At 34.0% G+C, this 57,671-nt stretch carries 55 protein-coding genes and 1 pseudogene (1 of these 56 running past the window's edge); 25 read left to right on the forward strand and 31 right to left on the reverse strand.

Annotated features, from left to right (window positions below; translation table 11 throughout):
• Positions 1–226: 226 nt before the first annotated feature.
• Positions 227–1,267 (reverse strand): agmatine deiminase family protein, encoded by a 1,041-nt coding sequence (locus AABM59_RS07320; protein ID WP_338408310.1) that lies wholly within the window; start codon positions 1,265–1,267, stop codon positions 227–229.
• Positions 1,268–1,269: 2 nt separating this feature from the next.
• Positions 1,270–2,157, reverse strand: coding sequence for a carbon-nitrogen hydrolase (locus AABM59_RS07325; RefSeq protein ID WP_338408311.1), 888 nt, complete (start codon positions 2,155–2,157; stop codon positions 1,270–1,272).
• A gap of 525 nt (positions 2,158–2,682) precedes the next feature.
• On the opposite strand from AABM59_RS07325, the gene ytxJ reads away from it, so the two are divergent.
• Positions 2,683–3,072: a bacillithiol system redox-active protein YtxJ gene (ytxJ, locus tag AABM59_RS07330; protein WP_338408312.1), complete on the forward strand. Its 390-nt coding sequence runs from the start codon at positions 2,683–2,685 to the stop codon at positions 3,070–3,072.
• Positions 3,073–3,166: 94 nt separating this feature from the next.
• On the opposite strand, the gene AABM59_RS07335 is transcribed toward ytxJ, so the two are convergent.
• Complete coding sequence (locus tag AABM59_RS07335; RefSeq protein ID WP_338408313.1) at positions 3,167–3,808, reverse strand: protein-L-isoaspartate(D-aspartate) O-methyltransferase; 642 nt, start codon at positions 3,806–3,808, stop codon at positions 3,167–3,169.
• A 131-nt stretch (positions 3,809–3,939) separates the two neighbouring features.
• On the opposite strand from AABM59_RS07335, the gene AABM59_RS07340 reads away from it, so the two are divergent.
• The 6 genes from AABM59_RS07340 to AABM59_RS07365 all read left to right on the forward strand — a co-directional run bounded on the left by AABM59_RS07340 (position 3,940) and on the right by AABM59_RS07365 (position 9,589).
• On the forward strand, positions 3,940–4,905 hold the full coding sequence (locus AABM59_RS07340; RefSeq protein WP_338408314.1) for a Gfo/Idh/MocA family oxidoreductase: 966 nt from the start codon (positions 3,940–3,942) through the stop codon (positions 4,903–4,905).
• Between the two features lie 41 nt (positions 4,906–4,946).
• The gene (locus AABM59_RS07345) at positions 4,947–5,834 is read left to right on the forward strand and encodes a 3-hydroxyacyl-CoA dehydrogenase NAD-binding domain-containing protein (protein ID WP_338408315.1); all 888 of its coding nucleotides are present in this window, start codon (positions 4,947–4,949) and stop codon (positions 5,832–5,834) included.
• Position 5,835: 1 nt separating this feature from the next.
• Positions 5,836–6,477: a YggS family pyridoxal phosphate-dependent enzyme gene (locus tag AABM59_RS07350; protein ID WP_338408316.1), complete on the forward strand. Its 642-nt coding sequence runs from the start codon at positions 5,836–5,838 to the stop codon at positions 6,475–6,477.
• A 74-nt stretch (positions 6,478–6,551) separates the two neighbouring features.
• Positions 6,552–7,913, forward strand: a complete 1,362-nt coding sequence (locus AABM59_RS07355; protein WP_338408317.1) for an exonuclease domain-containing protein — start codon at positions 6,552–6,554, stop codon at positions 7,911–7,913.
• 1 nt (position 7,914) lies between these two features.
• A complete protein-coding gene (gene miaA, locus AABM59_RS07360) occupies positions 7,915–8,826 on the forward strand; it encodes a tRNA (adenosine(37)-N6)-dimethylallyltransferase MiaA (protein WP_338408318.1) in 912 nt (303 codons plus the stop codon).
• Positions 8,827–8,848: 22 nt separating this feature from the next.
• Positions 8,849–9,589: an acyl-ACP thioesterase domain-containing protein gene (locus AABM59_RS07365; RefSeq protein WP_338408319.1), complete on the forward strand. Its 741-nt coding sequence runs from the start codon at positions 8,849–8,851 to the stop codon at positions 9,587–9,589.
• Between the two features lie 52 nt (positions 9,590–9,641).
• Here the strand turns inward: AABM59_RS07365 and AABM59_RS07370 are convergent, their stop codons facing one another.
• The 12 genes from AABM59_RS07370 to AABM59_RS07425 all read right to left on the reverse strand — a co-directional run bounded on the left by AABM59_RS07370 (position 9,642) and on the right by AABM59_RS07425 (position 21,400).
• Positions 9,642–10,358: a response regulator transcription factor gene (locus AABM59_RS07370; protein ID WP_338408320.1), complete on the reverse strand. Its 717-nt coding sequence runs from the start codon at positions 10,356–10,358 to the stop codon at positions 9,642–9,644.
• A 3-nt stretch (positions 10,359–10,361) separates the two neighbouring features.
• Positions 10,362–11,945, reverse strand: coding sequence for a HAMP domain-containing sensor histidine kinase (locus AABM59_RS07375; RefSeq protein ID WP_338408321.1), 1,584 nt, complete (start codon positions 11,943–11,945; stop codon positions 10,362–10,364).
• Between the two features lie 71 nt (positions 11,946–12,016).
• A complete protein-coding gene (coaE, locus tag AABM59_RS07380; protein ID WP_338408322.1) occupies positions 12,017–12,601 on the reverse strand; it encodes a dephospho-CoA kinase in 585 nt (194 codons plus the stop codon).
• A 1-nt stretch (position 12,602) separates the two neighbouring features.
• Complete coding sequence (locus tag AABM59_RS07385) at positions 12,603–13,604, reverse strand: glycosyltransferase (protein ID WP_338408323.1); 1,002 nt, start codon at positions 13,602–13,604, stop codon at positions 12,603–12,605.
• A 129-nt stretch (positions 13,605–13,733) separates the two neighbouring features.
• Positions 13,734–14,924 (reverse strand): enoyl-ACP reductase FabV, encoded by a 1,191-nt coding sequence (gene fabV / locus AABM59_RS07390; RefSeq protein WP_338408324.1) that lies wholly within the window; start codon positions 14,922–14,924, stop codon positions 13,734–13,736.
• Between the two features lie 63 nt (positions 14,925–14,987).
• Positions 14,988–16,640, reverse strand: a complete 1,653-nt coding sequence (gene recN / locus AABM59_RS07395) for a DNA repair protein RecN (RefSeq protein WP_338408325.1) — start codon at positions 16,638–16,640, stop codon at positions 14,988–14,990.
• Positions 16,641–16,693: 53 nt separating this feature from the next.
• Positions 16,694–17,578 (reverse strand): DUF4835 family protein, encoded by an 885-nt coding sequence (locus AABM59_RS07400; RefSeq protein ID WP_338408326.1) that lies wholly within the window; start codon positions 17,576–17,578, stop codon positions 16,694–16,696.
• Positions 17,571–18,779 (reverse strand): bifunctional phosphopantothenoylcysteine decarboxylase/phosphopantothenate--cysteine ligase CoaBC, encoded by a 1,209-nt coding sequence (gene coaBC / locus AABM59_RS07405; RefSeq protein ID WP_338408327.1) that lies wholly within the window; start codon positions 18,777–18,779, stop codon positions 17,571–17,573. The genes AABM59_RS07400 and coaBC overlap by 8 nt, the downstream gene beginning before the upstream one ends.
• Positions 18,780–18,787: 8 nt before the next feature.
• Positions 18,788–19,105, reverse strand: coding sequence for a DNA-directed RNA polymerase subunit omega (locus AABM59_RS07410; protein WP_338408328.1), 318 nt, complete (start codon positions 19,103–19,105; stop codon positions 18,788–18,790).
• Positions 19,106–19,112: 7 nt separating this feature from the next.
• The gene (gene bamD, locus AABM59_RS07415; RefSeq protein WP_338408329.1) at positions 19,113–19,907 is read right to left on the reverse strand and encodes an outer membrane protein assembly factor BamD; all 795 of its coding nucleotides are present in this window, start codon (positions 19,905–19,907) and stop codon (positions 19,113–19,115) included.
• Positions 19,908–20,040: 133 nt separating this feature from the next.
• Positions 20,041–20,928: a 4-hydroxy-tetrahydrodipicolinate synthase gene (gene dapA, locus AABM59_RS07420; RefSeq protein WP_338408330.1), complete on the reverse strand. Its 888-nt coding sequence runs from the start codon at positions 20,926–20,928 to the stop codon at positions 20,041–20,043.
• Positions 20,929–20,935: 7 nt separating this feature from the next.
• The gene (locus AABM59_RS07425) at positions 20,936–21,400 is read right to left on the reverse strand and encodes a hypothetical protein (RefSeq protein WP_338408331.1); all 465 of its coding nucleotides are present in this window, start codon (positions 21,398–21,400) and stop codon (positions 20,936–20,938) included.
• A 102-nt stretch (positions 21,401–21,502) separates the two neighbouring features.
• On the opposite strand from AABM59_RS07425, the gene AABM59_RS07430 reads away from it, so the two are divergent.
• Complete coding sequence (locus tag AABM59_RS07430; RefSeq protein WP_338408332.1) at positions 21,503–22,312, forward strand: 5'-nucleotidase; 810 nt, start codon at positions 21,503–21,505, stop codon at positions 22,310–22,312.
• A gap of 139 nt (positions 22,313–22,451) precedes the next feature.
• Positions 22,452–23,366 carry a metallophosphatase gene (locus AABM59_RS07435; RefSeq protein WP_338408333.1) on the forward strand — a complete coding sequence of 305 codons (915 nt, stop codon included), beginning with the start codon at positions 22,452–22,454 and terminating at the stop codon, positions 23,364–23,366.
• Between the two features lie 13 nt (positions 23,367–23,379).
• On the opposite strand, the gene ligA is transcribed toward AABM59_RS07435, so the two are convergent.
• The 6 genes from ligA to rpsF all read right to left on the reverse strand — a co-directional run bounded on the left by ligA (position 23,380) and on the right by rpsF (position 30,420).
• The gene (gene ligA / locus AABM59_RS07440; RefSeq protein ID WP_338408334.1) at positions 23,380–25,377 is read right to left on the reverse strand and encodes an NAD-dependent DNA ligase LigA; all 1,998 of its coding nucleotides are present in this window, start codon (positions 25,375–25,377) and stop codon (positions 23,380–23,382) included.
• A 75-nt stretch (positions 25,378–25,452) separates the two neighbouring features.
• Positions 25,453–25,926 (reverse strand): DUF6495 family protein, encoded by a 474-nt coding sequence (locus AABM59_RS07445; RefSeq protein WP_338408335.1) that lies wholly within the window; start codon positions 25,924–25,926, stop codon positions 25,453–25,455.
• A gap of 95 nt (positions 25,927–26,021) precedes the next feature.
• Positions 26,022–29,174 (reverse strand): TonB-dependent receptor, encoded by a 3,153-nt coding sequence (locus tag AABM59_RS07450; protein WP_338408336.1) that lies wholly within the window; start codon positions 29,172–29,174, stop codon positions 26,022–26,024.
• Between the two features lie 93 nt (positions 29,175–29,267).
• Positions 29,268–29,708: a 50S ribosomal protein L9 gene (rplI, locus tag AABM59_RS07455; RefSeq protein ID WP_338408337.1), complete on the reverse strand. Its 441-nt coding sequence runs from the start codon at positions 29,706–29,708 to the stop codon at positions 29,268–29,270.
• A 68-nt stretch (positions 29,709–29,776) separates the two neighbouring features.
• Complete coding sequence (gene rpsR, locus AABM59_RS07460) at positions 29,777–30,073, reverse strand: 30S ribosomal protein S18 (protein ID WP_007138295.1); 297 nt, start codon at positions 30,071–30,073, stop codon at positions 29,777–29,779.
• A 5-nt stretch (positions 30,074–30,078) separates the two neighbouring features.
• Complete coding sequence (gene rpsF / locus AABM59_RS07465; protein ID WP_338408338.1) at positions 30,079–30,420, reverse strand: 30S ribosomal protein S6; 342 nt, start codon at positions 30,418–30,420, stop codon at positions 30,079–30,081.
• Positions 30,421–30,559: 139 nt separating this feature from the next.
• On the opposite strand from rpsF, the pseudogene AABM59_RS07470 reads away from it, so the two are divergent.
• Positions 30,560–31,254 (forward strand): annotated as a pseudogene (locus AABM59_RS07470) (LytTR family DNA-binding domain-containing protein).
• On the opposite strand, the gene priA reads toward AABM59_RS07470, so the two are convergent.
• From priA to nadC, 3 genes are read right to left on the reverse strand one after another with little or no spacing between them, the layout of a single operon-like run.
• Positions 31,251–33,701 carry a primosomal protein N' gene (gene priA, locus AABM59_RS07475; RefSeq protein WP_338408339.1) on the reverse strand — a complete coding sequence of 817 codons (2,451 nt, stop codon included), beginning with the start codon at positions 33,699–33,701 and terminating at the stop codon, positions 31,251–31,253. The pseudogene AABM59_RS07470 and the gene priA sit on opposite strands and share 4 nt — an antisense overlap.
• 7 nt (positions 33,702–33,708) lie before the next feature.
• Complete coding sequence (locus tag AABM59_RS07480) at positions 33,709–34,662, reverse strand: YihY/virulence factor BrkB family protein (RefSeq protein ID WP_338408340.1); 954 nt, start codon at positions 34,660–34,662, stop codon at positions 33,709–33,711.
• A 12-nt stretch (positions 34,663–34,674) separates the two neighbouring features.
• Complete coding sequence (nadC, locus tag AABM59_RS07485) at positions 34,675–35,532, reverse strand: carboxylating nicotinate-nucleotide diphosphorylase (RefSeq protein ID WP_338408341.1); 858 nt, start codon at positions 35,530–35,532, stop codon at positions 34,675–34,677.
• 245 nt (positions 35,533–35,777) lie between these two features.
• On the opposite strand from nadC, the gene AABM59_RS07490 reads away from it, so the two are divergent.
• On the forward strand, positions 35,778–36,956 hold the full coding sequence (locus tag AABM59_RS07490; RefSeq protein ID WP_338408342.1) for a sodium:proton antiporter: 1,179 nt from the start codon (positions 35,778–35,780) through the stop codon (positions 36,954–36,956).
• Between the two features lie 7 nt (positions 36,957–36,963).
• On the opposite strand, the gene AABM59_RS07495 is transcribed toward AABM59_RS07490, so the two are convergent.
• Positions 36,964–38,088, reverse strand: a complete 1,125-nt coding sequence (locus AABM59_RS07495; protein WP_338408343.1) for a cysteine desulfurase family protein — start codon at positions 38,086–38,088, stop codon at positions 36,964–36,966.
• A 19-nt stretch (positions 38,089–38,107) separates the two neighbouring features.
• A complete protein-coding gene (locus AABM59_RS07500; protein WP_338408344.1) occupies positions 38,108–39,025 on the reverse strand; it encodes an EamA family transporter in 918 nt (305 codons plus the stop codon).
• Positions 39,026–39,206: 181 nt separating this feature from the next.
• Here AABM59_RS07500 and AABM59_RS07505 point away from each other — a divergent pair, with 181 nt between their 5' ends.
• Positions 39,207–40,163 (forward strand): hypothetical protein, encoded by a 957-nt coding sequence (locus AABM59_RS07505; protein WP_338408345.1) that lies wholly within the window; start codon positions 39,207–39,209, stop codon positions 40,161–40,163.
• Between the two features lie 7 nt (positions 40,164–40,170).
• On the opposite strand, the gene AABM59_RS07510 is transcribed toward AABM59_RS07505, so the two are convergent.
• A complete protein-coding gene (locus AABM59_RS07510) occupies positions 40,171–40,722 on the reverse strand; it encodes a Smr/MutS family protein (RefSeq protein WP_338408346.1) in 552 nt (183 codons plus the stop codon).
• A gap of 123 nt (positions 40,723–40,845) precedes the next feature.
• Between AABM59_RS07510 and AABM59_RS07515 the strand changes: the two genes are divergently transcribed.
• The 3 genes from AABM59_RS07515 (at position 40,846) to cysM (ending at position 43,024) form a co-directional block, all read left to right on the forward strand.
• Complete coding sequence (locus AABM59_RS07515; protein WP_338408347.1) at positions 40,846–41,124, forward strand: DUF2752 domain-containing protein; 279 nt, start codon at positions 40,846–40,848, stop codon at positions 41,122–41,124.
• A 219-nt stretch (positions 41,125–41,343) separates the two neighbouring features.
• A complete protein-coding gene (epsC, locus tag AABM59_RS07520) occupies positions 41,344–42,135 on the forward strand; it encodes a serine O-acetyltransferase EpsC (protein WP_338408348.1) in 792 nt (263 codons plus the stop codon).
• A gap of 1 nt (position 42,136) precedes the next feature.
• Positions 42,137–43,024, forward strand: coding sequence for a cysteine synthase CysM (gene cysM, locus AABM59_RS07525; protein ID WP_338408349.1), 888 nt, complete (start codon positions 42,137–42,139; stop codon positions 43,022–43,024).
• Positions 43,025–43,095: 71 nt separating this feature from the next.
• Here the strand turns inward: cysM and AABM59_RS07530 are convergent, their stop codons facing one another.
• Complete coding sequence (locus AABM59_RS07530; protein ID WP_338408350.1) at positions 43,096–43,506, reverse strand: OsmC family peroxiredoxin; 411 nt, start codon at positions 43,504–43,506, stop codon at positions 43,096–43,098.
• Between the two features lie 202 nt (positions 43,507–43,708).
• Between AABM59_RS07530 and AABM59_RS07535 the strand changes: the two genes are divergently transcribed.
• Positions 43,709–44,401: an SGNH/GDSL hydrolase family protein gene (locus AABM59_RS07535; protein ID WP_338408351.1), complete on the forward strand. Its 693-nt coding sequence runs from the start codon at positions 43,709–43,711 to the stop codon at positions 44,399–44,401.
• 60 nt (positions 44,402–44,461) lie between these two features.
• Here AABM59_RS07535 and AABM59_RS07540 read toward each other — a convergent pair whose 3' ends face one another.
• A complete protein-coding gene (locus AABM59_RS07540; protein ID WP_338408352.1) occupies positions 44,462–46,309 on the reverse strand; it encodes a CocE/NonD family hydrolase in 1,848 nt (615 codons plus the stop codon).
• 252 nt (positions 46,310–46,561) lie between these two features.
• On the opposite strand from AABM59_RS07540, the gene AABM59_RS07545 reads away from it, so the two are divergent.
• The 6 genes from AABM59_RS07545 to AABM59_RS07570 all read left to right on the forward strand — a co-directional run bounded on the left by AABM59_RS07545 (position 46,562) and on the right by AABM59_RS07570 (position 54,484).
• Positions 46,562–48,088, forward strand: a complete 1,527-nt coding sequence (locus tag AABM59_RS07545; RefSeq protein WP_338408353.1) for a carboxypeptidase-like regulatory domain-containing protein — start codon at positions 46,562–46,564, stop codon at positions 48,086–48,088.
• 147 nt (positions 48,089–48,235) lie between these two features.
• Positions 48,236–49,885, forward strand: a complete 1,650-nt coding sequence (locus AABM59_RS07550; RefSeq protein WP_338408354.1) for a DUF1800 family protein — start codon at positions 48,236–48,238, stop codon at positions 49,883–49,885.
• A 49-nt stretch (positions 49,886–49,934) separates the two neighbouring features.
• Positions 49,935–51,569 carry a DUF1501 domain-containing protein gene (locus AABM59_RS07555; protein ID WP_338408355.1) on the forward strand — a complete coding sequence of 545 codons (1,635 nt, stop codon included), beginning with the start codon at positions 49,935–49,937 and terminating at the stop codon, positions 51,567–51,569.
• Positions 51,570–51,724: 155 nt separating this feature from the next.
• Positions 51,725–53,137: a 23S rRNA (uracil(1939)-C(5))-methyltransferase RlmD gene (gene rlmD, locus AABM59_RS07560; protein ID WP_338408356.1), complete on the forward strand. Its 1,413-nt coding sequence runs from the start codon at positions 51,725–51,727 to the stop codon at positions 53,135–53,137.
• 32 nt (positions 53,138–53,169) lie between these two features.
• Complete coding sequence (locus tag AABM59_RS07565; protein WP_338408357.1) at positions 53,170–53,706, forward strand: DUF6452 family protein; 537 nt, start codon at positions 53,170–53,172, stop codon at positions 53,704–53,706.
• Entirely contained in the window at positions 53,678–54,484 is an 807-nt protein-coding gene (locus AABM59_RS07570; RefSeq protein ID WP_338408358.1) for a DUF6048 family protein, read from the forward strand. Before AABM59_RS07565 ends, AABM59_RS07570 begins: the two co-directional genes overlap by 29 nt.
• Before the next feature lie 20 nt (positions 54,485–54,504).
• On the opposite strand, the gene AABM59_RS07575 is transcribed toward AABM59_RS07570, so the two are convergent.
• Positions 54,505–54,741, reverse strand: a complete 237-nt coding sequence (locus AABM59_RS07575) for a hypothetical protein (RefSeq protein ID WP_338408359.1) — start codon at positions 54,739–54,741, stop codon at positions 54,505–54,507.
• 89 nt (positions 54,742–54,830) lie between these two features.
• Positions 54,831–56,018 (reverse strand): THUMP domain-containing protein, encoded by a 1,188-nt coding sequence (locus tag AABM59_RS07580; protein ID WP_338408360.1) that lies wholly within the window; start codon positions 56,016–56,018, stop codon positions 54,831–54,833.
• A 69-nt stretch (positions 56,019–56,087) separates the two neighbouring features.
• Between AABM59_RS07580 and AABM59_RS07585 the strand changes: the two genes are divergently transcribed.
• The 3 genes from AABM59_RS07585 to murQ all read left to right on the forward strand — a co-directional run.
• Positions 56,088–56,852: a class I SAM-dependent methyltransferase gene (locus AABM59_RS07585; RefSeq protein WP_338408361.1), complete on the forward strand. Its 765-nt coding sequence runs from the start codon at positions 56,088–56,090 to the stop codon at positions 56,850–56,852.
• On the forward strand, positions 56,852–57,520 hold the full coding sequence (locus AABM59_RS07590; protein ID WP_338408362.1) for a ZIP family metal transporter: 669 nt from the start codon (positions 56,852–56,854) through the stop codon (positions 57,518–57,520). Before AABM59_RS07585 ends, AABM59_RS07590 begins: the two co-directional genes overlap by 1 nt.
• A gap of 127 nt (positions 57,521–57,647) precedes the next feature.
• Positions 57,648–57,671, forward strand: partial view of an N-acetylmuramic acid 6-phosphate etherase gene (gene murQ, locus AABM59_RS07595; protein WP_338408363.1) — the 5' end (the start) only. 786 nt of this gene lie beyond the right edge of the window; 24 of the gene's 810 nt are visible here — the first part of the coding sequence; its start codon is at positions 57,648–57,650; its stop codon lies off the right edge, out of view.

A 57,671-nucleotide genomic window follows, 5' to 3' on the forward strand; every position in this document is an offset into this window, starting at 1 on the left:
GAAATTGATTTAATCAACATCAATGGACAGTTAATTCAAGTTGTCAAAAAACCTATTTTAGAAAACCAAAGTTATACTTTGGATAATTTACCGCAAGGGTTTTACTTATTGAAAATGACATCTGATAATCAATCAACAACCAAGACTATAATTGTAAACTAATTTCGGTCTAAAATTATACAAAAAAACACCAGCAGTTTTGTTGGTGTTTTTTTATGCTAAAATTTTATTCCGGAATTTGTTGGCTCAAACAATGCAAGGTTCCGAAACCCCAAATCAAATCTATAGCGTTAATCCCGATGATTTCTCTATCCGGAAAACAATCTGCAAGTATGTTCAATGCGTTTCTGTCATTGGAATCGTTGAAAGTAGGAACCAAAACACATTTGTTCAAAATCAAGAAATTCGCATAACTCGCCGGCAAACGAACTCCATCAAAATCGATGCGCTTTGGCATTGGAAGTTGAATGATTTTTGGAGATTTGCCGTTTTCCAGTTTGGAGTTTTGCAAGCGTTTTAAGTTGTCTTGCAAAGGTTTGTAATTATTGTCTTTTGGGTCAGATTCCACAATCGTGATAATAGTATCTTCGTTTACAAATCGGCATAAATCGTCAATATGTCCGTGGGTATCGTCACCTTCGATTCCGTTGCCCAACCAAATCACGTTGGTAATTCCCAAATATTCTTTGAAAACGGCTTCATAATCTGTTTTAGTGAAATTGGGGTTCCTAACCTGGATATTGGGATGTAGCAAGCACTCTTCAGAAGTCAACAATGTACCTTTTCCGTTAGTGTCAATGGCACCGCCTTCAACAATTACTGGTTTTCCGTTGTGTAAAACTGGGGTGACAGGAATATTTAGAAATTCGCCTACTTTCGTTGGAACCCATTTGTCCAATTGATAGTTGTTGTATTTTGCCCAACCATTAAAATTGAAGTCTAACGCTTCCTTTTTAGTTCCGTTTTTCACAATAATCGGACCCGAATCCCGCATCCAACTTCTGTTGGTTTTATGGATAATGAAAGAAACATTCGCCATATTTACAGCAGCTGTTTCCAGCATTTCAATGACTTTTGCTTTTAGTTTTTCATCGGCAACAATCAAAAAAACAGTTTCAAAAGAGGAAACTTTTTTGATGAATTCGACAAATACCCATTGAATCGGTTCGTATTTCCCTGGCCAATCTTTGCCATTATGCGGAAAACAAAGCAAAATCCCTTGTTGTTTTTCCCATTCGGCGGGGAATCTTCTCGTGTTTGCGCTCATAATTAGTCGATTGCTCTTTTCGTAATATCACCAAAAGCGTCGATTCTTCTATCTCTAAAAAACGGCCAATTCTGACGCACATTTTCTTGTAAATCTAAATCAACTTCGGCAATCAAGATTTCCTCTTTGTCGTGTGAGGCTTGCGCCAAAATTTCGCCTTGCGGTCCAGCAATAAAGGAAGAACCCCAAAACTGAATCCCAGCTGTTCCTTCGATATATTGTTCCAAACCAATTCGATTTGCAGCGGCAACATAAACGCCATTGGCAACAGCGTGACCTTTCATTACGTTCATCCAAGCGCCGTGTTGGTTTTCACCATATTCGTCTTTTTCCAATGGATGCCAGCCGATTGCCGTTGGGTAAAACAGCACTTCAGCACCTTGTAAAGCCGTCAAACGAGCCGCTTCAGGAAACCATTGATCCCAACAAATGAGCGTTCCAATTTTTCCTTTTTTGGTTGGGAAAGTTTTGAAACCAATATCGCCAGGCGTAAAATAAAATTTTTCGTAAAAATGTGGATCGTCCGGAATGTGCATTTTACGATACAATCCAGCTTCGGATCCATCAGTGTCGATGATGTAAGCGCTATTGTGGTAAATTCCAGCCATTCTTTTTTCGAAGAAAGGAACAATTATTACCACGCCTAATTCTTTTGCCAAAGCACTAAAAGCAATAAAAGAAGTGCTATACAATGGTTCAGCCAACTCAAAATTATCTACATCTTCACTCTGACAAAAATAATGGCTGCTGTACAATTCGGGCAATGAAATTACTTCGGCACCTTGACTGGCAGCATCGCGAACCCAAGACAAACATTTTTTTAAGTTGTTTTCAGCAACATCATTCAAATTCAATTGAATAACCGCTATTTTGTATTTATTCTTTGGCATAAGGCAAAATTTAGATTGCAAAAATAAGAATTTTTATAAAGAGTAGCGGTAAAGAGGATTGGAAAAGTTTGAATATGATTGAGATTGATTTCTTGATTTTTATTTATCTTTTTCTCGGTGTTTTCCAGTTGATTGATAAAATCTTTTTTCCACATTAGAATTCTATATTAGAAAGTTCGTTTTTTATGGGTTCCTCGATTATGATTTCTTGGAAACGTCTTTCGAGCGTTTTATCTTACTCAAAATATTTTTGATATTCATCTAATGTTGCTGTCCGTGACTTTGTTCCAATTTTTGGGAAAGCTGAATGGCTTCCCGCGATTTGATAGTAAATTTATTGATGGCCATTTTACTTTTATTTAAAGTTTAATGTTTGCAACGCCAGTTTACAGACGCTTGTGTCGAGTTTAAAGTTTTTGTACCTTTGGCAGGTAATATTCAAAAAGTCTTTTTATTGATAAAGTTACGATAAAATGACAGATAATGTAGCGTTTAAAAGTTATATAATTAATTAAAAATTACCTAATGAGTTTATTTTCAACTGTTTTTGGAAGTTCAGAGAATCAGAATCTATCCAACAGTAAAATCAATTGGATTCCATTAACAAACTTAGATCAACTGGATCAAATAGTAACACTTTCCAATGAAATACCAGTAGTGATTTTCAAGCATAGCACCCGTTGTAGCATTAGTAGGTTTGCTTTGAAGCAGTTTGAAAATGAATTTGATTTAGATGATAAGGTAGATGCTTATTTTTTAGATTTATTGGAATATCGAGACATTTCGAATGAAATTGCTTCTCGTTTTAATGCTTATCATCAATCGCCACAAGTGTTGTTGATAAAAAGCGAGAAATTAGTTTATAATGTTTCCCATAGTGATATTGACGCAACACTATTAAAGGAATATTTGTAAATTTTACAAATTTATTAATAAAAATGGTAGCGCTTTACCTTTAGTGACTAACCTGTTTTTATTGTAAAACGTACTAGCAATTGATGGATTAACTTTAATTTCTATTTTCCAACAACGGCACGAATTTAAAATCTCCAAACTCGTGTTTTTCAAATTGCGTTTCATTTTTTCTGATTAGCAATGTCATAATTTGGTTTTCTTCGCCAAGCGGAATTACCAGCCTACCTCCTATTTTTAGTTGTGCCATTAGGGCTTGCGGAATTATTGGCGCACCAGCCGTAACAACTATGCTGTCAAAAGGGGCGTGATTAGGTAACCCTTTATAACCATCCCCAAAAGAAAGGTGTTTGGGTCTTATACCTAATTTCGGCAACAAAATAGATGTTTGTTTGAACAGTTCATTTTGCCTTTCAACACTATAAACCTTAGCACCCATCAAACACAAAACTGCGGTTTGATAGCCCGAACCCGTTCCTATTTCGAGAATTTTATGATCTTTTTTTACTTCTAATAATTGACTTTGAAAAGCTACAGTATACGGTTGCGAAATGGTTTGTCCTGCACCAATTGGGAATGCTTTATCCTGATAAGCATAATCGGCAAAACTGGAATTCAAAAAAAGATGTCTCGGAATTTTCTTGATGGCTTCCAAAACAGTCACATCAGTAATCCCTTTTTCTTTCAAAAGGCTTACTAATTGATTGCGAAGTCCTTGATGTTTGGCGGTATCTTTCAAAGTGTAAATTAATATATTTCGGTAAAAATAACCTTTAATAATTCAAAAATCAAATAACAATTTCCAAAACTTTAAACCTTAAACTTCCTACTTTAAGCAAATAAATTATATTTTTGTTAAAAATACATTTTATGTTAAAAGTAGGTGTTTTAGGTGCTGGTCATCTCGGAAAAATACATTTAAGATTATTGCAACTATCCGATAAATACGAATTGGTCGGATTTTATGATGAAAATCAAGAAAATGGAGAGAAAGTTGCCAAAGAATTTGGATACAAACAATTTCATACTATTGCCACTCTTATTCACGCTGTCGATGTGATTGATATTGTAACTCCAACACTCTCGCATTATAAATGTGCCAAAGTTTCAATAAAATCCGGCAAACACGTATTTATAGAAAAACCCATCTCAAATACTGTTACCGAAGCGGAAGAAATCATTGCTTTAGCAAAAGAATTTAATATAAAAGGGCAAGTGGGCCACGTCGAAAGATTTAATCCTGCGTTCAAAGCGACTAAGGATATGATTGAAAATCCAATGTTTATAGAAACCCATCGATTAGCAGAATTTAATCCTCGCGGCACCGATGTTCCCGTAGTTCTTGACTTGATGATTCACGATATTGATGCGATTTTAAGTGTTGTAAATTCGAAAGTTAAAAATATCAATGCCAGCGGAGTTTCTGTGATTAGCGATACGCCAGATATTGCTAATGCTAGAATTGAATTCGAAAATGGATGTGTTGCCAATTTAACTGCTAGTCGAATTTCACTCAAAAACATGCGTAAATCACGCTTCTTCCAAAAAGATGCATACATATCAGTTGACTTTTTGGAGAAAAGATGTGAGGTTGTAAAAATGAAAGATGCTCCAGAAATTCCAGGAGATTTTGATATAATTCTACAAAATGCCGAAGGCGTAAAAAAACAAATCTACTTTTCGAATCCTGATGTGGAGCAAAAAAACGCCATTCTTGATGAATTGGAATCCTTTGCCGATGCGATTAACAACAATATAACTCCCGTTGTAACATTGGAACAAGCGACGGAAGCACTAAGAGTTGCTTATCAAATTATAGAGTGTTTTAAGAAGTAATTTTCAATTAAGCCAGTCTTTAAATCTTTCAATAAAGAATTATGAAAACAATAGCAGTAATCGGAGCAGGAACAATGGGTAACGGAATTGCGCATACATTTGCACAAAGTGGTTTCGCCGTAAAATTAATTGATGTTTCCGAAAAATCATTGGATAAAGGAATGGCCACCATTGCCTCAAATTTAGACCGAATGGTTGCAAAAGGAACCATTACCGAAGAAGACAAATTCAAAACCATAAGCAATATCATCACTTATACCGACATTAAAGATGGTGTTGTGGGAGTTGATTTGGTAGTTGAAGCTGCTACTGAGAACGTCGAATTAAAGCTAAATATTTTCAAACTATTAAACGAAGCTTGTTCCCATAATACGATTTTGGCAACGAATACTTCTTCCATTTCCATTACGCAAATCGGCGCTGTTGTTGCTCATCCGGAACGCGTTATTGGGATGCATTTTATGAATCCAGTGCCTATTATGAAACTAGTTGAAATCATCCGTGGTTACAACACGAGCGACGAAGTAACGAAAATCATTATGGATTTATCTGAAGAACTAGGCAAAACTCCAGTTGAAGTAAACGATTATCCTGGTTTTGTTGCCAATAGAATTTTGATGCCAATGATAAACGAAGCCATCGAAACCTTATATAACAAAGTAGCCGGTGTTTATGAAATCGATACCGTGATGAAGCTCGGAATGGGGCATCCAATGGGACCATTGCAATTAGCAGATTTTATTGGGCTAGACGTTTGTTTGGCAATTTTAAATGTGATGTTTGACGGTTTCAGAAACCCAAAATATGCGCCTTGTCCTTTATTGGTCAATATGGTTCGAGCAGGAAAACTAGGCGTGAAATCTGGCGAAGGTTTTTATGATTATAGCGAAAGTAAGAAAGCGGATAAAATCTCGAAACAATTTATTTAAAATGTCAATTGCACAAAACCTCCTCAAAATAAAATCCTCATTACCAGAAAACGTAACTCTTGTTGCCGTTTCTAAAACCAAACCCATTCCTGATTTGATGAAAGCTTACGATGCCGGTCAACGCATTTTTGGCGAAAACAAAATCCAGGAAATGGCCGAGAAATGGGAAGCAATGCCAAAAGACATCGAGTGGCATATGATTGGTCACGTGCAAACGAACAAAGTCAAATTTATGGCGCCATTCGTCAGCTTGATTCACGGTGTGGATAGTTTAAAACTTTTGCAAGAAATCAACAAACAAGCTCAAAAAAACAATAGAATCATTGATTGTTTGCTTCAAATATACATTGCCAAAGAAGAAAATAAATTTGGTCTTGATGAAGAAGAACTCAACTCGCTCCTAGCTTCCGCAGCATTTCAGGAAATGAAAAACATTCGAATCGTTGGGTTAATGGGAATGGCGACTTTTACAGATAATCAGAACCAAATCAGGAAAGAATTCACCCATTTGAAATCTATTTTTTATAAATTGGCACCACTACCCAAAACCATTTCTATGGGAATGTCTGGCGATTATCAACTCGCAATTGAATGCGGAAGTACGATGGTTCGGATAGGAAGTCGTATCTTTGGAGGAAGATAGTGGTTCGAAGCTGAATGATAATGATATTGCCTCGTTCCTCGCAATGACTGAATACTAAACACTGAACACTTATTTTGTACGCAATACTTGACATAGAAACTACTGGAGGACAATTCAACGAAGAAGGTATCACCGAAATTGCCATTTACAAATTTGACGGCCACGAAATCGTGGATCAATTCATCAGTTTAGTCAATCCTGAAATCCCAATCCAGCCTTTTGTAGTAAAGCTTACCGGCATAAATAACGCGATGTTGCAATCTGCTCCAAAGTTTTTTGAAGTAGCCAAACGCATTATCGAAATGACCAACGATTGTGTTTTGGTGGCTCATAATGCTGATTTCGATTATCGAATTTTACGCACGGAATTTCGCCGTTTGGGCTATGAATTCAATGTAAAAACACTTTGTACGGTCGAATTATCCAAAAAATTATTACCAGAACAACCTTCGCACAGTTTAGGAAAACTCGTTCGAGCCTTGGGAATCCCAATGGCAGAGAGACATCGCGCAAGTGGTGATGCCATGGCGACAGTGAAATTATTCAAAATGCTGTTGGATAAAGATTTAAATAAAGAGATTGTTAAAGAGCTCATCAAATTTGAAATTCAAAAGGGAATAGCGCCTAAATTAATGGATATTGTTGAAAGTTTACCTTCAAAAACGGGCGTTTATTACATTCATCGGGAAGATGGCAGCCTAATGTTTATTGGTAAAAGCCGAAACATCAAAAAGCGGGTCAATCAGCATTTTACCGGAATTACTCGAAGTGCCAAGAAAATTCAAAATGAAGTTTTTACAGTAACTTATGAAGAAACCGGAAGCGAATTAATTGCGCTATTAAAAGAATCCGAAGAAATTAAAATCAACAGACCCATTTATAATCGAATGTCCCCAAAAAGCAACTTTTCTTGGGCAATTTATGCCGAAAAGGATGCTAATGGATATCTCAATTTAAAATTGCAAAAAGCGGACGGCAGAAAAAAAGAAATTAAATCCTATACCTCATTGCAGGAAGGAAAAGATGCTTTATTTCGAATAAGTTCGCAATATAGTTTATGTCAAAAATTAACTGGTTTGTATGAAACCAAAACACATTGTTTTCAACACTCCACCAACAAATGCGATGGTGCTTGCAGTGGAAAAATTTCAACCTTAGAATATAATAAACGGGTTCATGCTTTTATAGAAAAAAACATATTTGAAAATAAATCTTTGGCAATTCTAGACAAAGGGCGAACAGTTACAGAGCGCAGTGCTATTTTGATTGAAAATGGCGTTTACAAAGGATATGCTTTTTATGATTTGAATTACCAAATCAACACGATCGAAATATTGCGAAACATTATCATTCCGATGCAAAGCAATCGCGATACTCGGAATAGTATTCAGGCTTATCTAAGAAAAAATAAGTATTTGAAAGTAGTAAATTTCTAGAATGGCTAAATACCTAATTACGATAGTCGGCCCAACAGCTATAGGAAAAACTTCCTTGAGTATTGCATTAGCACAACATTACAAATGCGATATTATTTCTTGCGACAGCAGGCAGTTTTTCAAGGAAATGAAAATTGGTACTGCAGTTCCTTCCTCTGAAGAATTGGCTGGAGCAAAACACCATTTCATCCAAAACAAATCCATTTTTGAAAATTATACGGTTGGCGATTTCGAGAAAGAAGCTATCTCTAAACTGGATGAATTATATTTAACCCATGATTTTGTTGTGATGGTTGGTGGTTCTGGATTATACGTGGATGCCGTTTTGAAAGGGTTTGATGCGTTTCCAGAAATTGATATTGCCATTCGTTTAGCCGTAAAACAAAACTACGAAAAATTAGGTTTAGACTATTTACAAACCGAATTAAAACTACGTGACCCAAACTATTTTGAAGTTGTAGCCAAAGAAAATCCACAACGAATGATGCGCGCTTTAGAAGTTTGTATTGGTTCCGAAAAACCCTATTCTTCGTTTTTAAATCAAATGAAAAACACAAGGAACTTCACTCCTATTCTTATCGGATTGGAGGCAGAAAGAAGTGTAATTTATGACAGAATCAATCAGCGAGTTGACGTAATGGTAAATGATGGTTTATTGGCCGAAGCTAAATATTTATTCACCTACAAATACTTGAATGCTTTACAAACTGTAGGTTATAGAGAATTATTCAGCTATTTTGATGGTGAAATTTCATTAGAATTTGCTATTGAAGAAATCAAAAAAAACACCCGACGATTTGCTAAACGACAACTTACTTGGTTCAAAAGAAATGAGGAAACAAAGTGGTTTGATTATCTTGCAGATAAGAATGATATCAGAAATTATATATCAGAAATAATTCATAATTCATAATTCATAATTCATAATTATTTATATGCCAATTTCACCAAATTTTACATCAAGTTTCAGCAAAGATTGGGAAATCAATTTTACGCAATGTATGCCAAATGGGTATTTAAAATATACTGATTTATGCAATCTTCTGCAATTAACAGCAGCTTCACATTCTGAAATTGGTGGAATCAGCTTTTCGGATATGCAAGAATTCAATCAAGCTTGGATTTTGAGTAAAATGAGGGTCGAAATTACTGAATTACCAAGATTGAAAGATATTGTAACGGTAAAAACTTGGATTAACACACTCGAAAATTCCCTTTCGATACGTGCCTTGGAAATGTATGTAAATGGGAATAAAATTGTGGGTTGCGAAACTTTTTGGGCGGTTTTCAATACGAATACAAGGAGTCTGGAACCATTGAATTTGCCATTCTCACATTTTGAATTGTTTCCTGAAAATAAAGCAACAAATAAATCTTTTTCAAAAATTAATCTACGTAATGAGAAGAAATTTATGGCAGAAAAAAGGGTTGTTCTGTCAGATTTAGACAATGTAAATCATGTGAATAACGTAAAATATATGGAATGGTGTCTCGATTTGATGAACGAAGAATTAATTTTGAATCAAAAAATTGAAAGTTTTGAAATGAATTTTATAAGAGAATTATCACTTCAAGATAAAGTTGTTATTCACAAAAATTTGAATGATGACTCAACGATTTATAGCATAACAAAAGAAGATAAAACTTGTTTTGCATTGCAACTAAATTTAAAATAAAAAGGCTTCAATTACTCAAAGCCTTTATTTTTTGATACAATTACTTTATTTTTTATGCAAGTACTTTATTTTTTACTACTAATCTAAATCCTTCTCCGTGAATGTTGAGAATTTCAACATTTGGATCTGGTTTGAGATATTTTCTTAATTTAGCAATATAAACGTCCATACTTCTTGAAGTAAAATAGTTGTCGTCTCTCCAAATTTTTGTTAAAGCCAGTTCTCTTGGCATCAAATCATTCTCGTGAAGAATCAACATCTTTAAAAGTTCGTTTTCTTTAGGAGATAATTTAACAGGTTCGTCAGCATCAAATGTCAAAAAACGAAGTTTTGAATTCAAATGAAATTTACCAATGTTAAATTCAAATTGAACCGGTTCCGTTTTAACACCAGAAGATTTTCTTTGGATTATGGCTCTGATTTTCATCAACAGTACCTCTGAATCAAAAGGCTTGTTTAGATAGTCATCAGCGCCAGCTTTGTATCCTTTTAATACATCCTCTTTCATAGATTTTGCTGTTAAAAAAATAATTGGGACTTCCTGATTTTTTTCTCTAATCTCTTTTGCCAATGTATAGCCATCTTTATAAGGCATCATTACGTCTAAAATACACAAATCGTAAGTGTCTTTTTTGAATTTTTCGAAGCCTTCCATTCCGTTTTTTGCTAAAGTAACATCAAAGTCATTTAGCATTAAATAATCTTTTAGGACTGCGCCAAAATTCAGGTCATCTTCTACTAAAAGAATTCTTTTATTTACATTTTCCATATTTTAATTTATTAATGGTATTTTTATTATGAAGGCACTTCCCTTTCCCTTTTCACTTTCTACAAAAATCTGACCATTATGATCATCTATAATTTTTTTTACATAAGCCAACCCTAATCCGTGACCTTTCACATTATGAATATCTCCAGTATGCTCACGATAAAATTTTTCAAAAACCCTTTTCTGGGCAATCTTACTCATTCCTATTCCTTTGTCTTTTATTTTAATAATGACAAAATCTTTTACATTTTCTGTAAAAACATCAATCTTGGGTACATCCGGTGAATATTTAATGGCATTCTCTAAGATGTTTACGATTACATTTATAAAATAAGCTTCATTTAATAAAACACCAGTTCGAACTGCATCAAAATGTTTCGTTATTTCTCCGTGTCTGTCTTCTAAAATTAAATTTACATGCTCAATAGCAACTTCAATAATTTCCTGAATATTACTAGATTCCTTGGCAATATCCAATTCTTTTTTTTCAAGTTTTGAAATTCTTAAAACATTCTCAACTTGGGCATGCATTCGTTTATTTTCGTCCTTAATCATCTGAATGTATTTCAAAACTTTTTCTTTATCATCAATAATTTTTGGGTTTTTTATGGCATCCAAAGCTAAGTTTATTGTAGCAATTGGAGTTTTGAACTCGTGCGTCATATTGTTGATGAAATCAGATTTAATTTCAGAGATATGACGTTGACGAATCAATTGATTCAAAGCACTTGAATAGGCAATAATAATGATCAAGGTAAAAATAATCGACAATAGTGTAATTCCAATTAGGTCTGTTATCAAGAATTTCTTTTTTTGAGGAAATGAAACTAATAATTGATATTTACTATTTCCTTCATTATCAGAAAATATTGAAATGGAATAGGTTGTGTTTTTATCATATTTAAACCTTTCCGATTTGACTTTAGTTGCCAATCCATTACTATAAATACCATATTCAAAAGGAGTTTTTACACCGTATTCTACTAATTCTTTCTTTAAAAGTTTAGCCAAACTTTCTTTCGAAACTCTTTCTTGTATAGGCATTGTCGTAGCAAGGTCCTTAAAAAATATTTGAAATTGAGCATTATCTAAAACGTCCAAATTTCCGGACTTTTCAATCTTGATATCAGGAGTTAATTTATGCTGATTTTTTGAATTGTCAAATTGATTATTATTGTAAACTTCAGTGACTCTCTTAGAATTAAAACTTTTAAATTTTACACTATCTAATTTTTTATCAAAGAACGTAGATGATATGCCGTAATCTTCACTTATTATACTGTTCGAATAAATAATTGTTTTATTGGTTTTGTTGTTTTTTTGAATGTAATAAAACTCCAATAAATCGTTTTTTTGAGGTATTTTACCTGTACTATCTTTATACTGATTGTATTTGTCATAAAAACTGTAAGCTTCCTGTCTTTGAATTTTATCTGACACATTACCCATAACCTGTTTAACGTGAAATTTAAATTGTTCGTCATTATTCTTAAACGAAGTATTAAACCAATAAACTTGTACTAAAATTATCCCAATTAAGGATAAACTCATTAACAAAACAAGTACTCTAAAAAAAAATTTATTCATCTATTCAAAGTTAGCATTTTAACACTATAAATAATAATAATTTAACCAAAGATTAACAACAATGGCTAAAATTATTGAATACGCAAAATTTTAATAATTTTCTTAATTTCTGACTTTGCGATTTCAGAATTAATATTCTCAATAACATAATCGCTTTTTGAAATTCGCCTCGCATCATCCCATTGCGTATTCATTCTTTTCAAAACATTTTCGCGAGTAGTGTTATCTCTCTTAACTACCCTCTGGATCCTAGATTCTAGTGGCGCAGTAACAGTAATTATCGAATCACAATTTTTATAACTGTCACTTTCGAATAAAATTGCTGCTTCATAAATAATAAACGGAGCGTTTTTATGTTCTAAAATCCAGTTGCCAAAATGTTTCTTTACAGCAGGATGAATAATGGCATTAAGTTGTTCTAATTTTTCGGGATTGTTAAATACAATTGCAGCTAGTTTTTCTCGATTTAAAATATTATTTTCAAAAAGTTCACCACCAAATATTTTTTTAATATCAGCTATAATTTCTAAAGATTGCATAATTTTTCTGGCTTGATCATCTGCAATGTAAACAGGAATTCCAGCTGCCATAAAGTGATTAGCAATTGTGGTTTTTCCACTTCCAATTCCTCCGGTTAAACCAATTGTTTTTGTCATATTATTTTTTAAAAAATAACTCTGGGAAAGCTTCTTGGGGCTTTTGTTTCAGAATAATGATTTTGATGAATGATTCCATAAAACCAGTTCCATAACCATAGAATTGTTTCCAAACCGCTTTTGTAGATAGATATCCAATTTTGAAACTTTTATTTTGGTATGCTGATACCAAAAACAATAATGAAAAATAAACAAAATACAATTGAAGCAATAAATCGTGGTTGAGAATTAACGACAGAAAAAGAGCAACTGCAAATCCGATTATAAAAATAGAGGGGATGAAAAAAGTAGGTTTATTGTATTTAGGATACCAGCTATTCAAAATTGGTCTGGCTTTGCCAAATTTATTTACCTGCACTGAGAATTTTCCCCAGTTAACCCTTCTTTTGTGATAGACGAAAGCTTTTGAAAAAAGTTTGGTTTCAAAACCCAATTCCCATAATCTTATTGTTAAATCAGGGTCTTCTCCAGGATGAATATTTCCGAAACCATTGGAAGCTTCAAAGGCTTTTCGAGACAATCCCATATTAAAACTTCGGGGTTGAAATTTATCGATTTTCTCTGAACCTCCTCTAATTCCACCAGTAGTAAGAAAAGAAGTCATAGCAAAATTGATGGCTTTTTGTATATCGGAAAAACTATCTAAAGCCTTATCAGGTCCGCCAAAACAATCTACATAATTTTCTTTTAGAGCATTGGCAACTTCTGTCAAATAGTTTTTTGGAATAATACAATCCGAATCGAAAATGATAAAATAATCTCCTTTTGATTTTTTCATTCCGAAATTTCTAGAATCTCCAGGACCTGAATTATCTTTGTAATAATAAGAAATAGACCGTTTATCATGATGTTTTTCTATCATGTCTTCACAACGTAACGTAGATCCATCTTCAATAATAACAATTTCAAAATCTTCATTATAATCTAACTGCGACAAACTCTCTAAAAGTTCGTCAACTTCATCAGGACGGTTATAAACTGGGATGATTAGAGAAAATAACATAATATTGTATTAAGGTTAGGACTTTTACGCTCAAATTCTTAACAAAGATAATCTTTATCTATAAAAAAACCACCACTAAAATCGTGGTGGCTTTAAACATTTTTATGTTTTAGAAAAGTATTTATTCCATTATATTATACTCGAAACACCTACCATTTCGTTAGCGTCTGTTAGATAATCCACTCCTTCAAATCCAAAACCAAAAAGGTTAAGAAAATCTTGTTTATACCCTTGTAAATCTCCTATTTCCGGTAATGCTTCTGAAGTAGCTTCCTCCCATAGGATAGCAATCTTTTCTTGAACTTCAGCACTCATTTCCCAATCGTCAATTCTAATTCTTCCTTTGTCATCTGTTGGGATTTCTTCTCCAGTGTAAAGTCTATCGTAAAATAAACGTTGGATTTGCTCGATGCAGCCTTCGTGAATTCCTTCTTCTTTCATTATTTTGTACAACAACGATATATACAAAGGAATAACCGGAATGGCGGAACTTGCTTGGGTAACCAATGCTTTATTCACGGAAACAAAGGCTTTTCCTTCGAGAGATTTTAAACTGTCCGTAATAGCAAAAGCAGTAGCTTCAAGATGATCTTTTGCACGACCGATAGTTCCTTTTCTATAAACAGCTTCGGTTAATGAGGGTCCAATATAAGAATAAGCTACAGTCGTTGCGCCTTTCGCTAAAAGATTTTCCGCTTTTAAAACATCTATCCACATAGCCCAATCTTCACCTCCCATTACCGCAACTGTATTTTCGATATCGTCACCTTGACAAGGTTCAATACTAATTTCGGAAACTATTCCGGTATGAAAATCGACAGTTTTATTAGTATAAGTAGAACCAATAGGTTTTAAAACCGAGCGATGCATCACGCCAGTAACTGGATGAACACGAACCGGGGAAGCCAAACTGTAAATAACTAAATCAATCTGACCTAGATCTGCTTTTATCAAATCTAAAGTTTGTTTTTTTATTTCATTCGAAAAAGCATCTCCGTTAATACTTTTTGCATATAAACCTTCTTTTTTAGCTTCGTTTTCAAATGCTGCAGAATTGTACCACCCTGGCGAACCTGGTCTTCCTTGAACTGGAGGTTTTTCAAAAAAAACGCCAATCGTTGCAGCGTCGGAACCAAAAGCACTTGTAATTCTTGATGCCATACCGAATCCGGTTGATGCCCCAATTACTAAAACTTTTTTAGGCCCATTTATTGGCCCTTTTGATTTGATATATTTGATTTGATTTTTTACATTTTGCTCGCATCCTTTTGGGTGAGATGTCAAACAAATAAATCCTCTCATTCTTGGTTCTATGATCATAATTGTAAGGTTGTTCAGTTAATCTATTATTGGGTTTAAAGTTGACAAATATAAGGAATTTCTTTAGCTCAACAAGGCTTTTGCGTGGTTTAATGCGGAATCAGAAACGACGGTTCCCGACAACATTTGCGCTATTTCAACTACTCGTTCCTCACTAGATAATAATTTCAATTCAGAAAGGGTTTCCTCTCCAATGGTTGATTTAGAAACTTTGAAGTGAGCTGTTCCTTTTGCGGCAATTTGTGGCAAATGGGTAATGGCAAAGATTTGCATTTTCTGACTCATCTCTTTCATAATTTCTCCCATTTTGTTAGCAATTTCCCCAGAAACACCTGAATCTATTTCATCAAAAATTAAAGTTGGCAGTTTTGAATATTGTGCCAAAACTGCTTTTACGGCCAGCATAATTCTTGACATTTCACCACCCGAAGCTACTTTTTTTAATAATCCAAAATCAGTTCCTTTATTTGCAGAAAACAAAAATTGGAGCTCATCTTTTCCGTTTTCGAAATAAGTTGAAATGGCATTAATGTCAATTTTAAAACGGGCATTTGGCATTCCTAAAGTTTCCAAAATTGCTATCAGCTTTTGAGTTAAAACTGGCACAGCGGCTACTCTATTTTTGTGAATTGAGGTTGACAAAGCATCTAATGCGTCTGTTTTTTGTTGAATCAAATTAGTCAATGCTAAAATTTCCGTTTCTAAATTTCCTATTTCTAAAAGTGAATTTTCTAAATTATTTTGTATTTCTAATAATTCATCAATCGAGGAAACTTGGTGTTTTTTTTGCAAACTGTAAATCACTTGCAACTTTTGGCTAATCAAATCCAATTGTTCTGGATCATTGACCAATTTATAGGAACAACGATTCAATTCCTCTGAAATATCATCAAACTCAATAGTTAAACTCGTTATTCTCTCTAATAAAGAATGATATTCTGGCGAAAATATTGCTATTTTTTGCAAGGAAACCTTGATTTCCTTCAAGTTGTGCATCACTCCTATTTGTTCTTCATTGGCAATAGCCAAAGATTTATCTATCGATTCCTTTATAATTTCGACATTATTCAGTTTTTCAAAATCACCTTCAAGGACTTCTTGTTCACCCGATTTTAAATTTGACACCACTAATTCATCCAACAAAAAAGTATTGTATTCCTGTTCTTTGATAGATTCAGCTTGTTTTGTAAGGAGCAGATTTAATTTTGATTTATCCGATTTATAGCTTTTTAAAAGCGTTTGATAATCTAAAACACCTACTTGATTATCTGCAATGCCGTCAATAATTTCGAACTGGACTTTTTCATCGGAAAGTTCCTGTGTTTGATGTTGCGAATGAATATCGATTAAAAGCAAACTCAATTCCTGTAATTCCTGAAGATTTACGGGACTGTCATTGACAAAAGCCCTCGATTTTCCGGAAGGTAAAATTTCACGGCGAATGATGGTTTCGTCTTCATAATCTAAGTCATTGGATTCGAAAAAAGAGTTCAATTTATATTTTGAGATTTCGAAATGAGCTTCGATAACACACTTTTCTTCTTTGTTTTTCAAGGAAGTCAGGTCGGCCCTTTTTCCTAATACCAATCCTAAAGCGCCTAAAATTATTGATTTTCCTGCCCCTGTTTCTCCTGTAATAATCGAAAATCCTTTTGAAAAATCGATGGCTAATTTTTCTATTAAAGCATAGTTTTTTATCGACAAGGAAGTAATCATTTCTGTAGTTTTTGTGATGAAGAACCAGTAATATTTAAGAATTTAAAATTCAATTAATATTTAATCATCGCCCATTTACTGGAGTTCAAAGGAGATGTTTTACTTAAATTATCGACTAAATCTGATATCGAAATACTTGGACCTCCAGAAAAGATAGAAACAATTTCGTCTGATTTAGCATCAAAAAAAATTCGAGTCAAATAAGCATTGGGTTTAGATTGATTCAGTTCCCCAAGATTGAGTAAAGCACTTTTTATTTTTTCTTTTGCTGCTTTTAAATCTTTACTCATTATATCTAGGCCTGAATGATAATCATATCCTGTCTGGCGAACTTCATTATATACCGGAGACAATAAATCGTTTATCAAAAAATATCTGTTTTGGTTTCCGTCAGTTTGTTTCCAACCTCGATAACCGCCTTCTTGAGCAACATTCGATATGTTTTGAGCGATTTTGAAATAAGGAGTTCCTTCTAAAGTCATAAAACTATCGGCGTCCATTCCTAATATTATGTAGCTGTAAAAAGACACCACAGATACTAGATTGGATTCAAAGGAGTTAGGATTAAAATTTAAACTTTCAAACTCTGTATAATTAAAGCTAAAATCTTTGTCGTTGAAATTTAGAATTGGTGATGAATATGACGAATTATAAACTGGTCTTGAAGATTGAACTTGAATTGTTGCAACATATTGATTGGAATTGTTGGATAAAATGGTAATATACATTGAACAATTTATTTTCTCGTTTTGTTTAAACGTTTTCTCTGTCCATTGTGTTTGATTTACAAATTCACTTAATGAAGTTTCCAAAGTTTTAAAAACCTGTTGATTGGCATTCGATAAATTTTGAACATTTACTGTCAGGATACAATTCAATTCTTGTGCATGAACACTGCCAAGAATCATCAGTAAAAATATACTTAAAATGTTACGCATAATGTGCTATTACTTTGTTTAAAATATCATCGGCAACGGCTTCCTTAGATTTCAATTTCATTGGTTCTACCTTGAATTTTTTGTCGATGAAAGTGATTTTATTGGTCGACTTTCCAAAACCGGCTCCTTCATCCTGTAAAGAATTAAGAATGATCAAATCTAGGTTTTTTTTCTGAATTTTCAACTTTGCATTTTCTATTTCATTCTCGGTTTCCAATGCAAAGCCAATTAAAAACTGGTTTTTCTTTATTTCGCCCAATGAAGCCAGAATATCTTTCGTTTTTTCGAGTTCAATGCTAAAATCATCTGCTGCCTTTTTAATTTTTTGGATTGCTATATTCCTTGGTTTATAATCAGCAACTGCAGCGGCAGCAATCATCACATCCACATCTTCAAAATATTGATGACAAGCATCATACATTTCCTTAGCCGAGACTACTCGAACGACTTTTACTAAATTATTTTCTATCGTAAAATGAGAAGGTCCAGAAACCAAGATTACCGAAGCGCCAAGATTTGCGGCGCTTTTTGCAATATCATAACCCATTTTTCCTGATGAATAATTTCCTATAAAACGCACGGGATCTATTGCTTCGTATGTTGGTCCGGCAGTAATTAGTATTTTTTTTCCTTTTAGAGGCAACCTACTTTCTAAATCGGCTTCGAGAAAAGCAATAATATGTTCTGGTTCAGCCATTCTTCCTTCGCCAGATAAACCGCTTGCTAATTCGCCACTTTCGGCAGGAATTATTGTGTTACCAAACTGCTCTAACTTCTTAAAACTGGCAATTGTCGATGGATGAATGTACATATCTAAATCCATTGCTGGAGCAAAATAAATGGGGCATTTTGCGGATAAATAAGTAGCAATTAAAAGGTTATCGCAAATGCCATTTGCCATTTTCGACAATGTATTTGCAGTTGCAGGAGCAATAACCATCAAATCTGCCCAAAGTCCTAATTCGACATGACTATTCCATTTTTCATTTTCTTCGTCTTGGTCGTAAAAACTAGAATAAACGGGGTTTTTTGATAATGTAGATAATGTAAGAGGCGTTATAAAATCCTTAGAAGCAGGTGTCATTATCACTTGGACATGTGCACCTGCTTTTATGAAAAATCGAACTAATGTAGCAGTTTTATAGGCTGCAATTCCACCGGAAATTCCCAGTAAAATTTTTTTCCCTTTTAAAACTGACATAATCAATATTATTTATTTCCTTCTCTGTGGTAGATTTTTCCATCTAACCATTCTTGAACTGCTAAAGCGTGTGGCTTAGGTAATTTTTCGTAAAATTTTGAAACCTCGATTTGCTCTTTGTTTTCAAAAACTTCTTCAAGACTGTCGTTATAGGTAGCAAATTCTTCCAGTTTTTCAGTCAATTCTTTTTTGATTTCAGAATTGATTTGATTTGCTCTTTTGGCCATAATAGTTATTGCCTCATACACATTTCCTGTAGGCTCTTCAATTACATTTTTATTGTACGTAATTGTATTTACTGGAGCATTTGTCTTTCTTAAATCCATGGCTTATTTATTTAGTGAAATTTTGTAAATCCTTTTCAATTTTAGCTAACATATCGTCAGCATTTTTTTTATATTTTGTATTGGCTTCAAATTTTATCAAATTAGAATAGGCCGTCTTTGCAACATTTAATCGTTCTTGCATTTTAGCAGGAACGCTATTAATTCCGAGTTGATAAGCTGAATCTAATTTATAATACAAAGCATCTTCTTTGAAAGGTGTTCCTGGATAATCAGCAATAAAGTTATCTAAAGACACTATTGCCGACTTATAATCCATAATGGTGTTGTATCCCTTTGCATTTTCAAATACTTTTTTCTCTACTTTTTCATTTAATTCTTTTAGCGTTTTATTTGCTTCAGCCATATATGGCGAATTTGAATACGTATCTATAAATGATTGCAATTTGTCTATTGCCTTGAAAGTATCGGTTTGATCTAAACTATAAATTGGCGAAAGCATCGAAAAACTTTTAGCTCCTAAAAAAGCCGCTTCTTCTATTTTTTCACTTTTTGGATAACCCGAAACAAAACTTTCAAACTGGTATGCAGCTAAATAATATTGTTTTGTTTTATAATAGGATTGCGAAAACATATAAAACAATTTTTCTGCTTGAGGTTTTCCCCTATAAGCTGGTGCAATTTGTTCAAAAAGTCGAATGGCTTTCGAATAGTTTCCAGCATCATACAATTTAGTTGACATTTCAAACTTTACGGCAACATCTTCGTTTTTTAATGCTTTTTGATATTCGCTACAAGAGCCAAAAACTATAACAACAAGTAATAGAGAAATTATTTTTTTCATTTTATTTTTTTACTTTTTTTGATTTATTAGTTATTTCGAACTTGCATAAATCTTGCCTAAGTTTAGGTGGCAAATTTAGTTATTAATTTAGCTACTACAAAATATATTTTTGCTTAATAAATAAAGGTAATTTTTAGGCTAATTTATTGATTAATTCTACAAATTGATTAATCCTGCTTGTTAGTGATTCATCCGTTTTTACTAATGGTAAGCGAACCGTATTCTCTGCTATTCCTAGTGACCGGAAGACTTGTTTGATTCCTGCAGGATTTCCCTGTTCGAAAATCATGTCGATACAATCCATAAAAAGGTAATGGATTTTGTTTGCATCATTTACTTTTCCGTTTAAACCCAAGCGAATCATTTCTGAAAATTCTTTTGGAAAACCTTGTCCAATTACCGTAATTACACCAGCACCTCCAGCTAAAACCATTGGTAAAGCAATCATATCATCTCCAGATATAACAAGAAAATCTTTTGGCTTGTCTTTTATTAATTTCATTGCTTGTATCATATCGCCTGCCGCTTCTTTAACGGCAACGATGTTTTTGAAATCATTTGCCAAACGCAAAACAGTTGATGGCAACATATTTACTCCTGTTCTACTTGGAACGTTATATAAAATTACTGGAACTGGGGAAGCTTCGGCAACTGCTTTAAAGTGCTGGTAAATTCCTTCCTGCGTAGGTTTATTGTAATAGGGAGATACTGATAATATGGCAGCAAATTGAGACATATCTCTCATTTTTAATTCTTCGACGATTTTTGCTGTGTTGTTCCCTCCTAGCCCAAGTACTAATGGCAATCTGCCTATGTTGGTTTCTGTTACAGTTTTTATGACTAGTTCTGTTTCTAATTGTGACAATGCGGCATTTTCTGCGGTTGTACCAAGAATCACAAGATATTCGACTCCGCCATCGATTGAATAATTTACAATTCTTTTTAATGCTTCCGTATCGATTGAAAAGTCTTCTCTAAAAGGAGTTACGAGTGCAACACCTGTACCTATAAATGATTGCATAGTGAGTTTATATTTTGTTTAATATTTTTAAATACCGGAATGATTCCTGAACAAAAACTTTGTAATTTTCAGCATTTGTATTAATCATCAAATGATTTAATCTTTTATCTATAGATGAAAATCCAACTTTAAATTGCGCTTTAGAATTGTGAGTAATTGTTAATAAAATTGCTTTTTCGACATCGTAATAACTAATTAATAAATCAAATTCTTCATTGATAAAATCGTTGACCTCTGGATTTATAATTTCACCTTTCCAATTAAGATGTTTGATGCCAAATGTTGGTTTCGAATAAACCTCATTATTCTTTAGTTTGTCTCTGTAAACGATAATTTTTATGTTTTGTTCTTGAATTCCATTAGCTACTAATTCCTTCGTCAAGTCTTCTTTTTCGAAAAAATAACTTTCATCGACGAGTACACCAACAGATTGCGTTGAATTAGAGAGCGTGACACTCCTTACATTTTGCAAACTATTTTTTAATATTTTAATTAAAAAAAAATTCTTTAAATAATTTAAAAACATATTATATTTACCATATTACAAAATTAAATTAATTAAGTCGCATTTCAAATGGTAAATCTAAAAAAGTATACTGGTGTTTTAAATCTTTTTGTTATATTATTAACACTTTTTTTTATTGTTTCTTGCGGTAAACAAAATTATTATGTTTCTAAAATTGAAGGGAAACGTATACCAATTACCGAGAAAGAGAATCAAGTTATTGGTTCAAATGCAAGAAACGAACAAACGGAGCAAATTGAAAATTATATTAAACCTTATCGGGAACACATTAACAAAGATTTAGACAGTGTTTTGGCTTATTGCCCAACAACATTAGACAAAAGCAATGGGAAATGGCAAACCACTATTGGTAATTTGATGGCTGATGTTACTTTAAAACAAGGACAATTGGTTTTTCAAGCTAGAGAAAAAAAGAATATTGATTTATGTCTGCTTAATAATGGTGGCATTCGGTCCGTTCTTCCTAAAGGAAATGTTACTTCGAGAACTGCTTATGAAATTATGCCTTTTGAAAACAGTCTTGTTGTTATAGCATTAAAGGGAGAACAAATATTTGAATTGGTCGATTATTTTATCGCCGCTAAAAAACCGCATCCTTTATCAGGAATTACCTTTACAATTAGCAAAGACAATACTGCAAAAAACATTTTAGTTCAAGAAAAGCCTGTCGAAAATGACATCGTATATTATGTTGCTACCAATGATTATTTAGCAAACGGGGGCGACAGCATGAATTTCTTTAAAAAAGGGGTTCAAAAATTTGATTTAGATTACAAATTAAGAAATGTCCTGATAGATTATTTCAAGGAAGTGGACACTATTCCAATGATTAATGACGTGAGGGTTAGTGTTGAATAAAAAAGTGACGATTATTACAAAATATCATAAATATCTAAATGTCCTAGCCTCGATTGCAGAGAAAATCCTTTTATTTTTTTCTTTAAAAAAATAAAAGATTGTAACGGAAAGCGGGAAATAGCTCCAAAAAAAAGAAGAAATGAAAAGAAGAGATTTTATCGAAAAAACTGCTGCAGGTACAGCAATGTTGGGTTTAGGATTGTCGTTGAGTAGCTTTAAATCTTCCGATATTAAACATATTACAATATTACATACTAACGACGTTCACAGTCATATTGACCCTTTCCCAATTGATCATCCTAGAAACCCAAACATGGGTGGCGTTTCGAGAAGAGCGGCATTAATTGAAAGTATTCGTCAGGAAAACTCAAATGTTTTGCTGCTTGACGCTGGCGATATTTTTCAAGGAACACCTTACTTTAATTATTATGGTGGCGAATTGGAATTTAAATTGATGAGCATGATGAAATATGATTTATCAACGATAGGCAATCACGATTTTGACAATGGTGTGGATGGTTTAACTGCCCAAATGCCTCACGCCACGTTCGAATTTGTTTCGGCAAACTATGATTTTAAGAACACTTCGATGGCTGGTTTTGTGAAACCATATAAAATTTTTAATAAAAACGGAATAAAAGTGGGCGTTTTTGGACTTGGGATAGAACTTGAAGGCCTTGTTGACAAACAAATGTACAAGGAAACAGTTTATAATAATCCGCTAGAGTCGGCTCAAGATATGGTTCGAATCTTAAAAAAGGAAAATAAATGTGACTTGATAATTTGCCTTTCGCACCTTGGATATAAGTACGGAAAAGAAGATTCGAAAAGAATTTCCGACTTAAAACTGGCACAACTCACCAAAGATATTGATTTGATTATTGGCGGTCATACCCATACTTTTCTTGATAAACCAAACATTGTGAAAAACTTGGACGGAAAAGAAGTTTTGGTCAACCAAGTGGGTTGCTATGGCATAAATCTTGGGCGAATTGACTTTTATTTAGAAAATGATAAAGCAAAATCATCTATTGGAAAATCAATTATTGTTTGATTTTTTTATTTAACTACTGAAGCATTTCCATAAAATCCATTTCTGAAATAATCGGAATATTAAGCTTGACAGCTTTTTCTAATTTTGCTGGCCCCATATTTGCTCCAGCAACGACATAATCTGTTTTAGCAGAAATAGAACTTCCTACTTTAGCACCATTATCTTCGATTGCTTTCTTCAAATCGTCTCTCGAAAATTGTTCAAAAACTCCCGAAACAACGAAGGTTTTACCGGAGAGTTTGTCTGTGGCATTTGGATTTATTTTTTGGAGAATTTCAAATTGAATACCAAACCTTTTTAAACGTTCGATTGTAATTCTATTTTCTTGATTTTCGAAAAAATCAATAACGCTTTGTGCAATACGCTCCCCAATTTCGTCTACCAAAACTAAATCCATCAAACTGGCTTGACTTAATGCATCTATGTTTTTATAATGTTTGGCCAGTTTTTTCGCCACTGTTTCACCTACGAATCGAATTCCAAGAGCGTACAATACTCTTTCGAAAGGAATATTTTTGGAGTTTTCGACGCCGCGTACCAAGTTTTCTGCCGATTTTTGAGCCATTCTTTCTAAAGGTAGAATTTGACTTAAGGTCAATTCATATAAATCAGCATAATTATGAACTAGTCCGTTGTTGTAAAGCAAAGCCACGGTTTCTCCGCCAAGACCTTCGATATCCATTGCTTTCCTCGAAATATAGTGTTGAATTCTCCCCATAATTTGCGGAGGGCAGCCATAAAAATTAGGACAATAATGATTGGCTTCTCCTTCGCCACGGATTAATTCCGTGTTGCATTCCGGACAATGAGTAATGTATTTTGTGGGTTCGGAATTGGCTGGTCGTTTGCTCAAATCCACGGCAATTATTTTTGGGATAATTTCGCCTCCTTTTTCAACAAAAACTTCATCACTAACTCGAATATCTAATTTTTTAATTTGGTCTGCGTTATGCAATGAAGCGCGTTTTACTATGGTTCCCGCTAATTGTACTGGAATTAAATTAGCAACTGGAGTGATTGCTCCAGTTCTTCCTACTTGATAGGAAATCGAGTTTAATTTTGTGGAAACTTGCTCTGATTTGAATTTATAGGCGATAGCCCAACGCGGAGACTTAGCAGTAAATCCCAATTCGTCTTGGTAATGAAATGAATTTACTTTTATTACTACTCCGTCGGTTTCATAAGGCAAATTATGTCGATGTATGTCCCAGTAATCGATGTATTGAAAAACCGCCTCTAGACTCTGTGCTAATTCGGCTTCCTTTGGTACTTTGAAACCCCAATTCCGAGCATTTTTAAGGCCTTCAAACTGGGATTTGAAAGGTAATTTATTTCCAATGATGAAATACAGCAAACAATCTAATGGACGTTTTGCTACCTCAGCACTGTTTTGTAATTTTAAACTTCCCGAAGCTGTATTTCGAGGATTGGAATAAGGTGTTTCCCCAATTTCTATTAATTCCTGATTCATTCTTTCAAACCCTGCAAAAGGCAAAATGATTTCGCCACGAACATCAAATTTATCAGGAAAATCACCTTTCAATTTTAAAGGAATTGATTTTATGGTTTTTATATTATTCGTAACGTCATCCCCTTGAACACCATCGCCACGAGTAACAGCCCGTTTTAGCTTTCCGTTTTCATAAGTGATACTAATTGACGCTCCATCATATTTCAATTCGCAGGTGTATTCTAAAGAAACATCGCCCAACACTTTTTGGATGCGCTTTTCCCAATCTAATAATTCGTCTTTGGAATAGGAATTGTCTAGAGAATACATGCGGTATTCGTGGGAAACTGTTTTAAAATTCTTAGTGATTGTTCCTCCAACTCGTTGTGATGGAGAATTTTCGTCAAAGAATTCTGGATGCGTCTCTTCAAATTCTTGAAGTTGTTTGAGTTTTTGGTCAAATTCAAAATCGGAAATTGTTGGCCTATCCAAGACATAATAATTATGGTTGTGTTGATTTAGTTCTTCTCGTAATTTTTGAATTGTATTTTGAATCTCCATGAAAAATAAAATTGGCTATTTTAGTCTTTAAAAATAAAGCACTAAAATAACCAATTTAATGAAATAACGAAGTAATTACGATTCAATAATCGAATTTATTTGTTTAAATAATTGGCCGTCGCTTAAAAACGATCCTTGTTGAATCAATTCGAAAATGGAAGCGTTTCTTTCTTCTGAAAATTGTTTTTTTCCTGTTTTCATTTCAATGGTATCGGTAAACATGTTGTCGCTTAACCATTGCAAACCCTCTTTGGTCAGGAAATCAGTTTCGGAAATCAAGGATTTCAATACAATGGATTGCACATAAGTATCAAAACATTGAAAAAGAAAAATATGGTTTTTGGAGAAATGTTCTAAATATTGTGCTCTACTAAGAACGCCTTCCCAAACTAAATCCGAAAAAACATCTAGTTCTTGTTCCGCAACTTCTGGTTTTTCGGTTTTAATCTTATCCCATTCGGCCTTATCGATAGCCTGTGTTGCTAGAAAATTAATGAATTCTTGATGTAATTCTTCGAATTGTTCTTTGGTTAATCTAGAGTATTTCAATGTGGTTAAAAAATTGGGATTAAAAAATTATGACCCTTTTAATAACAAAAAAGCCCTCTCAAATGAGAAGGCTAATTTAAAACTTTTATATTTTATTAGAAAATATATCTCACACCAAATTGTGCTTGCCATCTTGAAGCTAAACTAGCATCATAATTGAAAGTTTTGGTTTGAGTACCACTAAATGTATAAGTTGGCACATTTCCAGCAACTGAAACACCAATTGGCTGTACACTTGTAGGAACTTGTACTAATCCCCAATCAGAGTTCAATAAATTTCCTAAATTTAACACATCGATACTGAATTGAATGGTATTTGTTTTATTTGAAGCAGAAGATACTTTAAAGTTATAATCTTGCATAAATTTAAAATCCCATTTCCCTCTCCAAGGAGACAAAGCACCATAACGCTCAGCATACTGTCCTCTTCTTCCGTTCAAATAATCATCTTGTTTGATGTAATTATCATAAGCGGCACCTTGACCAGAACCAGAAAAAGTCATTCCGCTAATTTGTGCTGTTGTTGGGATAAAAATTAAATCATTTCCTCCTGAACCGTCATTATTGATATCGCCACCATAAGTATAGCTAAAACGACCACCTTGAGCATATTCGAAGAAAGTAGAAACAGTTGTAGCCCACTTATCATTAGCATATTTCCATTTTTTTGAAGCTACACCAATGAAACGGTTTTTGTCTCCATATTTAGAATTAGAAAGAACGTCATCGTTTACATTTCCTAAAGCTGGGTTAAAAGCAAAAGCATCACCTGTAATTTCAGCCTCAATTGAGTTTACATCAAGTGAATTCATATAGTTATAAGCTACACTTGCAAATAAGCCACTATCAAATGTTTTTTGAATTTTTACAGAAGCATTGAATGCGCTTCCTTTTTTAGAATTGGTTAAAACATAAGCATGAGATGATACTGGAAAACCATAATCTGTCCAAACACCATGATTCGTATCACCATAAATCGCTCTGTTATCAGCTCCAGTTAAACTTGAAGTAGGTTTTTTTAAACCCCAATCTTGAACGTGAACTGCATTGATGTCTTTATTGTATGACATATCTACAGTTGCTATATAATTATTTTTGAATCTATGGTCTAATCCTAAACTTGTTCTAAAAACTTGTGGAAATTTAAAGTCTTTATTAACTACTTGGTAGAAAAATGGATCAACTCCACTTACTTGATTTCCTATCCAAACAAAAGGAAGTTTTCCAGTAAAAATACCAGTTCCTCCACGAAGTTGGGTTGTGTTCTCTCCATTTACATCCCAATTGAAACCAACTCTTGGTGACCATAGCAATGAGTTTCCAGGAAGTTTTGTAGAATCAAAATGTACTACACTTCCATCTTTTGGATTATAATAATCAATATTAGGTAAATATCCTTCTGAATTTTCAGTGTCAATAAATTTTTGTACTAGTTCAGATGTATTGAAGTATAATGGCTTATCAGCTCTTAAACCTATAGTCCATTTAAAATTATCATTCAAACTAAATTCATCCTGCATATAAAATGCTAATTGACCTACATTAATTTCTGATAAATTCCATCCGCCGTTTTTACCTGCTTCGATTTTACCTCTTGAATTAAATGTAGCACTAGCTGCTGCTAATTGATCTGCATAATATCCGCTTGCAATGTTAGCATTAAAACCAGCTAAATCAGTACTTCCAAAAACATCAAAACCATAACCTTTAAGGTTAAACGAATTTTCGAATTCGAATTTCTCGAATGAACCACCAAAAGTTAAATTATGATTTCCAACAATATAATTTAGGTTGTTTGTTATTTGAAAAACTTTTTGGTCTAATTTGTTGTTTATAGAAAAAGGTTCGTGTCCTGCAATGATATAAGGAGAACCATCTTTTGTAATTGTTATTACAGGAGCTGGTGCAGAAAACGGATTTCTAAAGTCATTAAAATGAGTGTAACCTGCTTGTAATTTATTTGAAACTGATTCACTAAATTTTGAATTTAATTCTAATAAAAATGAATTTAATTTGTTATTCATTTGATAACCCGAATTTGCAAATTGAAGTGTATTGAAGTCTGGTCCTCTACGATTTATAGCAGTTGGATGTGCTGGTTTATCTTTTGAAGCATCAAGGAAATTATATATAACAGCTAATTTGTTGTTATCATTTATATTCCAATCCAATTTAATAATTCCTTTACTTGAGTTAGAGTTGTGAGTAAATCCTTGGTATGCTCCAGTATCGTAACCTAATGTTTTTAAAGCATTTGAAACACTCATCAAGTCAGCAGCTAAAACTCTAGACTCATTTACGCCAGTAGTTCCATTTCCATCATTGGCAACAACGCTTGAACCCAAATCAGTTCTTTCGTCAACTTCGTAATTTCCAAAAAAGAATAATTTATTTTTGATTAATGGTCCACCAACGCTAAATCCGGCTTGTGATTGAGTCAATGTAGGAACAAATATTTTTTCTCCATTAACTTTACTCCCTGTTAAATCTTGATTTCTGTAGAAGGCATAAGCTGTTCCATGAAATTCATTACTTCCTGATTTTGTAACTGCATTCACTGAAGCACCTGTAAATCCAGATAATGTTACATCATATGGAGCAGTTGCCACCTGAATTTGCTCAATAGCATCCAGAGAAATAGGATTAGAATCTGTTTGTCCACCAGGAGTTGCTGCATCTAATCCGAACGGATTATTGAAGACTGCTCCATTCAATGAATAATTATTATATTGGTCGTTTCTACCTCCAAAAGAACCTCCACTTGCTGTAGGCTCCATACGGGTAAAATCTGCAGCCGATCTTGAAATAGAAGGCATTGTTGCTAATTCTTTTCTTCCAATTGTAGTTTCGGCACCGGTTCTTCCGCTTCCGAAAACTTTACCTTTAGAAGACGTGATTACAACTTCCTCCAACTTTAGACTTTCATCCTGAAGAAGTACCTCGAGGTTAAAAACCTTTCCTAAATCAAGATATACATCATTAAACTCCTGCGTTTTATATCCAACAAAAGTAACAACAATTTTATATGGTCCTCCAATTCTCATGTTGAGAATATTAAACCTTCCATCAGCATTTGACAATGCAGAATACTTGGATCCAGTAGGCGTGTGAACGGCCTGCATGGTTGCTCCTGGAAGCAGTTCCAAATCGGAACCCTTAACAGTTCCTTTAATACTAGAAGTTGTAGTTTGCCCAATCACAGAATGAAGTGCAAATACAAGTAAAAATAAAGTAATAATTTTTTTCATTATATTTAATTTTTAGTTAGTCTGCTAATATAAACAAAAAAAAACCACTAAATTAAGTGGTTTTTTTATTTTATTAACAAAAGGTTAACAATCTTATTTCTCAGCGATGATTTCATAAGGTAATTCAACTACTACATCTCTGTGCAATCTAATGCTTGCAGCGTATTTTCCAGTACGTTTTACGATACCACTTGTTATAAATTTTCTTTCGATTGCTTGTCCTGCTTTTTCCAAAGCTTCGGCAATATCTATATTAGTGATTGAACCAAAAAGTTTTTCACCTCCTGCTTTAGCTAAAATTTTAATTTCCAATGCTTTCAGGATTTCAGCCAATGCTTTCGCATCGTTTACAACCTTAGCTTCTTTGTGAGCTCTTTGTTTTAGATTTTCGGCCAATACTTTCTTTGCAGAAGGAGTTGCCAATTGCCCGTGGCCTTGTGGAATTAAAAAGTTACGACCGTAACCGTTTTTCACAGATACAATATCGTCTTTAAATCCTAAATTCTGAACGTCTTTTTTTAATATAATTTCCATGTTGTTGTCCTTTGTTATTAGAAGTTAGGTTTCGTTTTGATGAAAACCAACAACTGCGTTTTTTAATATTATTTTAGTAAATCAGCCACATATGGCATTAATGCTAAGTGACGCGCTCTTTTTACAGCTACTGACACTTTTCTTTGGTATTTCAATGAAGTTCCTGTTAAACGACGAGGAAGTATTTTTCCTTGCTCATTAACAAATTTCAATAAGAAATCGGCATCTTTATAATCAATATATTTGATACCTGATTTTTTGAAACGACAATACTTTTTAGTTTTGTTGGTTTCTATGTTCAAAGGCGTAAGATATCTGATATCTCCGTCTTTTTTTCCTGAAGCTGATTGTTGTAATGTTGCCATAATGATTAAGCTTTTGCAGATTTAAGTTTAGTTCTTCTTCTTTCAGCCCAAGAAATAGCATGTTTATCAAGACTTACAGTCAAGAAACGCATAATTCTTTCGTCACGTCTAAATTCTGTTTCAAAAGCAATAAGCATTTCGCCTGCAATTTTGAATTCGAATAAATGGTAAAAACCAGATTTTTTGTTTTGGATTTCATAGGCCATTTTTTTCAGACCCCAATCCTCTTTGGATACCATTTCAGCCCCACGGCTAGTAAGAAAATCTTCAAATTTGCTTACTGTTTCCTTTACCTGAACTTCAGATAAAACGGGATTTAAAATGAAAACAGTTTCATAATGATTCATAAATATTTATTTATTTGTTATTTGGCTGCAAAAGTAATCATTTTTTTTTAATAAAAAAAAACGTTATTAAACTTTAGTCGTCATAACGCAAAAAAAACATACTAATTTTAGTCTCCAAAAATCTTTATAAAAATAAGTTATGAAACTAAATAGTATCTTAGTTGACGACAGTCCCATTCAGAGAAGGGTCATCAAAAATTAGTAAATAATCAGCCCAATCTTCATCTTATTGGTGAATTTTCGAATGCAATTGAAGCAAAAGGATACATGACCATGAACAATGTGGACTTAATCTTTTTAGACATTAAAATACCTGTTACAAGTGGTTTTGATTTTTTGGATGGTTTAAAAAAACTAAACCACAAATTATCTTTATCACTTAAAAAGTTGAATATGCCTTGATAGCATTTGATTATGATGCTGCCGAATATCTTCAAAAACCAATCGCAATTGATCGATTTAATGCTTCTGTAAAAAGAGCTATTAATTTACAATTGCTAAAATCTGAAACTAATGAGGACGATGGTGATTGCCTTTTTATTAAAAGTAATCTAAAAAAACTAAAAATCTATACCTCTAAGATAAAATGGATCGAAGCTTTTGATGATTATGTAAAAGTAGTTACCGAAGAAGATAGTAATTTGGTTCTTTCGACGATGAAATCTTTTGAAAAAGATTTGTAAAAGATAAGTTTATTAGAGTTCCCAAATCCTATATTATAAATATGACAAAGTAGAGCGTTTTAACAGCCGATTTGCCGAAATTGGAATTACAAAAATTCCACTGAGCCGGCATAAAAAAGAAGATTTAGTCAGAGTACTAGCTTTTAACTAATAAAAATCAACATTCACGGTCACTTTTATTGATCGGTATTGTGCAACTGCCTCAAAACTATTCAGCATCTTCTGGATAGTTTTTTTTGTGCCTTGCAAAGACTGGTTCATAGGGATTTTTATCATTATGGTCCTAATGTATTCATTGCGAATTCTTGAAATAGGTGGTTCTTCAGGACCTAAAACCGGAATAGCCAAGTTTTGTTGCATCACTTGGTACAACCAAATCGAACCTTCTTTGAGTTTATCAAAATCCCGATGTTTCAAAGTCAACTTTATCAGTTTAAAATAAGGAGGGTATTTATAGATTTGCCTTTCGTACAATTGTTCGTTGCTCATTCCTTCATAATCATTATGAACAACTTGCTGAATCGTATTATGCTCCGGATTATAAGTTTGAATTATAACTTTTCCGCGTTTTTCTGAACGACCTGAACGACCTGAAACCTGAGTCATCATTTGAAAACTTCTTTCAAAAGCCCTAAAATCAGGATGGTACAACATATTGTCTGCATTCATAATTCCCACAAGACTCACATTGTCAAAATCTAAACCTTTGGCAAGCATTTGCGTTCCCACCAAAACATCAACTTCTCGATTTTTAAAACCGTCGATAATTTTCTCAAAGCCAAATTTTCCTCGAGTAGTATCTTGATCCATTCTTCCAATTTTTGCGCTTGGAAACAATTCGACCAATTCCTGCTGAATTTGTTCTGTTCCAAAACCTTTTGTGGTCAAGTGAATACTTGAACAAGAGTGGCAATTTGATGGTTTTGCCATTGAATATCCACAATAATGACAACGCAATTGATTTTTATGTTTGTGGTACGTCAAACTCACGTCGCACTGTGAACATTGTGGAACGTGTCCGCAAGTCATGCATTCTATAACAGGTGAAAAACCCCTTCGGTTTTGGAACAAAATAATTTGTTCTCCTAATGACAAAGCAGTCGTAATTTCCTCTATTAAGGTATCGCTAAAATGACCCGACATTTTCTTGCGGAAGTATTTGTCTTTCAAGTCGACCAATTCGATTTCGGGCATCATTACATTTCCAAATCTCTCGGAAATTTCGACCAAACCATATTTTCCGGATTGGGAATTATAATAGGTTTCAATACTTGGCGTAGCCGAACCCAATAAAACTTTTGCTTTAAAGCTGTTTGCCAAAACTATCGAAGCATCGCGGGCGTGATACCGTGGCGAGGGATCTACCTGCTTGAATGTTTGCTCATGTTCTTCATCAACAATAACTAATCCCAAGTTCGCAAAAGGCAAGAATAAGGCTGATCGTGCTCCGATGACAATCTGTGCTTTTGGAGATTGTGCTAAAACTTGTTTCCAGACTTCTACCCTTTCATTGTTGCTATATTTTGAATGAAAAACAGCCACTTTATTACCAAAATAATCGCGTAATCTTCCTACTAGTTGCGTTGTTAAGGCGATTTCTGGTAATAAATACAGGATTTGTTTTTCTTCTTTTATATATTCTTCAATGAGTTTGATATAGATTTCGGTTTTTCCGCTAGAAGTGACTCCATGTAAAAGACAAACTTCTTTTTGAGCGAAACTATCTTTGATTTCATCAAAAGCAATTTGCTGCGTTGCGCTCAAATGCAATTTTTCTTCCCGAGTTTTTCCCGAGAAATTGACCCGATCAACCTGAATATAATATTCTTCAAAAATCTCTTTGTCAATCAATGTTTTCACGATTGCCGTAGTTGAATTAGCAGTTTCGGTCAATTTTTTTACCGTGATTGGTTTTTTATCTGAAGCACTTAATTGAAAAAAACTCAGAACAATTTCCTTTTGTTTGTTAGCATTTTTTAAGGTTTCGAGCAATTCCCCTAAACCTTGGTTTGATTCGTATTTTGAATGTAATTTTACATATCGAATGAGTTTTGGTTTATAGCTTTCTAACATTTCTTCTTGAAGAACCAGAATATTTTTGTCTATCATTTTTTGGATAACGGGAAAAATATTTTTCTTGTTCAAAATATTAATTATGTCCTGAACTTTCAATGAACTCTGTTGTTGAAGCGCTTCGTAAACCAGAAATTCCTCATCCGATAGCAGACTTTCATCGACAAAAAAATCTTGCTTTTGAGAAATAACAGTTTCACTTTCTAGCAAAAGTGCCGAAGGCATTGCTCCGCGATACACATCTCCAATAGAACACATATAATAAGAAGAAATCCATTGCCAATGGGCGATTTGTATTTCGGTTACAATGGGGTTTTCGTCGAGGATTTGATGAATTTCCTTGGCATCGTATAAAGTAGGTTTGTTTTGATGAATTTCGATAACCAGTGCTGTGTATATTTTACTTTTTCCGAAAGATACCGCCACACGCATTCCTTTTCTGATATAATTATATTCAGCCTCAGAAACGCGATAGGTAAATGTTTTAGCAAGAGAAAGCGGTAAAATTACTTCGACAAAATGCATTTTAGATTTATGAATTAGGATTTAAAATTTGGGCTTTTAGATCCTTGTGCTTGTTTTTCAATTTATTGATTGCAGCATTCAAATCAAAACCAAGCAACAAGATCATACAGTTGATCCAAATGTAAAACATCATGATTAATAATGTCCCTATAGATCCATATAATTGATTGTATTTTGAAAATCGAATTACCCAAATCCCGAAAAAATAAGAAGAAAGAATAATGAGAATAGTCGTTAACACAGAACCAATGGTAATAAATACAGGTTTATGGGTTTGCTTGGTTCCAAATCTGAATAATATTGAAGTAGTAACCAAAATCATTAAAATTACAAATAAATACCGTCCCATTTGTATGAAGGGAATGTTGTCATTAAGAACGTCATGCATTTTAATTTTTTGAATAAAAATTTCGAAAATAAGGATGGTAGCGACAGTAATTAATAATAATAAAGATAGTAATAACGACATTGCTAGAGCCACAAAATATTGATGTAAAAAACCCCTTTTAATGATGATATGATGTGACGTTTGGAATCCGCCAAGTATAGCAGTTAAGCCATTTGCCATTAAAAAAATGGATAGAACAAACCCCCAAGAAAGTAGTCCAGAATGACTATTATTGAGAATGTCATTGATAATGCTGGCAATTGCATCATAAGTATGTGGGGGAACTCCGTGCTCTACGAATTTGAGAAAATCTTGCTGAAATCCCTCAATGGGAATGTACGGAATGAGATTCAAGATAAATAAAGCAAATGGAAATAATGCCATAAAAAAGCTGAATGCAATGGCGGAAGCTCTATAGGATAAGGCTCCTTCGACAATTCCGATGATGTATAATTCTAATAAATCATACAATGACAACTCATACAACCAAGGCAGTTTTATTCTTTTGAGAAAATGGACCAGTCTTCTCAAAACTGGAATTTTTTCTATTCTTTCTTCTATTTCTTTACTCATACGTGGCTCATTTTAAAAGGCTTTCAGGCTCAAATCCATGTTGTAAATCGAATGTGTTAATGCTCCTGACGAAATATAATTTACTCCACATTCGGCATAACTACGAATGATTTCTTCGTTAATATTCCCTGATGATTCCGTTTGGCATTTAGTTCCTATTAAGGCAACTGCTTTTCGGGTGTCGTCATAATTAAAATTGTCAATCAAAATCCTATGAATTCCCTCACTTTCAAGAATCTCCTTGATTTCATCAAGGTTTCGGGCTTCTACAATGATTTTAAGATTGAGTTTTTTTTTCTTTAGATAGCTTTTAGTTTTAGCTATAGCCAAAGTAATTCCACCAGCAAAATCAATATGGTTGTCTTTGAGCATTATCATATCATAAAGTGCAAAACGGTGGTTTTCGCCTCCGCCTATTTTTACAGCCCATTTCTCGCAGGCTCTAAAACCTGGAGTAGTTTTGCGCGTGTCAAGAATTTGTGTATTTGTTCCGTGCAGCAAGTCGATATAACTTTTAGTTTTGGTGGCAATAGCACTCATTCGTTGCATAGAATTGAGTACTATTCTTTCGGCTTTAAGGATGGATTGTGAGCTTCCAGATATCTGAAAAACTACATCACCATATTTCACTGGAGTTCCATCTTCAATAAATATTTCCATTTTCAGATTACTGTCAACATAATTGAGAATCATTTTGGCAAAAGCCACACCTGCAATAACACCATCTCCTTTTACTAAAAGCCTTGCTCTTCCAATTGCCGAAATAGGTATACAGGCTAAGGAACTGTGATCTCCATCGCCCAAATCCTCACGAATTCCGTTTTGTATTATGAGTTGTAATTCGGTTTCAAATTGTGTATTGCTGATCATTTTATACTAAAATTTTAAAGAATGCTAAAATACCATTTTATTTGGTGATTAGGAAATTTGAAGTTTTCGAAATTTTATAGCCATTTAAGTTCCGAGAAGTTTTAATCTTTTATAAAATTATAGACAAAAAGCATTAATAAAAATATTAAAAATTAACAATCAAAAGTACTAACTTAGCCGCAAATTGGTAAGATTTTGACCATCTCTAAAAGATAAAACTTTTAATAATCAATAACGGATAATTAATGACTATTGTAATTACACTTTGCTCTTTGCTGCTCATCGGCTATTTGTTTGACTTGACTTCATCAAGAACAAAAATTCCTTCCGTGATTTTATTGCTTCTTTTGGGTTGGGTAGTTAGACAGGCAACTAATTTTTTAGAAATCAAACTTCCTGATTTAGATCAGGTTTTGCCAATTTTAGGTACAATAGGATTAATCCTTATAGTACTTGAAGGTTCCCTGGAGTTAGAATTGAACAAATCAAAAGTGGGATTGATAAAAAAATCTTTTTTAGGAGCCTTCTTTCCATTATTTATACTTGCCTTTTCGCTTGCCTATATTATAGAATATTATAGCGGCTATTCCTTTAAAGTTAGTTTAACAAATGCAATTCCATTTTGTATAATAAGTAGCGCTATTGCTATTCCCAGTGTGAGAAGTTTAACATCAAGAGAAAAAGAATTTGTGATTTATGAAAGTAGTCTGTCTGATATTTTAGGTGTTATTTTTTTTAATTTTATCTCTTTCCATACTACATTTGGACTTGAAACTTTTGGAAGTTTAATTTTGGAAATAGTTGTAATCATAATTGTGTCTCTTGTAGCTACAATTTCTCTTTCTTATTTATTAAATAAAATAGACCATCACATTAAATTTGTTCCCATTATTATACTGGTAATTTTAATTTATGCTATTTCAAAAACCTACCATTTGCCAGCATTAATTTTTATTCTAATATTCGGGCTTTCTATAGGTAATATTGATGAATTAAAACATTTTAAATGGATTGAAAATTTTCAAACAGACCTTTTAAGTAAGGAAGTTATAAAATTTAAGGAGCTTACAATCGAAGCCACTTTTTTAGTCAGGGCTTTGTTTTTTCTTCTTTTTGGATACTTGATTCAAACAAAGGAAATACTGAATACTAAAACATTGCCTTGGGCCATTGGGATCGTCTTTGCTCTTTTCTTCTTAAGAACAATTCAACTTAAATGGACTAAAATTCCATTGTTTCCTTTAGTTTTTGTAGCGCCACGGGGACTTATTACCATTTTGCTTTTTCTTTCGATAGAACCATCATATAAAATTCATTTAGTAAATGAATCGCTAATCATTCAAGTAGTTTTGCTAACCGCTTTTATAATGATGTTTGGCTTGATGTTAACCAGCGGAAATGAAAAAAACAAAACAACTTCATAAAAATATTTTACATTCCCTTCAACCCATTAATCAATAAATCAATATCTTCTTTGGTATTATAATGACTAAACGAAATACGAAGGCTTGGTTTTTTTAAATTCTCATTTGAAAGCATCTCTGCTAAAACATGTGATCCCTTTACGCTTCCACTTTGACAAGCGCTTCCACGGGAAACCGCTATTCCTTTCATATCAAGATGAAATAAAATCATCACAGCTTTTTCCTCCTCAAAAGGTAATATAACATTCAATATGGTGTAAAAACCATCTTGACTTCCGTTGATTTTAAAGGCTGGAAATTCGAATACAAGTTGGCTAACCAAATAGTTTTTTAAACCTAAAATATCGTTTCTTTCCTGTTTTAAGTTCGCATAGGAAAGTTCTAAAGCTTTCGCCATTCCCGCAATTTGATGCACTGATTCAGTTCCGGGACGCAATCCTTTTTCCTGTTCTCCACCATGAAAAATTGGCTGTAAACCTGAATTTTTCTTTATAAAAGCAAAACCAACTCCTTTTGGTCCGTGAAATTTATGTGCACTCGCCACAATGAAATCAACAGGAATTATTTGTAAATCGATTTCGGTTTTCCCAATAGATTGCACCGTATCCGAATGAAAAAGTGCGTAGTGCTGTTCACAAATTCGCCCCACTTTTTCCAAATCTAAAACCGTCCCTATTTCATTATTTACGTGCATCAAACTGACCAAAGTTTTTGTTTCCTGCGAAAGCAAGTTAACTAAATCTGTTATGTCAATTTCACCATTTGGCTTTACTGCAACATAATCAACTTGAATATCAAACTCTTGTTGCAAAGACTGAACCGTATATAAAACCGCATGGTGCTCAATTTTGCTGGTAATAATACGTTTAACTTTCAAATCCTTTACCGCAGAACGAAGAATCCAATTATTAGCTTCGGTGCCGCAGGAAGTGAAAATAATTTCTTGTGCCGAAGCGTTCAATTGTTTAGCAATTGATTTTCTGGAAAGTTCTAAGATACTTTTGGCGTGTCGACCAAAACTATGTGTCGACGATGGATTTCCATAATCTTCGGATAATATTTTTGTCATTTCCTGAACCACTTCAGGACGGAGCTGGGTGGTAGAGGCGTTATCTAGATATGCTTTTTTCATTTTTTAAATTTAAATTTATTTACAATACTTGCTTTTGTGAGCGCGGAAATTTCAATTTTATGGAAAACAGTAGTCTTGCATTGAAAATAACAATTGAAACAAAAATTAAGAAATAAGAACACAACTGAATTAGGTTAAAATTCTCGTTGAAATAAAATATTGCCAACAAAAAATTAATTATCGGATTCATGTAAATCATAATTCCCACAGTTGAAGAGTTAATGCCTTTTAAAGCATACAAATTCAAAAATAAAGGAATGATGGTAAAAAACACTACTATAATCAACAAATAGGTGTAAAAAAAGGGTTCTGTTGGGATTGCTCCGCTATATTTTGGATAAAAAGGAAGCAAAATTATCGCTGTAAAAACCAATTGAATGGTTAAAACTAGAAATTTGTCAAGCCCACTGTTTTTTCTCTGACTAACCAAATATAAAGCATAAGTTGTGGCAACAACCATGCTGAAAAACATATCTAGAAAATGATTAAACGACAACAAAACACAACCCAAAACACTTATCATCACAGCGGTCCATTGCCCTCTAGACAACCTTTCTTTTAACATGTAAAAAGCAAAAACGGTTGTTAGAATAGGGCAGATTAAATATGCTAACGAAGCTGCTTTCACGCTAATATGATTCATTACAAAAATAAAAATAAACCAGTTCGAAATAAGAAAAAATGCACCACCAAGTGTCAACGCCACAGTGCTTTTCTTCTCTTTTTGTGGCATCTGTTTGAAAAGATTCCAATTTTGCCAAATAACCTTTCTTCGAAAAACAAGGTTAATCAATATCATTATAATTACACTAAAAAAAACACGGTAAAACAATATATCCAAAGAGGCGTAATTGCGGAGTGGTTTTAAGACTAAACTAAAAAAGCCCCATATAAAAAAGGCAAAAAAAGCAGCTAAATAATATCTTGTAAGTTTCATTTGTTGAATTAAATTGGCACAAATATAATGATTTCCATTCGCTTAGAATTCCTTTCATATTACATTAAAAAAAAAATATTGCACCATTAAAATCTAAAATTTGTTTTAATTTATATGTTTTTGAACGAGAATGCTTTTGGAACAAATTAAAAATTCTATTTTTGTTCTAAATAGTATAAAAATGAAAAGATTTTTGGTTGTATTGGTTTGTGTAGTCGCTTTAAATAGCTGTGACGACGGTGATTTAATATTAGAAACCATTGATTTTGAAAGCGCCACGACTAAAAGCTGCAGTACTAACGACATCCTTTATAAACTGAAGGACAAAGAGGTATTATTGCTTGAAATTCCTAAAAGTTCGTTTGTAAATGAACCAACAGTGACTGGAACTCCGAACCTTATTGACATTAGCGGTGCCAATCGCGTGGTCTATCGTTTTTATAACGGAACCGTCGTTGCTGATAATATTTGTGAAACCATACCGCCAGCAACACCTATCGTTACTGATCAATGGAATGCAACTGCAGGAACAATACAAATAATTACAACTGCCGTAAAAACTACAAATACAAACGAAAACAGTACGAGAATTTCAGGTTACAATCACAATATTGTATTCAAAAACATAACTTTTGCAAAAACAAAAGGAACCCAAGTATACGAAACTTTTGCTTTTGGAGATTATGTTTCAAGTGTAACTGCGTTGCCTTTTGGCTTTGATAAAATATTAGAACAATGCAGTACTTCAAAACAAATTTACAATTACCTCAGTGGAGAAGCATTAACATTAGATATAGATCCAACTTTGATTGTTAACGCTGCAACACCTTTAAATTCCCCTAGAATAGGTTTAATTAGTGCCACAAAAAACAAACTCGCCTATCGATTATATTCGAATGGTGTCCTTACGCCGAGCTATTTTTGCAATACAACTGTTCCGTCGCTTCCAACGATAAGTGAAGAATGGGTTGGTGTTAATGGAGTTTCAGGCACAAGCGGTATAGTTGAAGTTACTACTACAACTAATGGAACTGGTTTTAAACACACAATTATACTCAAAAATGCAACTTTAAAGAAAGGAAATAGCGATTTTAGACTTGGAGATAGCTTTATCTATGGTGAATTATTGACTAACTAATTCTGAATTATTTGCTACTTTGTTTGATAAAAACCTCGGTGGCACCTTGACCATATTTTTGATAATTACCGTCTTGAAAAGCAATGTTATCATATCTTCCCAACAAAAAATCTAGTTCCGATTTTAGGATTCCTTCGCCAACTCCGTGAATAAAAACAATTTTTGGAATGCGGTTTCTTATGGCAAATTCGATGTGTCGTTTAGCCGTTTCAGATTGTAAAGTCAGGATGTCGTAATTAGACATTCCTCGTTTATTGGGAACTAATTTTTCTATGTGTAAATCAAATTCCGGAGCCGAAATTTCGTGTTTATCTTTGCGTTCCTTAACAAAACTTCTTGCTTTTGGAATCTCTTTTTCCTTGGTGATTTCACCTATATTTATTCTTTTTATGGAATCCATTAAATTACTGGAATCGTTTATTTTAAGCAATTCATTGACCCTAAATGTCATCATAAAACCATCCTCGGTTTCTATTGTAACTTCTTTATCTTTGACTTCGAACACTATCCCGTTTATGGCTTCATCCAAAACCGAAACCTTATCTCCTTTATTGAACATTTTATTCTTCTTTATCTAGATTTTTATTTAATACACTGGTATTTGATTTCAAAAGTAATGAACTTTAAAACAACATCATTTATTATTAAAAAGGATTCTTGTATTTTTGTAAAAACAAAAAAAATGAATTTAGAAAACTACATGATTCCTTGCTTGAGCAAAACACTATTTGGTTTGGAGTGTCTAGGATGCGGTTTTCAGAGAGCCTTCCTCCTATTATTAAAAGGCAACTTTGCTGCAGCTTTCGAAATGTATCCAGCTATTTACCCAGTGTTTCTTTTTTTTGGAATTGTTGGTTTACATTTTGTTGACAAGCGTCATAATTATAGTAAGCTGCTTAAAGGAATGGCTTTTATAACGGGAATTTTCATGATTGTGAGTTATATTTTTAAACACTTCTAAATTTATATTTATAGTTGCAAAAGCAAGTAAATTTGATATTCTACTATTGGTGAATTTTCAGGTCACTTTTTATTATTCGAAATCTGTAGAATAATGGCATAAAATTTAAATTTAACATTTTTTATCTTTGCCAGTAGTTAATAGTTTGCCCAATTATCGTAACATTTCTAAAAACATCTTACTTTTACCCCTTTAAAATAACCATCCAAATTAACAGACTTGGCAAAAGAAATAATTATACAAAATATTGCAGCTTTAAAGAGCCATTCCTCCATTAATTACGGAATCAAGACACAAGTAGAGACTTTTACTGAGAAACTTTTCTATACTTTGTTTGATACTAATGCTTCCTTAATTGAAAGCATTGACGAACTTGAAATGCTTTTCAGGAAAATTTCAATAATCTCCTGCAAAAAACCGAAAGATCTTTGTGAAAGTGTTTGGAGTCAATTCCTCGAAAAATTACCTTCCGTCCTCGAAATGCTGAATCAAGATGCCGAATACATATTAGAAAACGACCCAGCTTCAAATAGTATTGAAGAAGTATACCTCGCTTATCCAGGATTTTACGCCATTGCCATTTATAGATTGAGTCACGAATTGTATTGTTTAGACATGTTGCTTTTTTCGAGATTAATGAGCGAATATGCACATCAAATCACCGGAACCGACATTCACGCTGGTGCAACAATTGCATCTCCTTTCTTTATTGATCACGCTACCGGAATCGTAATTGGAGAAACCACCGTCATCGAAAAACATGTTAAGTTATACCAGGGAGTCACTTTGGGAGCTTTGAGTGTGAGCAAGGATATGAAAAATGCAAAAAGACATCCAACAGTGGAGAAAAATGTTTGCATTTATGCGAATGCCACTATTCTTGGAGGGGAAACCACCATTGGAAAAAATAGCATTATTGGAGGAAATACATGGATTACAAAATCGATTCCTGCCAAGTCCATCGTGACCAATACCACCATCACCGAGGTAAAAATAAAAGAATTAAAATAGTATGCAATTTAATAAAATATTAGACCTAATCGGGAATACACCTTTGGTGGAAGCCGTGAACTTGGTTAAAAATAAAAATGTTACCCTTTTATTGAAACTCGAAGGAAATAATCCCGGAGGCAGCGTGAAAGACCGTGCAGCCTACAACATGATTGCTTCGGCAATTGAAAGAGGAGACATCAAAAAAGGAGATAAATTGATTGAAGCTACTAGTGGAAACACGGGAATTGCTTTGGCTATGATTGCCCAATTATTTAATATAGAAATTGAGCTTATTCTTCCAGAAGATTCAACCAAGGAACGCACACAAACCATGCGAGCTTACGGAGCTACCGTTATTTTGACGCCAGCTAAAGAAGGAATTATTGGTTCCAGAGATTATGCCAACAAAAAAATGGCAGAAGGGGGTTACATCATGCTAAATCAGTTTGCCAATGACGATAACTGGAAAGCGCATTACAAAACCACGGGACCCGAAATCTGGAAGGATACAGAAGGAACAATAACTCATTTTGTTTCGGCAATGGGAACTACCGGAACTATTATTGGAACCTCTACTTATTTGAAAGAAAAGAATCCTAATATCCAAATTGTTGGAGCTCAACCTACTGACGGTTCTCAAATACCAGGAATCAGGAAATGGCCTCAAGAATATTTGCCTAAAATATTTGATGCTTCAAAAGTAGATACCATAATCGAAGTGAGCGAACAGGAGGCAAGAGAAATGACAAAACGACTGGCCCTTGAAGAAGTTGTTTTTGCTGGGATGAGCAGTGGTGGTTCTGTTGCCGTTGCTTTAAAATTAGCCGACCAATTAGAATCGGGAGTAATCGTAGCCATTATTTGTGACCGAGGCGATCGCTATTTATCTTCTGATTTGTTTAATTAAACCTTATTTTATACCTAAACGAAAGTCTCTATTTGTATTAGAAATCGAGACTTATTTATTTGGTTTAACGGCTAAACCAAAGTAGCTGTAGTACTAATTTCTGTGTTGAACAACTTAGAAATAGGACAATTAAGCTCGGCTTTAGTTACTAATTCCTGAAAAGTCTCATTAGAAATATCTTTTATTTTGGCGGTAACTGCTAGATGTGAACTTACAATTTTTCCTTCTAATAAATCGATGTCACACTTAGTTTCGATGCTTTCAATCTCAAAACCATCGCCGGTTACGTATGCCGAAAGTTGCATCGTAAAACATCCTGAATGTGCTGCGGCAACAAGTTCTTCTGGATTAGTACCAATACCTTCTTCAAAACGAGATTTATACGAATATTGTGCGTTCACCAATATTCCACTTTGTGTAGATAGGTGTCCGGCTCCTTCTTTAAGTGAACCAGTCCAAACTGCGGTTGCATGTCTTTTCATAATACTATTTTTAATGTTTACCCAAATTTAACACTTTATACGCTACGATTCTTAGTCAATTTATTTTTTAACTAAAATTTAAAGTTACTATTGCTTATGTTTTTCACAAGGTGAAAATTCGATTATTTTTATAGTTATTACTACGTGAAATGATTATGTTTGTCGCAAATCAAATTGTTATTTTTACACCAATTAGACACAAATGAAAAACGCAAAATTAATTTACTTCATTTTCCTTTTATCAATCATTATGGGACAAAAAGCAGCCGCTCAAGACTGGGCCAATTTAAATAAATACCAAAAAGAGAATGCAGTTCTCGAAAAACCAATTTCAGAACAAAAAAGAACCGTATTTATGGGGGATTCCATAACTGAATTCTGGTCGATCATTAATTCCGATTTTTTTTCAGGAAAGCCTTATATTAATCGAGGTATTAGCGGACAAACCACTCCTCAAATGCTCATTCGTTTTAGGGCTGATGTAATTGCGTTAAAACCTTCTGCAGTTGTTATTCTAGCCGGTATCAATGATATTGCTGGCAATACTGGTCCAGCAACTTTAGATATGATTACTAACAATATTTTCTCCATGATTGATTTGGCGAAAGCCCATAATATCAAAGTAATCCTTTGTTCGGTTTTACCCGCATCTGATTTTCCGTGGAGTCCCAATCAAAATCCTGCTACTAAAGTCATGGCATTAAACAGCTTATTAAGTAGTTATGCTGTAGCCAATGGAATTCCATTTGTTGATTACTATTCTGCAATGGCCAATGACCAAAATGGATTGCCTAAAACATTTTCAGACGATGGAGTGCATCCTAACAAAGTGGGTTATGAAATAATGGCCCCGATTGTTGAGAAAGTTATTTCAGTTACACTGACAAAATCATAAGCACAAAAAAACCCAATCACTATTCCTAGGATTGGGTTTTTGTTCAAAAATTAAATTCTATTATTTTAAAACAGAAAAGATTATTTTAGAATCAGCATACACGCGATGGGTTTGCTTTTTAAAATCTTCTGGTTTCGCATAAAATATATTGTCTACAAAAGTTTGCGGATTCAAATCAATCAAAGGAAACCACGTGCTTTGAATTTGGATTTGGATTTTGTGGCCTTTTTTAAACGTATGCATTACATCCTGCAGTTTAATATTCACCGATGTTTTCTGGTTAGCAACAAAAGGTTCCGGATTTACAAAACTGTTTCTGAAACGGCCTCTCATCACTTCGCTACGCAGCATCATATGGTAATTGCTTATTTTTAAATATGGGGCAACCTCTGGCGTTTCTGGTTCGTCATCAGGAAACACATCTATTACTTTAACAATCCAATCGGCATCTGTTCCAGAAGTCGAAACCTGCAGTTGTGCCAAAATTTCTCCAGCCAAAGTAGTGTCGTCCGTCAATCGTTCCGTTTCAAAGAATAAAACATCGGAACGTCTTGCAGCAAAACGCTGATCATCTGTCATGTATTTTCTTGGCGTAATCCCTTTTTGATTAATATCTTCGGTAAAAGGGACTGGCTTTTTAGGATCGCTGATGAATTCCTGAAATTTTCTATCATTTTGCTCTGCAGTCGTTAATTTGTCTTGTGACAAATAAAAGCTCTCTTTTACAACATTTTTTGGTGGCCAAGCATTATAGGTTTTCCAGTCTTTAACGCCCGTGTCAAAAACATAGGCTTCCGGCAATTTGATATCGCCTTTTCCGTTGTCTTTCAAAAAATGATAAAAAAAGTTGGCTTCGATATTTTTTTGGAAGAAAGCAGATATACTATCCCCAAACTTTATGTTTCCAATAACCGCACTCGCACTGTTTCTAGCCCAATCGCCGTGGCTCCAGGGTCCCATAACAATCGTATTGTAATTTTTACTGCTTTTTTCAATCGCTTGATAAGTATTCAAAGGACCGTATAAGTCCTCTGCATCAAACCAACCTCCAACAGTCATCACTGCAGGTTTGATCTCTTTTAAATGTTGTAAGATTCCTCTTTTTTGCCAAAATTCATCATAGCTGCTGTGGTCTTTGAGCTGTTGCCAAAATTCGTTGTCTTTACCGTAGAATTTATCCAAATTAGATAAAGGACCTGCATCCAGAAAAAACTGGTAGTCATCTTTGGTACCTAAATCGGGATATTGGTACCAGGCTTTGGTGGTTTGTTCCGTTTTTTGAATACCAAATAAAGGCGTCGCTTTCCAGTAACTCAACAAATAAGCACCATTGTGATGAAAATCATCAAAAAAGAAATCACTGATACAAGCCTGAGGCGAAACCGCTTTCAAAGCAGGGTGGTTGCTCAACAACGAATAAGTGGAATAAAAACCAGGGTACGAAATCCCCCAAACACCCACATTCCCGTTATTGTTTGCTGCATTTTTTACTAGCCAGTCAATGGTGTCATAAGTGTCTGATGCTTCGTCAACCTGAGTTTTTCCTTTTTTATTGGGAATAAAAGCACGCATGTTGTCGTACAAACCATCACTCATCCACCGACCACGAACGTCTTGGTACACAATAATATAGCCTTCTTTCATCATTGTCGCGCTGGGACCAATGCTTCTTTTAAACTCGGTTTCCCCATAAGGCGCGCAGCTGTAAGGTGTACGTTGCATAATGATGGGATACTTTTTAGTAAGGTCTTTTGGCGTATAAATGGCAGTAAATAAAGTAGCGCCATCACGCATTTTAATATGCAACTCTTTCTTAGTGTAATTTTCGCCAACAGTGCTCGGACTGACCTTTTGCGCAGATACGCTTGTAGTAATCACTAAAAGCGCAGTAAGTAATAATTTTTTCATATAAATAATAGCTGATTATAGAACTGTAAATATATTTAGTTTAATCGTAACTTTAATATGTAGTTTGAAAGAATATTCGCAATATCACTAAAAGTGGGTATTGTTGCTGTGTTTTATCTATTGTTTATTTGCAAGGGGCATACATTGCACGAAGAACTTTATAGTAGGATTATCAGTTAATAGTAAGCATCCCGAAAATCTGTAACAAAACGGACATAGTTTCGTCTTATTAAATCTAAGCAGCTAATAAATATGAGACAAGCCTTTATTAATTCATTTTTCATAATGTTTTTATTCCAAGCAGGAATTGCCCAGAATATTAGGGGGAAAATTATCGATTCTAAAACCGGGGAAAGTATTCCCTATGCAAACATTAGGGTAAACGAATCGGAAAACTTAGTTTCTAATGGGGAAGGCTATTTTACTTTATCTGAAAACAACAGTACCGACGACACTCTACTTACGGTTTCTTATCTGGGTTTTGTTAATCAGCAACTAACTGTAGCCGAATTGAAAAAGCTAGACTTTACAATTAAACTCTTGGCCGGAATTTATGACCTTGATGATGTAGCGGTGTCTAACCTAAACCCAAATCCTTACGAGATTATGGCAAATGTAAAAACCAACTTAAACCGTAATTATACAACTAGCGAAAAAGGATCAAAAGAAATGTTCTTTTATAGAACCTCTAATTATTTTAATCCTTCGATAATTGATATGGAGATTAACAAATCAACTGGTTTTAGCAAGCAAGCATTATTAAAAGTCAACAAAGACTTGCAGTCTTTTTCTACTAAATTAATTTCGAAGCCACCAGTTTCATTTACTGACATCCTTTGTAATTATTATTCAGTTAAAACAAAAAAAGCCGATAAGTTTGTGTTTACCTCCAAACTAGATGTTTTAAAAGCTACTATTTTAAAAAATGAAGGAGAATCGACATCCCTAGATGATTTAGAAAAAACAGCCAAAAATTTGATGTTACAGCATCTAGACACTACCAAATATTACCGCTTTAAGAGCGGACTTTTAGGATCACGCGATACGATATCGTTACGTAAAGACTTCAATAACAAAAAAACTACTAAAGAGAAAGAGATAAAGAATCAATTAAAAGCGGCAAAAACTAATTTGAATAGCTTCATGTATGAAAATAATTTTTTAAACAACCAGAGATTCGATTTCATACAAAAACCGAAGCTGTATGACTATACTTACGAAGGTACTACATACACTAATCAAAATGAATTTGCTTATGTCCTTACTTTTAAACCTAGAAAAAGAAAAGCGATGTATGTGGGTAAACTATATATTTCTGAAACCGATTATGCCGTCCTTAGAGCAGATTATGTCCTTGACGACGGTGAAAAGCTAAGTAATTTTAATATGAAGTTACTTTTGGGAATTAAAGTGTCCGAGAATGTCAGTAAAGGAACCATCATTTATAAAAAACGAGCAGAAGACGATAACTATTATATGCAATATGCCACTACAGAAAGTGGAAATTACTTTTATCTCAATCGCCCATTGAAACTTATCGAATTAACTAGTGGTGAAAAAGATGTACTGGATCTTGATTTTAAAATTGAGGCAAATACTCTCAATAAAACAGAATTCCTAAATATGTCTCGTTCCGAAATAACGGAATCACGAATTGAAAAGATTAAGGAGGTAGACTTTAAATTTATAAAAATTAAATCCTATGACCCTAAGATCTGGAAGGATTACAATGCCATAGAACCGTTACAAGAAATGAAGCAATTTAATGTCACTCATTAAACAAAATGAGAAAAAGCAATTAAATTGGCTTTTTATTAAGTTTATAAATAACAATTTGTGTGTTATATCGATAAATAATCTCAATTTTAATATTAGATTAAACTTTTTTATATATTCGGAGTCAAATAACCTTAAACTAAGGAATATATGGCATCACTAAACCCGAATACAAATGTGCTTGGAAACGTATTTGCAAAGCACTTATTACGAAGAGCCAGTTTTGTTTATTCCAAAACTACAATAGATCAATTTTCGGGACTAACCCCATCACAAGCCCTAGATTTATTGCTTTTTAATTCGCCTTTAACATTACCCCTGCCCTACGATCCCACCCCAACTACAGCACCAGATGGCTATTGGACAGAATCCACCAATACACCTTCAAGTTTTAATGCACAAGCTAGAAAGCGCTCGATAATAGCAGGATGGTGGTGGTTTAATGCCGTCAATAGTCCTACGTTGAAATACAAATTATGTCATTTTCTTTCCACGCGATTTACTGTAGAGAAAAGTCTTTGTGGAGCATCTACTTATTTTTATGACCATATTCGATTGCTGTTGTTTTATTCCCTTGGAAATTACAAATCTCTAGCAAAAAAAATGACCCTTGATAATTCGATGTTAATTTATTTGAACAACACCTCAAATAGTAAAACAGCTCCGAATGAAAATTATGCTCGTGAGTTTTTGGAATTATTCACCATTGGCAAAGGGCCGCAAATTGATGCCGGAAATTACACGAATTTTACCGAAGCCGATATTGTGCAAGCCGCAAGAGTATTAACCGGTTTTAGATATAAATCTGATAGGTCAGTTATTGATGCCACAACAGGAATTCCAAAAGGCTACAATGCTTTTTCATCACACGACAACATAGGCTCCAAAGTTTTTAGTTCCGCATTTGGAAATACCACAATTACATCTGCAACGGATATTATTGGAATGGATACGGAATTGAATTCTTTTGTTGATATGGTCTTCAATCAACAGGCTACTGCCAAAAATATTTGCAGAAAAATGTACATGTATTTTGTAAAAAGCACCATATCTACTGAAGTAGAAACCGATATTATTACACCATTGGCAAACGATTTATTCAACAATGGATATGAAATAATACCAATCATTAGAAAGCTGCTTGAAAGCCAACATTTTTATGATTTAGATGACACAAATGCAACTGATGAAACCCTTGGCGGTATTATAAAATCACCTCTTCAACAAATATCTGAAATTGTAACTTATCTAAAAGCCACCATTCCAGATCCAACAACAAATTCTTACGAGTTTTACATCAATTTCTGGAACAACTTTGCGCATGATACCTTTTTATCGGGTGCCAACATGATTTTGTTTGACCCTGATAACGTTGCCGGTCATCCCGCATATTATCAGTCTCCTTCCTTTGACCAAAATTGGATTTCATCCTCAACATTAATAGCAAAATACAGGCTGGGTGAATCCCTTTTAGACGGGATTAACAGGATTAGTGGCAATGCCAATATAAAGGCTAAAATCAACATTTCTGATGTAATCAAAAACGGTAATTTGATTTCCAATGCTTCAGATGCCTATATTTTAACGTCCGAACTTTGCAACGCTTTATTTGCCCAAGTTCCTGATGCCGATAGAATAAATTATTTTATGAATTCTTTTCTTTTACAGGGCTTGGCGGATTACTATTGGACAAGTGCCTGGGGTTCTTATTTATCAAATGGCAACAATTCAGTGGTGGAACCAAGATTGAAATTACTAGTCACCAAGCTTTTGAGTGCTCCAGAATCACAACTTTTTTAATGCAGTTTCCAAAAGGAAAAATTATTTTTTATTCTAAAGAAGAAAAATTATGAAAAGAAGAAACTTTATAAAATTATCATCAACAGCAAGCGTATTAAGCCTTTTGCCTACTGATGTTTTTGCACTATTCAAATCGGCGGGAATGGAAACCTGTCCCAATATAAACGGTAAAAAAATTGTATTGGTTCAATTAGCTGGTGCTAATGATGGATTAAATACTTTGGTTCCATTAAATCAATACGATAAATATGCTAGTTTAAGGCCCAACATCAAATTAAGCGATACGGGAGCTAATGGAATTATCAATTTAGACACCACTTTAAGCTTGACGAATCAAGTGGGTTTGCATCCCTCGCTAATAGGTTTCAAAAGTTTATATGACAGTGGATTTATGCGTGTCATTCAAGGTGTGGGTTATCCAGCCCAAGACAAATCACATTTCAAATCCACTGACTTGTGGCTTACGGGAGGCGATGGAACACCAGCAAACAATACCTCACAAAGCGGATGGGTAGGACGTTTTTTAGAAAATTATTATACTGATTTTCTAAATTCTAATTTTCCATTGGGAATTCAATTGGGCAGTAGCGAAAATTCTTTGGGTTTCCACGGGGAAGTCGAACACGGAATGTCCTTGAATATTAATGGCCAGGATCCCTCCGGATTTTATTCAGTTATCAATGGATTGGGAGGTGCTGCACCAAGTAATATTCCAGAATCAGAATACGGCAAATTATTGAAGTTTATTTTAGAGAATGACACTTCATCAAATACTTATGCACAAACCATTTCTGCGGCTTTTAATAGTGGTAGTAATTCATTGACATACCCAAATACAGGTATCGCAAACCAACTAAAAACAGTGGCTCGATTTATCTCTGGAGGATTACAAACCAAAGTATATTTAGTTAAAATAGGTGGTTTCGACACTCATGATTTGCAAGTAGCATCCAATACCACGACACATTTAGGAAAACATGCCGATTTAATGACTCAAATTTCTGAATCTATAAAAATCTTTATCACAGATTTAAATAATCAAAATATGGGTGATGATGTTATCGCTGTCACCTTTTCAGAATTTGGAAGAAAAGCAGCCGAAAATGGAAATCTAGGAACCGATCATGGAGAAATTGCACCTATGTTTGTTTTTGGAAAATCGATAGCACCCGGAGTTTCTGGAACAAACATCAATTTAAGTGAAGCTATTGTTGGAAATAATTATCAAATTAAAACCGTGCAGCATGATTATCGACGTGTTTTTAGCACCATATTACAAGATTGGTTTGGAGTCAATAATTCCACCCTTGATTTATCATTTTACAATAATACTACTAATGGAGGTTTTACAAATAATAAAATAGCTGATCTAATTAAATCTCAAAATAAAGTGCCAGCTAGCTGTTATACAAATAAATCTCTGGAAATAAACAAAATTGAAATTCAAAATGAAGTCCTGGTTTATCCAAATCCGTGTTCAGAAATAATAAGTGTTCATTCTCAAAATAACATCAATGCTGTTACGATTTTTTCTATGGATGGACGTAGCATAAAAAACTATGTTAATCCATTAACATCTAAAGAATTTATAATCAATGTAAACACTATTTCTGTTGGTATATATACCTTAAAAGTGAATACAGACACTGGCTTTTTTATTAAAAAAATTATAATTAGAAGGTAATAACATTAATCCTATTTCTAAAATAAATCAAACAAAAAATAGTTCCTTTATAAAAATAGATAAATTCAATACTAGATTCAATTAATTAATGCAACTTGTTGAAAATATTTCCCAATTTGAATTTATAAAACGATCCAAAGCCTTATTTTTGTGCTATGGCTAAGAAAAATACAGACAAGATCGTTTTTGATCATATCAAAGTCCTTGATGCAGGTGCAAAAGGCGTTTCGGTGGCAAAAGCCCCGGATGGTAAAGTAATCTTTATTCCCAATGTCGTTCCCGGCGACGTAGTCGATGTGCAAACTTTCAAAAAGCGCAAAGCGTATTACGAGGGAAAAGCGGTCAAATTTTACGAATATTCCGAACATCGAATCGAACCGGTTTGCGAACATTTTGGTGTTTGTGGTGGTTGCAAATGGCAGAATATGAACTACAGCCAGCAATTATATTACAAACAAAATGAAGTCAAAAACCATTTGCAACGCATTGGAAAAATTGAACTTCCCGAGTTTGAACCAATTCTGGGTTCGGAGAAACAATTCTTTTACAGAAACAAAATGGAGTTTTCGTTTTCGAACAGCCGTTGGCTGACCGAACAAGAAATCGACAGTACCGAGGACTTGGGTAACAGAAATGCTCTTGGTTTCCATATTCCGAAAATGTGGGATAAAATTCTGGATATCAACAAATGTCATTTGCAGGAAGATCCTTCGAATGCAATCCGGAATGAAATTCGGGCTTTTGCCAATGCAAATAACTTGACTTTTTTCAATCCCAGAAATCACGAAGGCTTGTTAAGAACCTTGATGTTACGTACCGCTTCGACCGGTGAAATTATGGTTTTGGTTCAGTTTTTCGAAAATGACAAAGTCAACAGGGAATTGCTTTTGGACCATATTTACGAAAAATTCCCGCTGATTACTTCTCTGCAATACGTAGTGAATAATAAGGCTAACGATACTTTGTACGATCAAAACATTAAACTCTATAAAGGAAGAGATTACATCCTGGAAGAAATGGAAGGTTTGAAATTCAGCATCAATGCCAAGTCTTTTTACCAAACCAATTCCGACCAAGCCTACGAATTATACAAAATTACGCGCGATTTTGCCGGATTGACCGGAAATGAAGTCGTTTATGATTTATACACCGGAACTGGAACCATTGCTCAATTTGTTTCGAAAAATGCCAAGAAAGTCATAGGTGTCGAAAGCGTTCCCGAAGCAATTATTGATGCCAAAGCCAATGCCGAGCGTAACAGCATAACCAATTGCGAATTTTATGTGGGTGATATGAAAGTAGTTTTCAACGAAAGTTTCATTGCTCAACACGGCAAACCCGATGTCATTATCACTGATCCTCCTAGAGACGGAATGCACAAGGACGTGATTGAACAAATAATGAAAATTCAGCCTGGAAAAATCGTGTATGTGAGTTGTAACTCGGCTACACAAGCTAGAGATTTAGCTTTGATGGATGAAAAATACAAGGTAACTCGGGTGCGCCCAGTAGATATGTTTCCGCAAACGCATCACGTGGAAAATGTTGTACTTTTGGAAAGACGATAAAATTATTTTGAATTTTAAATTCTAAATTTTAAATGAAAAAAATACTTCTGTTTATACTGATTGCAACATTTTCTTTCTCCAGCTGTGAGAAGGATGATATTTGTGATGCCAATACGTCTACTACTCCCCGACTTGTTATTACATTTTATGATATTACCAATCCCTCCGTTTTAAAAAATGTGACCAATATGAAAGTTATTGGTGAAGGAATGACCGAAGGTATTGTTTTTAACAGCGGCTCCGGCAAATCGAAATACATCACTAGTGGAAGCACCATTTCTATACCGTTAAAAACGGATGCTGATAGTTCATCTTATAGTTTTATATTGAACTATGGGAATGCAAACCCTTCCCTGGTCAACGAAGATAAAATCACGTTCAATTATACTCGTGACAATCTTTTTGTGTCGAGAGCCTGTGGCTTTAAAACCGTTTTTGCTTTGAATACAAACAATTCCTATACACACGCCGATGCTGCAATCCCCGATCTTTTGTGGATAAACGCCATCTCGGTTGAAAAAAATAACATCGATAACGAATATGAAACACACATTAAAATATTCTTTTAGTTTTTTGCTGCTCCTATCGTTATTTTTTGCGCAAGCTCAAGACACGATTCCAAAAAAGGCTTCGGCTGAAAGAATTATAATAGAAGGTAAAATTCTCGAATCTCCAAAGCAAGGAAAAACGAAACTTTCGACAGCGTCGAAAACTGACACTATTCCCGCGAAAACGGATCGTTATGGTGTGCGTGTGGGTATCGATTTGTATAAATTGACGCGTGCTTTATATGACAAAAATTATAAGGGAATCGAATTTGTGGGAGATTATCGTTTGACGGAAAAATACTTTTTGGCTGCCGAACTCGGAAATGAAAACAAAACTACCGATGATACCCGTTTGAATACTGCTGCCAAAGGTTCTTATTTAAAAGTGGGGTTTGATTATAACGGCTACGAAAACTGGTTGAATATGGAAAACATAGTTTCTGTAGGATTGCGGTATGGCGCAAGTACTTTTAGCCAAGAATTAAACAATTATAAAATATACAATCCAAATCCGTATTGGGGGGAAATGCCTGTATATCCATCTGGTGAAAAATTTAGCGGATTAACTGCCAGCTGGATTGAAGTCGTGGCCGGAGTGAAAGCAAAAGTTTTTAATAATGTGTTTGTGGGTTTTAGTCTTCGCCTGAACCGATTGATATCAAACCATACTCCCGCCAATTTTGACAACCTTTATATTCCAGGTTTCAATAGAACGTATAATGGCGATTTTGGAGTGGGATTAAATTATACGATTACTTATTTTGTTCCCATTTATAAGAAGAAAGTAAATAAAAAATAATTACGAATTGGAAAAAGTAATTATTCTATTTCTTTAATTCCTTTGATAAACATCCATTTCATAAATAGTTTTTCTCCATCCTTGGTTTTCACCGCCTGGAATTTTGGAGCTAGAATTGTTCCCACCACAAAAGCCGTCATTGGAATCCACAAACCGGTTAAATTGGTATATTTTGCCACCAAAAACTGAATCGAGATAAATAATATCGCAAAACAACCTAGTTGGTACAGAAAGGCGCGTACTTGTAATTTTGTCATATTTTAGGTATTAGGCAACCCTCTATCCCCAGAAGGGAAATTGAAGCTTTGATTAAAGGTTTTAAGTTCAAAATATTTCCTATATCTTTCTACTCAATAATTTCCCCTTCGGGGGTTAGGGGGCTTTGGAACTTTGTTCTCTTGCTTCCTTCATACATTTCATATTTCACCAATCGGGCTTCAATGCTCGCGTTGAAAAGTTTAATTTTTCGGGAAGGTTTTAGTCCAACAAATTTAAGTGCTTCGAGATTTCCGGTTATGAACCAGGCGTTTGTTCCTGGATAATTTTTCTTTAAGGTATCACCAATATTCTTGTAGAATTCTTCCATATGAATGTCCAATCGTTCGTCATAAGGCGGATTAAAAACCATATGTAATTTTCCTTCCGAAATTTTCTCGGTGTCGAAAAAGTTTCTTTCTTCGATGGTGATGTATTCGTCCAGATTGGCATTCTTTATATTGTCTTTGGCTTTCATCACGGCAGAAGGCGCTTTATCATAACCTTTTATAGTATGATGAAATTCGCGAACTTTTTTCATCAAGGATTCCATAATCGATTCGAATAAGTCGCTATCCCAATCATTCCATTTTTCGAAAGCGAATTCCTTGCGATTAATATTAGCCGGAATATTGCAGGCAATCATTGCAGCTTCCGCCAAAAAAGTTCCAGAACCACACATTGGATCCAAGAAATCACCTTGACCGTCCCAACCTGAAAGCAATAAAATTCCCGCTGCCAATACTTCGTTTATAGGAGCAATGTTAGTCGCTGTTCTATAACCACGTTGATGTAAGGAATTACCTGAAGTATCAAGTGCCACAGAAACTTGATCTTTGTCAATATGAATATTAATTCTTAAATCAGGGTGAATTTTTTCGATACTCGGACGCTGTCCAGTTCTTTCTCGAAACTGATCCACGATAGCATCTTTACATTTTTGGGAAACAAATTCCGAGTGATTAAAATACTCCGAATGCACGGTGGCATCAATCACAAAAGTCTGGTTGGCACTGATGAATTTCGACCAGTTAACACCTGAAATTCCTTTGTATAAAGCCTGTTCGTCTCTTGCTTTGAAAAAATAAATAGGTTTCAGTATTTTCAAGGCGGTTCTCAAAGACAAGTTTGCCTTATACATAAAACCCTTGTCCCCTTTAAAACTTACCATTCTCACACCCTGCTCCACATCTTGTGCACCAAGCATTTTCAATTCATTTGAAAGTATCTCTTCAAAACCAAAAAAGGTTTTGGCAATCATTCTAAAATTATTTTCCATTGTAAAATCAAGTATTCGTTGCAAAAATACACTAAATTTGCACGAATTGAATTAATAGAAAAAGAATAAATGCCAAATTCTCAAAAAACTGAACCTCAAAACCCAAAAATAGACACCTATAATTGGTTTGCCTCCTGGTTTGACTCTCCCTATTATCACATACTTTATAAAGAAAGAAATTACAGGGAAGCACAGGTTTTTATGGATAATTTGACCCATTACCTTAACCTTCCAGAAAAGGCTAAAGTGCTAGATTTGGCTTGTGGTAAAGGACGTCACTCTATTTATTTAAATCAATTGGGTTACGAAGTTACTGGTGCTGATTTATCTGAAAACAGTATTGCCGAAGCCAGTAAAAATGAAAATAAATCCCTTCATTTTCAGGTTCACGATATGCGTGAAACGTTCGAAGATAAATTTGATGCCATATTCAATCTGTTTACCAGCTTTGGTTATTTCGAAAATGACGAAGACAACCTGACCACTTTGAAGGCAATGAAAGAAAGCCTAACCGAATATGGTTTTGCCGTAATCGACTTTATGAATGTGAACCAAGTCGTGAAGAATTTAGTCGCTGAAGAAGTAAAAACTGTTGAAAACATAGACTTTCATATTAAACGATACCTAAGCGAAGGTCATATATATAAAGAAATTGACTTTGAAGACCAAGGCGAGAAATTTCATTTCACCGAAAAGGTAAAAGCACTTACTTTAAAAAATTTTGAAGAATTAATGGAAGAAGCCGGGATTTTCCTTTTGGACATTTTCGGAGATTATAAATTAAAAAAATTCCATAAAACGGACAGCGAACGATTAATAATGATATTTAAATAATGAACTACCTTTTACCATTATTTTCAGTACTAATTGGCTATATAATTGCCTTGTTTTTAAAACCAAAAAACAAAACCAACCTTAAATTATTGTTGGCTTTCAGCGGTTCATTTTTACTGTCTTTAACTGTGATGCATTTGCTTCCTGAAGTTTATAAAAGTGATAATCAAAATATTGGAATTTTTATAATGGCTGGAATTTTATTCCAAATTATATTAGAATTTTTCTCAAAAGGTGCAGAACACGGACACGTTCACGGCCACGAACAAATGTCCCATATTCCTTGGTTGCTTTTCATTAGCCTTTGTATTCACGCTTTTTTAGAAGGATTTCCCGTAAGTCACCACGGCAACTTGGCGTTGGGAATTGCTATTCATCATTTGCCAATCGCTATCATTCTGACGACCTTTTTTATCAATTCGCACTTAAACAAAAAAGCGATTTTTGTCTTTATGATTACTTTCGCGATTATGACTCCGCTAGGAACCATCTTATCCGATTATTTGCCCATATTAAACGATTATTATACTGAAATCACTGCCATCGTCATTGGAATATTATTCCATATTTCGTCTACTATCATTTTCGAAAGCAGTGAAGGACACAAATTTAATATCGCTAAGGTTTCGATGATATTATTTGGAATTGCTTTGGCTTATTTTCTATAGCCACAAAGACACCAAGCAACTCCGTTTTATTATTATTTAATCCTATTTCTATACTATTATTTGCTAAATTTGTGACTTATGAAAAATTTCTTTGTGTCTTAGCGCCTTAGTGGCATAAACCTTAACAATGAACTTCACAAAAACCACCGAA

Origin of the sequence: uncultured Flavobacterium sp., assembly GCF_963925185.1 — a bacterium.
Classification (GTDB): Bacteria; Bacteroidota; Bacteroidia; order Flavobacteriales; family Flavobacteriaceae; genus Flavobacterium.

Excerpts from the sequence above, each read along its gene's own strand:
- AABM59_RS07320 (WP_338408310.1), bottom strand. The coding sequence starts at position 1,267 with ATGAGCGCAAACACGAGAAGATTCCCCGCCGAATGGGAAAAACAACAA.
- AABM59_RS07325 (WP_338408311.1), bottom strand. The coding sequence starts at position 2,157 with ATGCCAAAGAATAAATACAAAATAGCGGTTATTCAATTGAATTTGAAT.
- ytxJ (WP_338408312.1), top strand. The coding sequence starts at position 2,683 with ATGAGTTTATTTTCAACTGTTTTTGGAAGTTCAGAGAATCAGAATCTA.
- AABM59_RS07340 (WP_338408314.1), top strand. The coding sequence starts at position 3,940 with ATGTTAAAAGTAGGTGTTTTAGGTGCTGGTCATCTCGGAAAAATACAT.
- AABM59_RS07345 (WP_338408315.1), top strand. The coding sequence starts at position 4,947 with ATGAAAACAATAGCAGTAATCGGAGCAGGAACAATGGGTAACGGAATT.
- AABM59_RS07350 (WP_338408316.1), top strand. The coding sequence starts at position 5,836 with ATGTCAATTGCACAAAACCTCCTCAAAATAAAATCCTCATTACCAGAA.
- miaA (WP_338408318.1), top strand. The coding sequence starts at position 7,915 with ATGGCTAAATACCTAATTACGATAGTCGGCCCAACAGCTATAGGAAAA.
- AABM59_RS07365 (WP_338408319.1), top strand. The coding sequence starts at position 8,849 with ATGCCAATTTCACCAAATTTTACATCAAGTTTCAGCAAAGATTGGGAA.
- AABM59_RS07370 (WP_338408320.1), bottom strand. The coding sequence starts at position 10,358 with ATGGAAAATGTAAATAAAAGAATTCTTTTAGTAGAAGATGACCTGAAT.
- AABM59_RS07375 (WP_338408321.1), bottom strand. The coding sequence starts at position 11,945 with ATGAATAAATTTTTTTTTAGAGTACTTGTTTTGTTAATGAGTTTATCC.
- coaE (WP_338408322.1), bottom strand. The coding sequence starts at position 12,601 with ATGACAAAAACAATTGGTTTAACCGGAGGAATTGGAAGTGGAAAAACC.
- AABM59_RS07385 (WP_338408323.1), bottom strand. The coding sequence starts at position 13,604 with ATGTTATTTTCTCTAATCATCCCAGTTTATAACCGTCCTGATGAAGTT.
- fabV (WP_338408324.1), bottom strand. The coding sequence starts at position 14,924 with ATGATCATAGAACCAAGAATGAGAGGATTTATTTGTTTGACATCTCAC.
- recN (WP_338408325.1), bottom strand. The coding sequence starts at position 16,640 with ATGATTACTTCCTTGTCGATAAAAAACTATGCTTTAATAGAAAAATTA.
- AABM59_RS07400 (WP_338408326.1), bottom strand. The coding sequence starts at position 17,578 with ATGCGTAACATTTTAAGTATATTTTTACTGATGATTCTTGGCAGTGTT.
- coaBC (WP_338408327.1), bottom strand. The coding sequence starts at position 18,779 with ATGTCAGTTTTAAAAGGGAAAAAAATTTTACTGGGAATTTCCGGTGGA.
- AABM59_RS07410 (WP_338408328.1), bottom strand. The coding sequence starts at position 19,105 with ATGGATTTAAGAAAGACAAATGCTCCAGTAAATACAATTACGTACAAT.
- bamD (WP_338408329.1), bottom strand. The coding sequence starts at position 19,907 with ATGAAAAAAATAATTTCTCTATTACTTGTTGTTATAGTTTTTGGCTCT.
- dapA (WP_338408330.1), bottom strand. The coding sequence starts at position 20,928 with ATGCAATCATTTATAGGTACAGGTGTTGCACTCGTAACTCCTTTTAGA.
- AABM59_RS07430 (WP_338408332.1), top strand. The coding sequence starts at position 21,503 with ATGGTAAATCTAAAAAAGTATACTGGTGTTTTAAATCTTTTTGTTATA.
- AABM59_RS07435 (WP_338408333.1), top strand. The coding sequence starts at position 22,452 with ATGAAAAGAAGAGATTTTATCGAAAAAACTGCTGCAGGTACAGCAATG.
- ligA (WP_338408334.1), bottom strand. The coding sequence starts at position 25,377 with ATGGAGATTCAAAATACAATTCAAAAATTACGAGAAGAACTAAATCAA.
- AABM59_RS07450 (WP_338408336.1), bottom strand. The coding sequence starts at position 29,174 with ATGAAAAAAATTATTACTTTATTTTTACTTGTATTTGCACTTCATTCT.
- rplI (WP_338408337.1), bottom strand. The coding sequence starts at position 29,708 with ATGGAAATTATATTAAAAAAAGACGTTCAGAATTTAGGATTTAAAGAC.
- rpsR (WP_007138295.1), bottom strand. The coding sequence starts at position 30,073 with ATGGCAACATTACAACAATCAGCTTCAGGAAAAAAAGACGGAGATATC.
- rpsF (WP_338408338.1), bottom strand. The coding sequence starts at position 30,420 with ATGAATCATTATGAAACTGTTTTCATTTTAAATCCCGTTTTATCTGAA.
- priA (WP_338408339.1), bottom strand. The coding sequence starts at position 33,701 with ATGCATTTTGTCGAAGTAATTTTACCGCTTTCTCTTGCTAAAACATTT.
- AABM59_RS07480 (WP_338408340.1), bottom strand. The coding sequence starts at position 34,662 with ATGAGTAAAGAAATAGAAGAAAGAATAGAAAAAATTCCAGTTTTGAGA.
- nadC (WP_338408341.1), bottom strand. The coding sequence starts at position 35,532 with ATGATCAGCAATACACAATTTGAAACCGAATTACAACTCATAATACAA.
- AABM59_RS07490 (WP_338408342.1), top strand. The coding sequence starts at position 35,778 with ATGACTATTGTAATTACACTTTGCTCTTTGCTGCTCATCGGCTATTTG.
- AABM59_RS07495 (WP_338408343.1), bottom strand. The coding sequence starts at position 38,088 with ATGAAAAAAGCATATCTAGATAACGCCTCTACCACCCAGCTCCGTCCT.
- AABM59_RS07500 (WP_338408344.1), bottom strand. The coding sequence starts at position 39,025 with ATGAAACTTACAAGATATTATTTAGCTGCTTTTTTTGCCTTTTTTATA.
- AABM59_RS07505 (WP_338408345.1), top strand. The coding sequence starts at position 39,207 with ATGAAAAGATTTTTGGTTGTATTGGTTTGTGTAGTCGCTTTAAATAGC.
- AABM59_RS07510 (WP_338408346.1), bottom strand. The coding sequence starts at position 40,722 with ATGTTCAATAAAGGAGATAAGGTTTCGGTTTTGGATGAAGCCATAAAC.
- AABM59_RS07515 (WP_338408347.1), top strand. The coding sequence starts at position 40,846 with ATGAATTTAGAAAACTACATGATTCCTTGCTTGAGCAAAACACTATTT.
- cysM (WP_338408349.1), top strand. The coding sequence starts at position 42,137 with ATGCAATTTAATAAAATATTAGACCTAATCGGGAATACACCTTTGGTG.
- AABM59_RS07530 (WP_338408350.1), bottom strand. The coding sequence starts at position 43,506 with ATGAAAAGACATGCAACCGCAGTTTGGACTGGTTCACTTAAAGAAGGA.
- AABM59_RS07535 (WP_338408351.1), top strand. The coding sequence starts at position 43,709 with ATGAAAAACGCAAAATTAATTTACTTCATTTTCCTTTTATCAATCATT.
- AABM59_RS07540 (WP_338408352.1), bottom strand. The coding sequence starts at position 46,309 with ATGAAAAAATTATTACTTACTGCGCTTTTAGTGATTACTACAAGCGTA.
- AABM59_RS07545 (WP_338408353.1), top strand. The coding sequence starts at position 46,562 with ATGAGACAAGCCTTTATTAATTCATTTTTCATAATGTTTTTATTCCAA.
- AABM59_RS07550 (WP_338408354.1), top strand. The coding sequence starts at position 48,236 with ATGGCATCACTAAACCCGAATACAAATGTGCTTGGAAACGTATTTGCA.
- AABM59_RS07555 (WP_338408355.1), top strand. The coding sequence starts at position 49,935 with ATGAAAAGAAGAAACTTTATAAAATTATCATCAACAGCAAGCGTATTA.
- rlmD (WP_338408356.1), top strand. The coding sequence starts at position 51,725 with ATGGCTAAGAAAAATACAGACAAGATCGTTTTTGATCATATCAAAGTC.
- AABM59_RS07565 (WP_338408357.1), top strand. The coding sequence starts at position 53,170 with ATGAAAAAAATACTTCTGTTTATACTGATTGCAACATTTTCTTTCTCC.
- AABM59_RS07570 (WP_338408358.1), top strand. The coding sequence starts at position 53,678 with ATGAAACACACATTAAAATATTCTTTTAGTTTTTTGCTGCTCCTATCG.
- AABM59_RS07575 (WP_338408359.1), bottom strand. The coding sequence starts at position 54,741 with ATGACAAAATTACAAGTACGCGCCTTTCTGTACCAACTAGGTTGTTTT.
- AABM59_RS07580 (WP_338408360.1), bottom strand. The coding sequence starts at position 56,018 with ATGGAAAATAATTTTAGAATGATTGCCAAAACCTTTTTTGGTTTTGAA.
- AABM59_RS07585 (WP_338408361.1), top strand. The coding sequence starts at position 56,088 with ATGCCAAATTCTCAAAAAACTGAACCTCAAAACCCAAAAATAGACACC.
- AABM59_RS07590 (WP_338408362.1), top strand. The coding sequence starts at position 56,852 with ATGAACTACCTTTTACCATTATTTTCAGTACTAATTGGCTATATAATT.